We start from the raw sequence: 56,943 nt of genomic DNA, 5'->3' as shown, positions 1-56,943 counted from the left end.
GTGCGGGTCGTCGAGACGGGTGCGGAGTTCCTGCGTGTCGAGTGGGATGCCGCAAGCGACGCCATCGGCGTCGACGACTACCTCGTCAGCCTCGATGGCCGGTTCGTGACGACCGTGCCATCCGACACCCGGAGCGCACTCCTCGAGGGTCTCACCGCCGACACCGCATACCGCGTCTCGGTGGAGCCCCGCAACGTCGCGGGGCGGATCGGCGCACCGCTCGAGCTGGACGTGCGTACCGCCGTCGTCGTCGTGGGCGATGCCGCGCTCACCGCGTCCGCCGGTGCCGACGGACGCGTGACGCTTCGCTGGGACTCGGTCGGAGCCGACGCGACCTATCGGGTCGTTCGCACGTTCGGTGGCGTGAGCGAGATCGTCGGCGAGACGGCGGATCCCACGTTCGTCGACACGGCCGTCCCTGCCGGCGTGGAGGTCGAGTACCGCGTCGAGCTCGTCACCGGTGACACGGCCGCTCCGCTCACTCGGACCTTCGCCGTCACGACGCCGGCCCTGCCGGAACCCACGGTGTCCTGGAGTGCTCCCAAGCTTTCGACAGGCCACCTGGCGCTCGGTTCGGCGTTCTCGGTGCAGGTCACCGGCCAGCCCGACCGCTCCGTCACGGCGGACATCCGACTCGGCACGCTGTTCGGGGAGGAGGTCGCGAAGCTCGACCTCCTGGAGCAGGCCGATGGCACCTATACGGCGAGCCATCCGCTCGTGGCAGGGCCCGTGAACCGCGTGGTCGGCCTCGCGGTCGTCATCGACGACGGTGCGGGGCATGAGGCGACCGCCGTGGCCTCGGGCCTGCCTGCGTCGCTGAGCGGCGCGTTGCGCCTCGACTTCGCCGGCACCGCGATCGCGGGCGATGTGCTCACGGTGACGAGCGCCTCGACCGAGTTCAGCCACCAGCAGGTCCTCTCCGCCGAACCGACCGTGTCAGTGCCGGTGCCGCCGGCCGACGACCTTCGAGTGGAGGTGCGCCGTGCCAACGGCAGCCTCGCGGCGACGAGTGGGCTGCTCAGCGCGGCCCCGGCCGCCGAGACCCTCGTGGAACTCCGCTTGGCCGCCGAAGCCACGCTCGAGGTCGAGGTGCGGGTCGCGGGCGGTGATCCGCTGCGTGACGCGACGGTCGAGGTCTCGGGCCGAGAGGGGGCCACGATCGGCCGGACCGACTCGCTCGGCATCGTCCGATCCGGCGGCTGGCAGGAGGGCGACACGGTGAGCGTGCGGGTGACGTCGTCGGCGCTCCCCATCGAGCAGCACCCCGACGTCGACGTCGAACTGGTCGCCGGAGCGAACCGGGTCGTCGTCGAAGTGACCCCGGTCGAGGCGGCGATCGTCACCGGAACCGTCCGTGAGAACAGCACCCCGGTCGCCGGCGCCACCGTCACGCTCACCCAGACGATCGCGGGTCAGAACCTCGTGCGCGTCGCCACCACGGGTGACGACGGTCGGTTCACGGTCGAGGGCTACGTCGGCCCGTCGACGCTGCGCGTATCGACGCCGAGCGGCGGCACGGCGACGCGCCAGCATCTTCTCGAGGCGACGACGGACGTGCTCATCGACGTCGAGCCGCTCGCGTTCGAGACGGTCCGAGTCGATCTCCGCATGAAGGCGCCCGGCGAGCCCGACTGGGGTCCGTCGGTCGGCATCGACTGGTCGACCTCGGTGCACCTCCAGATCGAGGCGGACACCAGGGCCGTACAGCTCGGAACGTTCAACGAGAGCTCGGCGACGATCTCCGGTGCGGTCGGCACCGAGGTCCGCATCTGTGCGGACGCGGCACAGGTGTCCGGGCCGGCCGGGTGCAGCGAGCCGTTCACCTTGACCGGAGAGGCGAAGATCCACGACGTCGATCTCCGGCTCGGCTGGCCGGCGGGCGTCCAGGCCACGCTCCTCGACGCGCACCACGAGCCCCTGATCGGCTCATGGGTCGCCACCCTCATGAGCGACGGCTGGTCGAAGGCCATCTCGGGGAGCGGCTCCGCGCTGGCCGCCCAACTGCCGGACGCGGGACGCTACGTCATCGCCGTCAACCACTCCGGGAGTCGCGCCGCGGCGTGGGTGTCGGTGGATGTCGCGAACGACACGGTCACGCAGGTGGGCGAGATCGTGATCAGCGAGGTCGTGGGTGCCTTCGCCGGCGACGGGAACAGCGTCGTCGCCCTTGGCCAGCCCGCCCCGGGGGAGACCGTCGAGATCCGCACCGAGTTCGCGGCGACCGTCGCGGTGCGCGGTGCGCAACTCCGGCTCGCCGTGCCGGCGGGCTGGGAGCTGCTTCCCGCCGGGACGCTGCTCGACGGCTCCACGGTGACGGCTCGCAGCGGCCTCGGCGGCCTGACGGTGCCCCTGGGCGACCTGGCCGCCGGCGACACCGGCGTCCTGCGGGTGACGCTGCGGGTGCCGGTCGACGCGTCGGTCGGTGCCGCCGAACGGGTGACCGCGCTGGTCTCGGCGGGTACCGGTGGCGAGCATGTCGTCGGTTCCACGCTCATCGACGTCGCCGGAGTCACGATCCACGGTCCGGAACGCATCGCGGAGTTCACTGCGGTGCTCTCAGGCCTCGCCCCGGCAGGCGCGGAGGTGAGCGTCACGGAGCGTGGCGTGGTGCTGGGTGTCGCGACCGCGGGCCCCGGTGGACGCTGGGAGGCGAGGGTCGACCTGCCCGAGCGACGACTGTTCTGGGGGTACGAGCTCCAGGCGAGTGCCGTCGACGATGGACGATCGATGTTCTCGAAGAAGATCATGGTCGAGTACGACCCCACGGCGCCCGCGCTCACCGAGTTGGCCATCCATCAGGATGCTGTGGGCTCGAGCGGGCGCACGATCCGCTTCGATCCGCGCGACGGTGTGGCGGTCTTCCCGTTCGTCGTCGTCGATGGCGACGTCACGGTGGACCTGACCTTCGATCACCCCGATCGGGTGGACGGAGCCGTGGTGACGCTCGGTGCGTACGAGGTCGAGGCGATTCGCGGCCTCGACGGGCGGTTCACGGCCACGATTCCGCTGAAGCTCGGCAGTGAGGGCCCGATCTCGGTCGATGTGACGAGCCGCCCCGAGCAGCTCACGCTCGACGACCCGCGTCTGGTCGTGCCATCCGACGAGGCGGCCATCCGCGAACTGATGCCGGTCGGCATGCGCGATTTCGTGATCACCGACGTTGCGCCGGTGTCCAACGAGAAGGGAACGGGCGAACGGATCACGATCCTGTTCCCGAGCCTTCCGCCGGTGGACGGCGAGCCGGTCATCGGCGTCCTCACGCGTGTCGTCGAGGAGGTCGACGTCGAGCTCACCGACGACGACCTCCGCCTGATGGAACAGACGGGCCTGCCCATCGCCGGATTCGGGTTCGAGGCCGAGGCCGATGGCAACGGGGGGTCGATGGAGGTGATCCTCCCGGGCGATGGTTCGTCGTTCGAACCCGTTGGAAGCGTCGCGTCGACGGCCTCCCTGTCGATGATGCCGAGTGGCATGGCTGCAGCATCCACCGGGCTGTTCCGGCCCGGCTTCAAGACGGCGATCGATTGGGCGCTCAAGGCCGACGCTGCCGAGAGCGCGCGGACGGCCGGTGACAAGTACGAGGAACTCAGCAAGCTGAAGGATCGGATCAACACGGTGAAATCGTCCTGCCAGTACGACTACGACATGTCGTATTGGGAGGATGCGGTCGACGATGTCGGCATGCAGTCCATGGCCCTCGACGGTCTCAACGCGCTCGCCATGGCCGCCAGCGTGGAGGCCGGCCCGGCCGCCGAGTTCGTCTACAGTGCGTTGACCTATGTCGGCGACAAGACCATGGGAATGCTGATCTCGCATCAGATCGATCAGATCAAGGACCACGTCAACGGGACCGAGAGCAATTGCGATGAGAGCCCCGAGGAGCGGAACGAGCGTATGCGGGAGGGCATGACGCCCATCGCGCTTCCCAAGTACATCTACGACCCGTCCGGCTTCGTATACGAGGGCGCCGAGGCCAACCGGCTCGAGGGCGTGACGGCCACCGTGCTCTTCGCGCCGACGGCGGAGGGTCCGTGGGAGGTCTGGGACGCGGAGTGGTACGGCCAGTGGAACCCCATCCTCACCGACGCCGAAGGCAAGTACGCTTGGGACGTGCCGATCGGCTTCTGGCAGGTGCGATACGAGATGGCGGGCTACGCCCCGGCCGTGAGCGACGTGCTCGAGGTGCTCCCGCCGCATGTCGACGTGAACGTCGGCCTCGTGCCCCTCGCGGCTCCGGTCGCGACCGGACTCACCGCGACCGGTGGTGAGGTCGTGCTCGCCTTCAGCCAGCTCATGCAGGCCGGTTCCGTGGATGCCGAGGCGGTCACCGTGTCGGTCGGCGGTTCGCCTGTCGCCGGCACGGTCGCGCCGATCGAACCGCTCGAGACGCCCGNCTGTCGCCGGCACGGTCGCGCCGATCGAACCGCTCGAGACGCCCGGCGGCGTCCCGATCGCACGTGCCTTCACGTTCACGCCCGACGTCGCGTTCGCACCGGGCACCGAGCTCGAGATGCGCGTGCTCGCGTCCGTTCGCAACCACGCCGGGCGTGCGATGGACGCGGATGTCACGCTCAGCGCCGTGTTCGAGGCGGCACCGGTGGACCCCCCGGGCGAGCCCACCGACCCGGTGGTGCCCGGTGACGGCACCGACGGCGCGGGACCGAACCCGGCGGACGGCGGAGCCGACGGCGACGCGTCATCCGGAGCCCATCTACCGGGAGGCCTCTCCACCACCGGCGCGTCGCTCATCGCGCTGCCGGTCGGGCTCGGCCTGCTCGCAGCCGGTGTCGTGTTCCTCGTCGCGCGTCGCCGGCGACCTGCCCGAACCGAGTCCGAGGTCTAGGGAACGTGCGTCACACGGGGTGAGGTGCCGGCCGTCGGTGCGGTCGGCGCCCCACCTCGTCGTCGGTTCAGGCCCCGGCTCAGTTCCGGATCGTGATGTCGCCGATTCTCGATGCGAAGTCGTACCGGCGGGTCGCCGACGGATCATTCGGCACCTCGAGCTCGAGGTCGCCGAGCGAGGTTTCCGTGCTCACCGCGTAGCGACCCTCGGGCAGGCGCACGGTCAGCTCGCCGGCCTCGGTCTCGACGTCGATGCCGCTCGGCAACGACTCGAGCTCGAGTGTGACGTCCCCGATGACGGACTGCACCGTGAGATCGCCGCCGATGCTCATGTCGGTCGCGTCGACGTCACCGGCGTCGGTCCGCACGTCGAGCGACGCGACCGAGCCCCTGAGCTCGATGTCGCCGATGTCGCTCCGGGCTGTGACGTCGCCGAACGCGCCGGTGGCGTGGATGTCGCCGGCATCGGTGCTCAGCGCGAGCGTCACCTCGCGCTCGAGGGCTGCGGGCAGCACCAGCTCGAGCCGCGGGGTGCGATCGCCCAGCCACAGCCACGGCGCCTGGAACACGCCGAACTCGCGCACGTGCCGGAGCGAGACTCGCAGGGTTTCGCCGCGCACCTCGTGCTCGAGGTCGAGGCGCGCACCGGATCCGCCCTGACCGAGGGTGAGCTCGGCGCGGTCGACCTCTCGGTAGGTGATGTCCACGTCGGCGAGGTCGCCGTCGACGACGACCGAGTCGAAGCGATCCTCGATCTCCCAGGTGCCGGAGGCATCCGGCCGAGTGGCGGCATGCACCGCGGCCACGGAGAGCCAGACGATGATGGCGGCGACGACCGCCCCCACGATGATCAACACGACCGTTCGGCCGGCGCGGGAGGGATTCGGGGGTGCGGTTGTCGACATGATCGCTTCCTGGTGAGGGCCGCCGGGGCGGCATCCGATGGGATGTCTTCCACGCTATGAACCCCGGGCGGGACGCGTGAGCCGGGGAGCCGCCCACTCCGTCGGGGGTTAACCCCCGACGCGCTCCGTGCCTGCGTTCGGAGCGGCATCCGTGCGTTCTACACTGGCTTCGGAGTGACTTCCGATGGCGCCCTCCGGCTCGATCCGGTCGAGCGGGTGACGGTGCGGGAGCCCACCCGCCGAAACCGTCCTGTCCACCAGTCTCGAGCGCGCCGCAGACCGCGGTGGGGGAGCGCCGACCGTCCGAGGAAGAGCGTGCAACCACCGTGGTGACGTCGTCGCAGGAATCCGAGCGACGGGCACGCCACGCCACGGTGCGGCGCGGGCGGCACCGCACCGAGGAGCCGAACGAGGACTTCACCCGCGGGTTCAACGCCCTCGGCGAGCTCGCGCTCGCGGGCGTGCAGGTGTCGGCGCGGGCCACCGACCTCGCCACCGGCAAGGTGCTCTTCTCCGTCGACGACCACGTCGTGATGCCGACCGCTTCCATCGGCAAGGTGCTGCTGCTCGTCGAGGTGGCCTCACGACTGTCGGGCACGACGCCCGAGTCGTTCACGGTGCTCGACCGGGCGCCGCGCGACGCCGTCGGCGACTCCGGCATCTGGCAGCACCTGCAGTCGCCGTCGCTGCCGATCGCCGATCTCGCCGCCCTGATCGGCGCGACGAGCGACAACCTCGCCACCAACGTGCTGATCCGCTACATCGGACTCGAAGCCGTGCGCGCCCGCACCGAGGCGTTGGGCCTCACGCGCACGGCGCTCCTCGACCTCGTGCGCGACCACCGCGGCCCCGACGACGCCCCGCAGCTGTCGATCGGGTCGGCGAAGGAGCTCACCTGGTTGTTCGCGTCGATCGCGCGCGGCGAGATCGTGAGCCCCGAGGTCTCGCAGCGCGTGGTGGGGTGGCTCTCGCTCAACGCCGACCTGTCGCTCGTCGCGAGTGCCTTCGGCCTCGACCCGCTCGCGCACCGCATGCCCGACCACAACGTGCTGCTCATGAACAAGACGGGCACCGACGGCGGGGTGCGCAGCGAGGTGGGGGTCCTCCGGGGACCGCGCGCGGGCGTGGCCTACGCCGTGTCGATGTACTTCGCCGACACCATGCTGTCGTCGCGTCTCGCGGTGCTCGACGGCATGCACCAGGTCGGGCTCGACCTGCTGGAGTACGTGCACTGAGCGGATGCCGCGACGTGCGGCCGTGGCATCCGTCGGTCGTGGCATCCGGAGCGGCCCTCGTGTCACCCGGAATGGCACTTGAAGCCGCCCCTCGATCCGCGCCAAACTGAGCACATCTCAGGATGACGGCGACTGGACGCATGGGGGCGCTCGGCGTCGCGAGCGGGTGGGGTGAGTGCCGTGACGGAGATTTCCAGTCGTACGAGTGCGGGCCGGCCGATCAGCCGCCGGGCCTTCATCGCGGCCGCCGGAGCCGCCGGAGCCGGATTCGTGCTCTACGCCGTGCTCCCCGGCGGCGAGCGAGTCGCCGTCGCCCAGATTCCCGGCGGCACGCTGCCGCCGGGGCAGGTGCCGAAGTTCCAGACGCCGATGCTCATTCCGCCCGTCATGCCGAGGGCCGGCACGATCGTGGCTCGCGGCGGCAAGAACGTGGACTCCTACGAGATCTCGATGCGGCAGTTCTCGCAGCAGATCCTGCCGGCGGGCCTGCCGCCGACGACGGTGTGGGGCTACGGCGCCGTGGCCTCGGCGAAGAAGCGCGGGCTGCTGCTGCACAATGCGCCGTCGCTGACGATCGAGGCGAAGTGGAATCGCCCGGTGCGGATCACGTGGATCAACGATCTCGTCGACGACTCCGGGGACCACCTGCCGCATCTGCTTCCCGTCGACCCCACGCTGCACTGGGCGAATCCGCCCGGCGGCATCGACGGGCGCGACTCGCGGCCGACGTTCGCGACGACGCCGGATGCCTACGACGGCCCCGTGCCGATCGTCACGCACGTGCACGGCGCCATCGGCGTCGGTGACGAGAGCGACGGGTACGCCGAGGCCTGGTACCTGCCGGCGGCTGGTGACATCCCAGCCGGCTTCGCGACGGAGGGCACCTGGTACGAGTTCTTCGCGGGCAAGGCGGAGGCCGGGTTCGGCGCGGAATGGGGGCCGGGGTACGCGACCTTCCAGTACCCGAACGACCAGCGTGCGTCGACGCTCTGGTACCACGACCACGCGCTCGGCATGACACGTCTGAACGTCTATGCGGGCCCGGCTGGGTTCTTCATGATCCGCGGCGGCCCCGACGGCGACGACGCCGTGCTCGACGGTCGCACCGGTGCGACCGCCGTGCTCCCGGGGCCGGCGCCGAAGGAGAACGACACCTTCCCGCCGAACAAGACGTACTACGAGATCCCGATCGCCGTGCAGGACCGCTCCTTCAACGACGACGGGTCGCTGTTCTACCCCGACACGCGGGAGTTCTTCGACGGCATCGTGGGCGACTTCCTTCCCGAGGGCGAGTTCTCGCCGATCTGGAACCCCGAGTTCTTCGGCAACATGCTCATCGCCAACGGCAACACGTGGCCGTTCCAGGTCGTCGAGCAGCGGCGATACCGCTTCCGATTCCTGAACGGCTGCCAGTCCCGGTTCCTCATCCTCGATTTCAGCGGCATCCCGGGCGTCGAGGCCTGGCAGATCGGCAACGAGGGCGGATTCCTCGCGTCGCCGGTCGACCTCACGGCCGATCACGGCGGCCGGCTCCTGATGGGGCTCGCCGAGCGGGCCGACGTCATCGTCGATTTCACGAACGTGCCGGTGGGGAACCACGTGCTCGGCAACGTCGGGCCCGACGAGCCCTTCGGCGGCGGGGTGCCCGGGGTCGACTTCCCGGTCGCCGATCCAGATTCGACGGGTCAGGTGCTCGAGTTCCGCGTGGTCCCGGCGGCCGGGCCCGACCCCACGACCCCGCCGCAGTTCTTGGTGCTGCCGCCCATCATGCCGCTGCCGCCCGAGACCGTGCATCGCCCGCTCGCGCTCATCGAGAAGATGGGCATGGGGCACGGCGCGCAGGGCGAGCCGCTCGAGGGGCCGGTCGAGGCGCTGCTCGGCGAGGTCGTCGACGGGCTGCTCGTGGAGCGGCTGTGGATGGATCCCGTGTCCGAGAATCCGGCGGTCGGAGCGACCGAGGTGTGGGAGTTCGTGAACACCACGGGCGACGCGCACCCCATGCACGTGCACGAGGTCGCGTTCGAGGTGGTGAACCGGGAGGGCCTGTTGCTCGGCGCCGACGGCGAGGTGGCCGTGCCGATCGAGCTGGACGGCGTCGTGACGCCGCCCGAACCGTGGGAGACGGGGTTCAAGGACACGGTCACCGCGTATCCGGGCCAGGTCACGAGGGTACGGGCCATGTTCGAGTACCCGGGACAGTACGTCTGGCACTGCCACATCGTCGAGCACGAGGACAACGAGATGATGCGGCCGTACCGCATCGGTCCCGTGCAGCCGGGGCAGCCGATGTGAGCCGCCGGGGCGGGTTTCGAGACGGCCGCGAGCGGCCTCCTCAACCCGCGGCGGGCGGCGACGTCAGCATCGCGATGCCGTCGAGCACGGCGAGCGCCGTCTCGTGCGCCCCGAGGATGCGGAAGTGTCCGGCCACGGGCACGCGCACGTTGGTCGCTCCGTCGAGCACGCTGCCGTCGGGCACGTGGGGATCGTACGTGCCGAACACCGACACGACGCGTGAGTTCATGGATGCCGCGCTCCCGAGCAGCACGATCGTCTCGTCGCCCGGCAGCAGCGCCCTGATACTGGGGTCGCGGAACAGGCGCGCCCGCCGCGCTCCGGCGAAGGGCGTGCACACCGCGACCAGCCCCCGGATGCCGAGCGCCTCGGCCCGTCCGTCGAGCAGCAGGTGCTTGCCGATGAGTCCGCCCTTGCTGTGGCCCACGATCACGCGTCCGGCCTCGGGCACGCGCACCCGTCCGAGGGCTCGCTCCAGGCGCGCCGACGTGTCGACGATGGGCCGGCGGTTCGCGCCGAGTCCGTGTACGATGACGACCCGATGCCCGGCGGCGTTCAGCGCGTCGCCGAGCGGCCTGAGGAACGACCAGTGCTCGTACACGCCGGGCAGCAGCACGACCTCGGGCTTGCCGGCCTCGCCCGTGCGCCAGTGCGCGGGCTCGCGCCGGGCGCCGAGGAGGGCGAGCTGGCGCGCCGCGGCGTAGGCGTAGTCGAGCGCCCACCAGCCCAGGGCGCTCAGCGGGGTCATCCGCGCGATCTCCAGCGGCTCATCGGGCTGGGTCACCGCCCGGCCCACGGGGTCGCCGCGCGCGTGCCGGGCGACGAGCTCGCCGACCCGATGGCCCGTCACGACCATCGTGTCGTGACCGCGACCGGGCACCTCGGCGAATCGGCCCCTCGGCGCGAGCGCCGCCATCTCCTCGGCCCAGTACCGCGGCACGAGATGGTCGTGCTCTCCGCGGATCACGAGCGTCTCGGCCTCGATCGACGGCAGCACGAGCTCGATGCGATGGTCGAGCATGGGTCGCAGGTTGGCGATGAACCACCGCGGCCCGGCATCCAGGTAGGCCGCGAAACCGGTGGCGAGCACCTTGGGATTCACGATCGCGATGTCCTGCAGGAACCGCAGCACCTGCTTCGCGAGCGTCCGTTCGCGGGGGTTCACGGTGGCTCCGATGAGCACCACGCGGCCGACGAGCTCGGGGTGCCGGGCCGCCGCCTCCGCGACGACCTGCGCACCCGTGGAGTGTCCGACGAGCACGGGTCGCCGGATCCCTTCCGCTGCCAGCAGCTCGGCGAGGAGCTCGCCCGACTCCGCCATGCTGAGCGGCCGCGACGGCTCGGGGGCGCCGCCGAAGCCCGGGAGGTCGAGCGCGTACACGGTGCCCGTCGGCTCGATGACCTCCGCCATGGCGTCCCAGTACTCGTGGGCCATGCCCAGGCCGTGCACGAGCACGTAGGCAGGACCGTCGGGAATGCCGGACTCGCGGATGAGCACCACGCGTTCCCCGCTGCGGAACTCGCGGGTCATCGCCATCATGGCAGTCTAGGCGCGGCAGGATGGACGTGACTGGGAGGACGCATGTCGGAGGGGAACGCCTGGCGGCGCGTCCGCGCACTGCCGCGGCTCGTGGCGCGTGCGCCGTGGTGGGTTCGCGTGGTGGTCGGCGCCGCGGCGATCGTGCTCGGCGTGCTCCTGGTCACGCGTCCACTGTCGTCGCTCGCCGTGCTCGCGGTGTACCTCGGGCTCTCGCTCATCGTCTCGGGGATCTCCGATGCGCTCGACGCGCGCGGCTCGGCCACGCCGGTGGTCGGCGTGGCGCTCGGCCTCGCCTGGGTGCTGCTCGGCGTCGCGGTGCTCACGTGGCTGGGGCGCTCGATCGACCTGCTCGGCCCGGCGCTGGCGATCGCGCTCATCGTCGGCGGCGGCATCCGCATGGTCCGCGCCGTGCGCGGCACGATCGACGAACGCGTCGCGAGCGCGATCCTCGCCGCCGCCGACATCGTCTTCGGCATCGTCGCGCTGCAGTGGCCCGACGCGACCCTCATCGTCATCGCGGTGCTGTTCGGGGCGCGCACGGTGTTCTTCGGCGTGCGCGAGGTGTGGCGCGGCATCCTGCTCGCACGGGGACGGCGTGATCGAACGGATGCCACGCGCCCGCGCCCGCTCGCACGGTTCGCGCGCATCACGGCCGCGGTCGTCGCGCTCGCGTTCGCGGTCGTCGCCGCGGTCGTCGGCTCCGAGCTGCGCGCCGGGGCGCCGATCCTGGACGCATTCGCGACGGTCGCCGGCGTGCCCGGGGAGCCCGGACGGCTCATCCGCTCGGAGCCGTTCACGCGCGGCATCCCCGACGACGCCGTGGCCTGGCGCATCCTGTACACGACCACCGATCACACCGGTGAGCCGGTGCTCTCGAGCGGCATCGTCGCGCGGGCGGCCGACAGCGACGGCGGCCCACGGCCGGTCATCGCCTGGGCGCATGGCACCACGGGATTCGCCGAGCCGTGCGCGCCGTCGATCGTGCCCGACTCGCTCGCGGCCGGCGCGCTGCCCGCGCTCGACCGGATCATCTCGGAGGACTGGGTGCTCGTCGCCACCGACTACGCGGGCCTCGGCACGCCCGGCCCGCAGCCGTACCTCGTCGGCGAGGGCGAAGCGCGCTCGGTGCTCGACGCGGTACGTGCGGCCCGCGAGCTCGACACCGTGACGCTCGCCGCCGAGACGGTCGTGTGGGGCCACTCGCAGGGCGGGCACGCGGCGCTCTGGACCGGCGAGATCGCGACCGGCTATGCACCTGATGTCCCGCTCGCGGGCGTTGCCGCCATGGCGCCCGCGAGCGATCCGGTCGGACTCACCGAGAACCTGCCGAACGTCCCCGGCGGCAGCGTCTTCGCCTCCTACGTGGCCGCGGCGTACACGGCGGCCTACGACGACGTGCGCAGCAGCGACTACATCACGCCCGCGGCGCAACGGCTCGTGCGCGAGATGTCGACGCGGTGCCTCTCGGAGCCCGGCGTGCTCGTCTCAGTGCTGACGGCGCTCTCGATCGAACGCGACCGGCCCGTGTTCGATCGCGATCCCACCACGGGCGCGTTCGGGGCGCGGCTCGACCAGAACGTGCCGCGCGGTGCGATCGACGCGCCGCTCCTCGTCGCCCAGGGGCTCGCCGACCCGCTCGTCGAGCCCTCGGTGCAGGACGCCTACGTGCGGGACCGCTGCGACGAGGGCTTCCCGGTCGATCACCGCAGCTACGCCGGGCTCGGTCATCTCGAGCTCGTCGCCGACGATTCGCCCCTCATCGACGAGCTCATCGACTGGACGAACGCCCGGTTCGCGGGCGAGGAGCCGGCCTCGACGTGCTGAACCTCAGTCGATGACGCCGGACGCCGCGAGCCGCCGCAGCACCTCGGCGCCCGCCGGCGGGCAGCGGTGGGTGTCGGCCGTCGTCACCCAGTGCACCGCGCCCACCTCGGCGGAGGCGGCGGGCGCGGCATCCGTCTCGGCCCGGAACACCCGCATGCGAACGAGCCGGCCGTCGGGTTCGCCGTGCGCCTGCACCACGACCTCGAACAGTTCGTCGAGCTCCTCGGGATCGAGTTCGAGGGCGACCTCCTCGCGCGCCTCCCGGGCGGCGGCCTCGGCGGCGGACTCGCCGGCGTCGATCTTGCCGCCGGGCATGTAGTAGACCTCGCGATCGCGGGCGGTGACCATGAGCACGCGCCGGTCGCGCACGAGGGCGATGGCGGCGACGAGGAGGTCGGGCAGGTGCGGCATCCGTTCCACCCTACGGGCCGTGCCGGCGCTACGCTGACTCGCAGCCGAGCGCGACGGAGCGAGCGAAGGAGCGAGCATGAGCGACGAGAACCGCGGGTACGTGCGTGCCGTGCAGTCCGAGGTGTTCCGCGCCGGGGTGAGCGGCCGCAAGCCCGCCGTGCCCGTCGACGCCGCGGCGCTCGAACGGGCGGCAGGCAAGGCGATCCCGCCCGAGGCGTTCGCGTACCTCGCGGGAGGCGCCGGATCGGAGGCGACCATGGCCGCCAACCGCGCGGCGTTCGGGCACTGGCAGATCTGGCCGCGGGTGCTGCGCGACGTGGGCAGTCGCGACCTCTCGATCGAACTGCTGGGCCGGCGTCGGGCGACGCCGTTCCTGCTCTCGCCCATCGGCGTCGCCGAGCTCGCGCACGCCGATGCGGATGTCGCGGTCGGCCGAGCCGCCGCGGCGCTCGAGGTGCCCTACGTGCTCTCGAACCAGGCCTCGCGGCCCATGGAGGAGGTCGCCGCGGCGATGGGCGACGCCGCGCGGTGGTTCCAGCTGTACTGGAGTGCGTCCGACGAGCTCAACGCCTCGTTCCTGCGGCGCGCCGAGGCGGCGGGCTGCGAGGCCATCGTGGTGACCCTCGACACGCACCTGCTCGGCTGGCGCACGCGCGACCTCGACGCGGCGTTCCTGCCGTTCACGCGCGGGCAGGGGATCGCGCAGTACACGAGCGACCCGGTGTTCGCCGAGCTCGTGCGCGAGCGGGTCGCGCGTGGGGGAGGCGGCGGCGCGCGTCCTCGCGTGACGCCCACCCTCCTCGCCTCGGCGCTCTCGATCGCCCGGTCGGGTGCGGGCACCCTGCTCGTCGAGGGCGGGGTTCGCGACGCGCTGCGCTCGCCGTTGCCGCGCGCGGCCGTCGAGACGTTCCTCGACGTGTTCGCCGACCCGACCCTCACCTGGGAGTCGCTCGCGAAGCTCCGGGAGTGGACGACGCTGCCGGTGCTCCTGAAGGGCGTCGTGCATCCGGATGACGCGAGCCGGGCGCTCGACCACGGCGTCGACGGTCTCGTGGTGTCGAACCACGGCGGCCGGCAGATCGACGGGTCGGTCGCGACGCTCGACGCGCTGCCCGGGATAGTGGAGCGGGTCGCCGGACGTGTGCCGGTCGTGCTCGACAGCGGCGTGCGGGGCGGCGCCGACGCGTTCAAGGCCCTCGCCCTCGGCGCGACGGCCGTTGGCATCGGCCGGCCCTACGCCTACGGGCTCGCGGTGGCCGGCGCCGACGGGGTGCGCGAGGTCGTGCGCAACCACATCGCGGAGCTCGACGTCACCATGGCGCTCGCCGGGCATCGCGCCGTGGCCGAGATCGGCGGCGCCTCCCTGCATCCGCTCAGGGATGGTACTCGCTCGTGAACACGTCGTTCAGTGTCACGGTGGTGAGGCCGCGCTCGGCGATGATCGCTCGCAGGTCGTCGAACACGGTCGTCACGGGCATCCAGTTGAGGTGGCCGATGACGATGTGCTGCGGCAGGAACCACTCGCGTGCGAGGTCGACGATCGTCGCGGCGGGGATCTCGGCGGAGTCCGCGAGCGAGCCGTACCAGAGCGTCGGCACGGTGTAGCCGAGGTCCGCGGCGATCGCATCGACGCGGTCGTCGTGGAACCCGTACGGCGGCCGGAAGAAGGGGCGGGCGTCGACGCCGAACAGGTCGCCGATGAAGTCGTGCGTGCGCACGAGCTCGTCGCGCACGCCGGCGTCGGGGAGGCTCGTGAGGTCGGGGTGCGACCAGGTGTGATTGGCCAACTGGACCTGGCCCGACGCGATGAGTGGGGCGAGCGTGTCGACGTTCTCGTCCCACGCGAAGTAGGTGCCCGTGACGAACATCGTGAGCCGGATGCCGCTCGTCTGGGCGAACGCGGCGTACGCCGCGATGACCTCCGTGCTCGTGCCGTCGTCGACCGTCCAGGCGAGGAGCGACCCGTCGCCCGGCAGCGAGTCGATGGTGCCGCTCGGCGCCGGGACGCGCTCGAGCGCCGGAGCGGCCTGCGGCGGCGGTGGCGGGGGTCCTTCCTCGGCGACGGGCGCCACCGCGTCGGGCGCCACCGCGTCGGGCGCCACCGCGCCCGGCGCCGGCGTGCCCGCGGCCACCGGCGTCGCGCAGGCCGAGAGTGCGGCCAACGCGGCCGCGGAGCCGCCGAACGCGAGCAGCGTGCGCCTCGGGATCTCGGTCATCTTCCGCCTCCTACGTCGTGAGGGTCCGCATGAGGGCCACGGCCTCCTTGGGCGACACCTCGGGAAGGTACGCCCGCCCGATGGCGAGGCCGATGGCCGGCAGTGCGAGCGGGTCGGGGTAGGCCATCGAGAGGGTCTCGTACTCGGGGTTGAACTTCGCCTTGAACCGGAAGAGCGACGAGAACCCGTACGCGGGCTCCAGGGTCTTCGCCAGGAAGTCGAGCAGTCGCGTCATGGCGTTCGGCTCGGGCGGCTCTTCGCCGGCGGCGAGCGGCTTCGTGGCGAGCGGTGCGCCCGAGAGGCTGAGCACCTCGGCGCCATCCGCCTTCATGTGCAGGGCCGCCGACGCGATGAGGAACTCCATGATCCCGTTCATGCTGCCGTCGGCTCGGCGCATGAAGTCGATGGTCCAGCCGATCACCTCGTTCTCACGGAACACGGGGAGCCAGCTCGTGACCGCCTGGATCCGTCCGTCCGGGCCGAGCGCGAGCATGAGGCGCACCTCGTGGTCCTCGAGCTCCTCCATGCCGCCGAGCGTGAACCCCATCTCGGGCAGTTCCTTCTCGGCGACCCATTCCTCCGAGATCGAGGTGATCTCGGCCTCGGTGGCGAGCGGGAGCTCGTCCCAGCTCGTCCACACCGTGGTCATGCCCTCCTTGATGCCGCGGTTGAGGGCCTGACGCACCTTCTGCCATGGCTTCCCGGTGAGTTCGAGCCCGGTGGTGCGAACGAGGGTCTCCTCGCCGACCGCCATGTGCTGCCAGCCCAGTTCCTCGAACACCGGCAGGTACTGCGGGTGCACGCTGTAGAACACCGGAACCCAGCTGTTGGCGTCGCAGAACGCGGCGAATTCGCGGATGACCCGGCCGGCGTCTCCGGGCCCGCAGATGGGGTCCGACATGGTGATCGCGACGCCGTTGATGACGCGGTAGGCGACGGCGGCGTCCCCGTCGTCGGCGAACCAGGTCACGTTGCCGGGCCAGGTGGCCATGAAGCCGAGGGTGCCGCCGCCGTGACGGCGCAGGAGCAGGCGGAGCCGCGCGTCATCCGCTGCTCCGTCCTCCGACCGGGTGCGGCGCATCAGCGCGATCGCCGCGCCGATGAAGATGGTCCAGAACAGCGGCCCGACCGCTTGGTACAGGAAACTCGTGAGGTCGTGGCCGGGCAACACGATGGGGTCGACGACCGCGAAGTGCGGCGGCACGAATCGCTTGACGGTGTCGAGGAGGAGGTCCCACGGGGTCGCGGCCGGCCAGTACTCGTCGAGCGTGACGAGTCCGATGATGTAGTACGCCCCGGCCAGCACCACGAAGGAGGCCGCCACGGTCAGCGCGAACCGGCGGAACGCTCCCCAGGGCGCGCGCAGCCGGAAGTGCCGGCGTGTCACCGCGAGCATGACGATGATGCCGATCGGAAGCGCGAGGGCGGCGGCGATCCACACGACGAGCTCGCCGATGTCGAACGCCGACCACGTGCCGTCCTCGACGTCGGCCGTCGTGATCGTCACCTCGTACGCGGTGCGCGCGAACACCAGGATCGCGAGGTTCACCGCGATCGCCAGCCACAGCGCGAACCGGCGCCCGGACCGCAGGCCCCAGCCGGCGAGGAGGAGCAGGGCGACGGGCACGAACGAGAGCAGGAACATCCCGAAGCCCTGGGCGCTCAGGAGGGCGAGTTGCTGTACGCATTCGTCGCCGACCGCGTCGACCGCCGCGCCGCACTGCGACATGACGGTGTCGAGGTCGATGGGATCGTCGCTGAAGAGATAGGAGCCGAAGCTGAACGGCGTGAGCTCCGTGCGATTCACGAGCGCGACGATCGGGCCGATCGCCGTGACCGCCACCACCGCGGCGACGAGGGTTCGCGTCTCGCCGTGCGAGCTGCGCCGCGCTCGCAGGGTCGAGGGGTCCCCGGTGAGGATCGCGCCGAGGAACAGGCCGGCGATCGCGGCGAGGAGGCGGTAGACGTTCGACGAGTCGCCGTCGTACAGCACGAACACGAGGATGACGGCGAAGGTCACGATTCGGATGCGTCGGCGCCACAGCGCCCGCATGAACGCGGTCGCCGCGATGAGCGCGCCCACGATGCCCGTCAGCGGGTCGAGCGTCAGGTCGGCGGCCGTCCCGGTCGCCCACCACTCGCCGGCGAGCGAGCCGAGCCACTGCAGCAGGGTGCCGAGCGCGACCCCGGCGACGCCCGTGAGGAGGAGCGCCGCGATCGTGCGCGGTGTGCCCATGCGCCGCTCGGCGATGCCGAGCAGCAGGATCGCCGCGAGAAGGCCGAACACGAGCTGGAACGGATCCCAGGGGATGACGAGCGCCGTCGCGACCGTCCACCACTTCGCCGACTCGATGGTCGTGGCGACGCCGGCGGCCCACATTCCGGTCGTCGTCTCGGATGCGGCGCCGACGATGGTGCCGGTGACGATCGAGGTGACGAGGAGCGCCACAGCGAAGCCGATGCTGAAGGGGATCCGGGCGACGAACCCGCGAAGCGCCTCGACGGTCGAGCGGAGCCGGCCCGTCGGCTCGGCGTCGACCTCGTCGTTCGCCACGTGTTCGATGCTGTCGGCTCCGGTCATGGTGCGGCGAGTCCCAATCGGGGGTACAGCAACGCGAACCCGGCCTCGAGGCCTCCCATGAGTCCGGAGATGCCGTGGTCGGCGTCGGGGATCACGGAGAACGTCGTCAGCATGCCGACGCCGCGTGCGGCATCCGCCAGTCGTTCGGCGCCCGGGGCGAACCCGGCGTCGTTCTCACCCGCCGTGAAGATCGCGGACGTGTCGGCGTACGGCGCGTTCGCGGTCATGATGTTCGCGGGCATCACGGCGTCGTAGGCCGCCTGGTCCCCGTCGAAGACCGTGTCGAGCACCTGCTCGCTCCGGTCGGCGCCCGCGTACTCCACGGGCGAGATCGCGAGGATGTTGCCGAACACCTCGGGGTACTTCGTACCGAGATAGGCAGCGCACCCGCCGCCATTGGAATACCCGGCCACGGTCGTGGATCGGCGATCCTGCAGGACCTCGAGGTTCGCCCGCGCCCACGGCACGACGTCCTGCATGAGGTAGGTCTCCACGTCGCCCATCGCCGTGTCGAGGCACAGCGGATCCTCCATGGGATCGCCGAGCTGGTCGACGACGAGGGCGATGGGCGCGAGGCCGTCATGGTCCGCCGCGAACGCGTCGAGCACGTCGCCGATGAAGCTCGCATCGGGCTCGCCGGGCTGGCCCATCATCATGATCACGAGCGGGAGGCGCGGGGCATCCGCCACCAGGGCGGCCGGCGGCAGGTAGACCTGCGCGGGCCGGGCGTCGAAGCCGGAGACGGTGTTCGGCACGCCCGGCTCGGGGATGCCGATGGTGCCGGTCGCGGGCAGGTCCGCCGGCGGCGTCCAGGTCACGTAGAGCGGCTCGGTCGGGTCGGGAGCGGCGGGATCGTCGGGCTCGTCGAGGTCGATGGCGTCGACCGTCGAGAGGCCGAGCAGTGCCCCGATCGTCCGGTCGAGGCCGTAGGACGCGTTGATGCCGAGCATGGCTGTGAATGCGAAGATCGGCATGGCGACCACGGCGATGAGCTTGCGCCACCACCTCGAGTGCCAGAGGTTCCAGATGGCGAGCAGGATGGCCGCGGATGCCGCGGGCACCCACAACCAGGTCGCGTCGATGACCGGGCCGCCGAACAGGTTCAGCAGGTTGACCGCGATCCACAGCGCGGCCCCGCCGATGATGGCGCCCACGATGAGCAGCACGATCACCGTGAGCACCCAGGACCAGCCGTCGCCGCGTCCCAGGAGGTAGACGAAGAACGCGGAGGCGATCACGTACATCGCGATGAGGAACGGGCCATCGACGATGTCGATGTCAAGCAGGAGATCCCACACCTCGCCCCCCTCGGCCCCGGCGTCGTCTTGGGGCACAGCGTAGCGCCCGTAGGATGGGGACACCGTGTCGTTTCCGGGCAATCCCCCGATCTCTTGGACCATTGGAGCCACCGTGGCCGCACCCAGCCGTCTCGAATCCGTCATCGCGCTCGCCCAGCACCGGGGCTTCGTCTTCCAGGCGGGCGAGATCTACGGCGGTTCCCGGTCCGCGTGGGACTACGGTCCCCTCGGCGTGGAACTGAAGGAGAACATCAAGCGGCAGTGGTGGCGGTACATGATCACCAGTCGTGCCGATGTCGTGGGTCTCGACTCCAGCGTCATCCTGCCGAAGCAGGTGTGGGTGGCATCCGGTCACGTCGGGGTCTTCACCGACCCGCTCGTCGAATGCCTGCACTGCCACAAGCGGTTCCGCGAGGACCACCTGCTCGAGGCGTACGAGGAGAAGAAGGGTCGCGCACCCGAGAACGGCATGGCCGACATCGTGTGCCCCAACTGCGGTACTCGCGGCCAGTGGACACCGCCGCGCGACTTCAACATGATGCTGCAGACCTTCCTCGGCCCGGTGCAGGACGACTCCGGCCTGCACTACCTGCGTCCCGAGACCGCGCAGGGCATCTTCACGAACTTCGCCAACGTGCTCCAGGCCTCGCGCATGAAGCCGCCGTTCGGCATCGGCCAGATCGGCAAGTCGTTCCGCAACGAGATCACGCCCGGCAACTTCATCTTCCGCACCCGCGAGTTCGAGCAGATGGAGCTCGAGTTCTTCGTCGAGCCGGGCACCGACGACGAGTGGTTCGACTACTGGGTCGACTATCGGTGGAAGTGGTACACCGACCTCGGCATCGACCCCGAGAACCTGCGCCTCTTCGAGCACCCGCAGGACAAGCTCTCGCACTACTCGAAGCGCACGATCGACATCGAGTACCGCTTCGGCTTCACCGGCGGCGAGTGGGGCGAGCTCGAGGGCGTCGCCAACCGTACCGACTTCGACCTCTCGACGCATGCCGAGCACTCCGGCAAGGACCTCTCGTACTTCGACCAGTCGAAGAACGAGCGCTGGATCCCGTACGTCATCGAGCCGGCCGCCGGTCTCACCCGGTCGCTCATGGCCTTCCTCATCGACGCCTACGACGTCGAGGAGGTGCCGAATGCGAAGGGCGGCGTCGACACCCGCACGGTGCTCCGCCTCGACCCGCGCCTCGCGCCCGTGAAGACCGCCGTGCTGCCGCTCAGTCGCAACGAGCGCCTCTCGCCGCTCGCGCGGGACATCGCGGCGACGCTGCGACGGAACTGGAACGTCGACTTCGACGACGCCGGTGCCATCGGTCGCCGCTACCGCCGCCAGGACGAGATCGGCACGCCGTTCTGCGTCACGGTCGATTTCGACTCGCTCGACGACAATGCCGTGACCGTGCGCGAGCGCGACAGCATGCAGCAGGAGCGCGTGCCGATCGCGGAGCTCGAGGGGTACCTGGCGGCGCGCCTCGTCGGCGCGTAGGCTCACCGGGCGCGACTCCGCCCTCGCGCTGCGCGGGCGTACCGCGTTCCGCCCTGGCGTGGGCAGACTCCTACCCCGCGAGCAGGGCGGGTTCGCGCTCGTTCGCGTCGGACGCGAGCCGTGATCGGTCGGTCGGCGCCACCAGCTCGGGCAATCGGGCAGGATCGACCGGATTCAGGATGTCGGACGGGGTCTTCGATCTCATCAATCGTGGAGTGCGCTCAGGATCGACCCCCGGCGGCGGGATGAGCCGGTACTCGGTGCCCTCGCGGCGGACCTCCCACCCCTCGTTGTGATATCGGAGGTGATCTCCGCGGCAGAGCAGGATGCCGTCGGCGAGATCGCTGCGACCGCCGTCGCGATGCCAGTGGTCGATGTGATGCGCCTCGGTCCAGGATGGCGGCCGCGTGCAGTCGGGATCCATGCATCCGCCGTCGCGCACGGCGAGGGCGACCTTCTGCCGCTCGGTGAAGAGCCGCTCGTCGCGCCCGAGGTCGAGACAGGCGCCATCGTCGCTGAACTTCAGCGGGAGATGACCCTCGCAGAGCCCGGTGTGGATGTCGGCGAGCGGAATGCGGTCGGGGTGGCCCTCGATCATGCCCGTGCCCTCGCCGGTCGCCAGCGAGTCGGCGTTCACGATGATGCGCACCGACGGCTTGCGTTCGTCGAGCAGCCGACTCGGGTCGACACTCGCACCCGCGCGGAGGAGCTGCACCAGTCCGTCGGCCGCGTCGCGCTCGCGAGTGGCGCGCGCGATCGCCTGACAGCGCTCGACCTCGTGCCGCAGCGCGGTGAGCTCCTCGACGGCGGCGAGGAGCGCCGCGTCATCGAGCGGGACGAACGTGCCCGTCGAAACCTCGCGCCCGATGAGCCGACGGGCGATGTCGGCCAGGTCAGACGGGAGATCGGGCATGTCTCATTCTCGCCAGAACAACCGACACCCGAATGCATGTTCGAGCATCTGTGGAGAAGATGCGGAACCCGCAGGCGGGGGAGGAGGCGTCCGGTGGGGCCGTCCCGCGAAGCATCGCCCCGACCCGGCCCCGACCCGCAGCCGCGCCCGACAACGCTCAGCCGCGCGCGGCCGCCCACTCCCGTCGCAGCACGCCGTAGATCGCGGTGTCCTGCCATTCGTCGTCGTTGTACTGCTCCTCGAGGATCGTCGCCTCGCGACGCATCCCGAGCCGCACGCAGAGTGCGGCGGACGCCCCGTTCCGCGCGTCGAGGAACGCCTGCACGCGGTGCGGGTTCAGGGCCTCGAACGTGAAGTCGAGCAGCGACTGCGCCGCCTCCCGCGCGAATCCCTGCCCTTGGAAGTCGGGATGCAGCACCCAGCCGAGCTCGAGCTGGGCGTGCTGCACGCTCGAGACGCGGATCATGAAGTCGCCGATGACGCGGTCGCGCGCGGGGTCGTCGGTCGCCGGCGTACCGGGCAGCACCGCCGCGAAGAACACGAAATCTCCGTCGGCGGCGAGCACGCGCCCGGCGGCGCGCTTCGCGGTGTGCTCGTAGCCCTCGGTGCGATCCCGCTCGGGCCAGGGCAGGTAGCGGATCACCTCGGGCAGGCGCTGGTACTCGTAGACGTCGGCCGCGTCGGATGCCTCGAGCGGACGCAGCACGAGGCGTTCGGTGCGCAGCGGCTCGGCGACGAGCACCGACGCGTCGAACGGGAACCGGAGGGCTGGGGGTCCGTCGGCGGCGGCCGCGGCGATCCGCTCGGGCTCGACGACGTACGCGCTCGTGCGCTCGGCGGCGCTCACGAGGCGTCGGCCCGACGCGGCTCGGCGCCCGGCTCGACCCGACGCACGTCGCGAGCGTCACGCACCTCTCGAGCCTCCTCGTCGGGCTTCACGCCGAACAGCGCCTCGAGTCCGTCGATCCACGCCAGCTGCTCGCCGGCGCGGGCGAGCTCGCGCGAGCGCACCATGGGCGTGTGCAGGAGCACGCCTGCCATGTGCCGTAGCGCCGACTCGGTGCGTCCGTCGTCGTCACCGCGAGCCTTGGCGCGGGCGATCTCGCCGTCGAGGATGTCGTACACGTGCTTGCGCAGGGCGACGACCGCGGGGGCGAGGTCGCGTTCCTCGCCGAGGTCGCCGAAGGCGCGCGCGTCGCGGCTCACGATCTCGCGTGCGGCATCCGTCGCCCCGAGCTCCTCGAGCGGCGCGTGGATCTTGATGGTCTCGAGGTCGAGCAGGTCGACCCCGGGCAGGTCGACCACGTCGGGCGCGACGTTGCGGGGGAGGCCGAGGTCGATCACCAGTTGCCGCACGTCGCGCTCGGGTGCGGTCGCCCCGGGCAGCAGGGCGACGGATGCCTCGAGCCGCTCGCGTCCCGCGGCGATGAGCGCCTTGTCGACCACGTGGTGCTCGGCCGTGGTGCACGTGACGATGATGTCGACGTCGGCGGCGGTGGCCGCGTACTCGCCGCGCGGCACCGCCTCGATGCCGTGGCTCGCCGCGAACTTCGCGCCCCGCCCCGACGGCGAGTGCACGCGCACGTCGGTGACGCCGCGGTCGCGGAGGGCCGCGAGGGATGCGCCGGCGAAGCGGCCGGTGCCGACGAGCAGCACGCGCGTGGCGGCCCAGTCGGTGACGCGGCTCTCGGCGAGGTCGAGGGCGAGGCGCACGATCGAGCGGCCCTCGCCGCCGATGCCGGTCTCGTTCTTCACACGGCGCGAGGTCTGCGAGGCGCGCTGGAAGAGCCGTTCCAGTTCGGGCGTCGTGGTGCCCTCCCTGCGTGCGCGCTCGAGCGCCCGGCGCACCTGGCCCGCGATCTCGCCCTCGCCGACCACGACCGACTCGAGGCCGGATGCCACGGCGAACAGGTGGCCCGCGACGGCGTTGCCGTGGACGAACCCGAAGGTGGCGCGGAGTTCGTCGGGCTCGAGGCCCGCGACCGTGCCGACCGCGCGGATCGCCTCGTGCACCGCCGGCACCGGTGACGCGCCGTCGGGCGCGTCGAGGTCGAGGTACGCCTCGAAGCGATTGCAGGTGGCGACCACGACCGCGCCCTGCACGGCGTCGTGCCCATCGAGGATGCGTGGCGCTGCGTGTTCCGCGTTCGCCGAAAGGCGCTCGAGCAGATCGAACGCGGCGTTCTTGTGACTCGCGGTGAGGCAGATGAGCACGATGGGATTCTACCCGCGGTCGAACGCGCCTCCGAACCCGGGCGCCGGGGCGATCACCCGGTCGTCAGGCGACCTCGGCGAGGAATCGGTTCATCTCGAAGAGGAATCGGGGCCAGGCCGGCTCGGTCGCGAGCATCAGGTGGTTGTGCCCCTCCAGCGACACGAATCGGCTGCCGGGGATCAACGACAGCAGGCATCCCTCGGCGAGCGGCGGCGCGAGCTGCGTCGGCGAGGGCCAGGTCGGGCCACAGCATCTCGATCACCTGCTCGCGGTGCAACCGCCGATCGGGCGCGAGGGCCAGGGCCTTCACCAGGTTCGCTGCCGAGCGCCTGCGCCAGTGCGCCCTGATCGACCTCGCGTCCGTCGAGCACGGCCGAGAACGTGCCGAGCATCACGATCCGATCCGCCGCCGGCCGCACGTCGGGCGACTCGTCGAATCCGTCGTCGGGGCTCGCGGCTGGGAGGGGCCTCACGCGGGAAGCCTACTCGCGAGCGCAGATCGGACGGCAGCTTCTCGGCTGCGCCTCGGCGGCTCAGCGGCGAGCGGCGGCGGCGACCTCGGGACGGATGACCGGGATGGGCGCGGTGAGCGGCGGAAGCTCGAGTCCCTCGGCGGCGAGGGCCGCACGGTGCTTGGCCTTCCAGCTGCGCACCACCGCGAAGAACGGCGCGTCGCTCATGGCGTAGCGGCCGAATCGTCCCGCCGAGAGGATGATCGGCAACTCGATGCTCGAGCCGTTGTGGCGCACCCGCAGCACGAGGACGTGCTCGACCGACCCGCCGACGACCATCGAGTCGGCGCGGATGTTGCGCACCTCGCGCCATGGGAAGTGGGCGGCGCGCTGCGGCCGGCCACCGCCGTTCCAGAACGCGACGCCGAGCTCGTCGACGACGATGGAGAACCGCGCCCCGAGGCGCACGCCGCCCGCATCGTCGAGGAGTTCGTTCAGCCGCCGCACGAGCAGTCGGTTCCGGATGCCGCAGCTGAGCTCGCCGCGAACGGTCGATGCCAGGGCGTTCCGACGGGCACGCGTGCGCGCCGCACGGGCGAGGCGGACGACGCCCCAGATCGCGACGGCGACCACGCCGACGGCGGCGATGCCGACGGCGAGGTTCGTCGTGGGCACGGCGGGAAGGCGCGGCATGAGCCGCTCGAGCATGGGCGACCCGGCGACGAGGCCGGCGACCACGGCGATGGCGGCGAGGGCGACGAGCACGGTGAGGCTCGCGCGGTGCGGCGTGGCCGGGTTCATCGAGCGGCTCCGCGGATGAGGGGCATTCGGGCACGCCGAGCGGAAACGGGTGAGTGGTTCGACACGATCGGGGACACGTCGTCTTCTTCTCCGTGGGTGCGGAGGCGCGCCGCGGGCCGGCGCGTCGTCGTGGGGGACACGACGGGACCCACCGTACCGTGCAGGCGATCACTCGCGACAGAGGGAATCGCGCGTCGTCGCGACATCCGACGAGTGATTCCGTACTCTGCGAGGACTTCTCAGATCGCCTTCGAGAAGGCCACGCGGTGCTCGCCGGGGCCGTCGTAGTCGTGCCACGCGCGCACGCCGTCGATGTCGGTGTCGCCGGATGCCTCGAATCCGAGTGCCGCGTGGAAGGCCTGCGAACGGCGATTCGGTACGCCGGTGATCGCGTCGACGCGGCGGCATCCGGCTGCTCGTGCCTCGGCGAAGAACGCCTCGTAGAGGGTGCGGGCCAGGCCGAGCCCGCGCAGGTCGGGTCGAACGCCGACGAAGTGGATGTAGGCGACCTCGGGCTGGGCGTGCGAGTGGAAGCCGATGAGGAAGGCGCCGAGGCCGGCGTCGTCCTCGGCGATGAAGCTCGTGTCGCTGAAGTGCTGGAAGAACAGCGGCGGCAGGAGCAGGTGGATGGAGGTGCCGGCCATGCCCCACCACTCGGGGATCGCAGCGACGACCGCCGGGTGATCGGCGACTCGCGGTCGTCGGAGCACGAGGCCACGAGGCAGATCGGCGCCTGCCGGGAGTTCGATCGGCGGCTGCAGCATCCGTGGTTCGAGGGCCATGCTCGATTGTCGCAGGCGCGCGTGCGACGGCGACAGGCCCGCTACCGAGTCGCCACGCTCTCGGCCGCCGGAACCTCGCGATCGACGGGTGCGGGATCCCGCCGGCGTGACAGCGCGACCCCGACGAGCGCGATCACACCGCCGACGATCGCCAGCATGGCCGGCACCTCGGCGAACAGGACGAGGCTCAGCACGATCGTCACCGGCGGCACGATGTAGGTGGAGACGCCGAGCTGGCCGGCCGGCATGCGCGACAGCGCGTACGACCACGTGGTGAAGCCGAGCGCCGTGGGAATCGCGCCGAGCCACACGGCGCCGAGCCAGCCCTCGACCGGGGCCGACCGGAGGCCCGCGACGAGCTCACCCGTGAACGGCGTGCAGACGAGCAGGCCGATGACGGCGCCGATCCAGACGACCTGCGCGTTCGGCAGCCGAACGAGCACCGGCTTCTGGAACAGCACGCCGGCCGTGTAGGTGACGGCGGCCAGCAGCGCCCAGAGCACGCCCACGCCGGCACCCACCACCGACCCGCCCGAGCCGAGGCCGATGAGCACGACGCCGACGAACGCGACGCCCGTGCCGATGAGGAGCCACTTCGGCAGCCCCTCGCCGAGGAGGGCACCCGCCCCGAGGGCGATCATGATCGGCGCGATGTTGACGATCATCGACGTCGTACCGGCGTCGAGGGTCTGCTCGGCGATGTTGAGCACGATGCTGTAGCCGCCGAACCAGAGGGCGCCGAAGCCGACGAGGAGCAGCCACTCTCGGCGTGTCGGCGCGACCCACCTGTGGCGCAGGAGCAGCGGCGTCAGGAGGTGAGGAGCGCGCCGACGATCAGCCGGGCGAGCGCGAGCGCCCCGGGGGTGAAGTGCGGCGCGGTGCCGCGGACGACGATGAACGCGCTCGCCCACGCGAGGATGGTCACGCCGATCGCGACGTAGACGAGGGGGGAAACGGTGGTCGTGCGTGACGTGGTGCCGGTGCTCACAGGCCGACGGTAGTCGGACTCGGGGATGCCGCGGCCGATCTGGCAGGCGATCGCCGGTACACGACCGAAACACGACGGTCGGCGCCCGCGACCCGGCCGGCGCGCGGCACGCGCCCAGCCCGATGGGCGACAATGTCACGCGTGATCCTCTCCCCGCAGCATCCCCTGTCCGCCGGCCTCACGGGCGACTCGCGACTCGTTCGCGCGTATCGAGGTGAGCGGAGCGACACCACGCCCGTATGGTTCATGCGGCAGGCCGGCCGGTCGCTGCCCGAGTACCGCGACCTGCGCGTCGGCACGCGCATGCTCGACGCCTGCCTCGACCCCGCGATGGCGAGCGAGATCACGCTGCAGCCCGTGCGCCGCCACAAGGTCGACGCCGGCATCTTCTTCAGCGACATCGTCGTGCCGCTCAAGCTCGTCGGCGTCGACGTCGAGATCCAGCCCGGTCGCGGCCCGGTCTTCGGCAGGGGATATTCGGATGCCGCGGCCGTCGCCGAGCTGACGAGCATCGACCCGGCACGGCTCGACGAGGCATCCGGCCCCATCACCGAAGCGGTCGAGCGCACGATCGCGGAGCTCGACGAGACCGACAACGGTTCGGGCACCGCGACGCCGCTCATCGGATTCGCGGGCGCTCCGTTCACCCTCGCCGCCTACCTCGCCGAGGGCGGCCCCTCGAAGGACCACCTCGCCGCCCGCACGCTCATGCACGCCGACCCCGGCGCCTGGCGCGCCCTCATGGACTGGACGGCCGAGCTCACCGGGCGGTTCCTGCGCACGCAGGTGCTGGCCGGGGCATCCGCCGCCCAGCTCTTCGACTCGTGGGCGGGCGCGCTCTCGCTGGCCGACTACCAGGCGCACGTGGCGCCGGCCTCGGCGAAGGCGCTGTCGTTCGTGCACGACCTCGAGTACGAGACGGCGGATGCCTCGGGCGCGGCCGTGACCCGTTCGGTGCCCGTCGTGCACTTCGGCGTCGGCACGGGCGAGCTCCTCGGCGCCATGCACCGCATCGGCGTGGACGTCGTCGGCGTGGACTACCGCATCCCGCTCGACGTCGCCGCGCTGCGCGTCGGCGCGGGCGTGCCGCTGCAGGGCAACCTCGATCCGGCGCTCCTCGCCGCGCCGTGGCCCGTGCTCGAGGCCGCGGTGCTCGACGTGCTGTCGCGCGGCCGGTCGGCCCCGGCGCACGTCTTCAACCTCGGTCACGGCGTGCCCCCCGAGACCGACCCGACCGCGCTCACGCGCGTCGTCGGACTCGTGCACGAGGCGGGCGCATGAGCGACGTCCCTTCGACGGACTCAGTGACCGACGTCGAGCGGCGCGCCGCCGATGTCGTCGTCGTCGGCGGCGGCGTGGCGGGTCTCGTGGCGGCGCTCGAGTGCGCGAAGGTCGGCCTGCAGGTCGCCGTGATCGAACGGCGCGACGGCATCGGCGGATGCGTCGGCCGCATCGAACTCGACGGGCTCTCGCTCGACAGCGGTGCGGAGTCGTTCGCGACACGCGGCGGGGCGGTCGCGGAGCTGCTCGAGTCGCTGGGGCTCTCCGACGACATCGAGAAGCCGAACCCCGCCGGCGCCTGGCTCGTCATGGCGGGACAGAACGGCTCCGCGGAGGCCGCGCCCATGCCGCGCACGGGCATCCTCGGGATTCCCGCGAACCCGCTCGGCGACGACGTGCGGCGCATCATCGGCTGGCGCGGCGCCGTTCGCGCGTACGCCGACCGCGTCATGCCGATCCTGCGCATCGGCCGGTACCGGAGCCTGGGCCACCTCGTGCGGTCGCGCATGGGCGAGGCCGTGCTCGACCGGCTCGTCACGCCGATCTCGGCCGGCGTGTACTCGAGCGACCCGAACGTGCTCGACCTCGACGTGGTCGCGGCCGGCCTCAACGAGGCCATGACGCGTGCGGGCTCGCTCTCGGGCGGCGTCGCCCAGCTCGTCGAGTCGCGAAGGTCGGGCAGCGCAGTGCTGGGCCTGCGCGGCGGGATGCACCGTCTCGTCGACGCGCTCGCCGCCGAGCTCGACCGGTTCGGCGTCGAGGTGGTCACGGGTGCGGAGGTCACCGCGCTCGCCCGGCTCGACCCGTCGGCTTCCGGGGGGGAGGAGGGCGCGGATGTCGCCGCGCCCGGCTGGGTCGTCGACGCCGCCCGCTCCGACGACCCGCCGCTCCGCTTCGACGCCACCTACGTCGTGCTCGCCGCACCGTCCGACGCGTCTCGCCGGCTCCTCGACGAGGCGTCGCTCGGCTGGTCGACCGCCGCGGACTGGCCGCACGCGGCATCCGTCGAGCTCGTGACCCTCGTGCTCGACGCACCCGCCCTCGACGCCGCGCCGCGCGGCACGGGCGTGCTCGTCGTGCAGGGGACGCCCGGCGTCACGGCCAAGGCGCTCACGCACTCGAGCGCGAAGTGGCGGTGGCTCTCGGATGTCGCGGGCGGGCGCCACGTCGTGCGGCTCTCGTACGGGCGGGCGGGCGAGTCGAACCCGCTCGACGGCCGGACCGACGACGAGGTCGCCGCGCTCGCGCTCGCCGATGCGAGCGTGCTGCTCGGCACCCCGCTCGACGCGTCCATGCTGCGCGCCGCCGGTCGTACCCCCTGGAGCGACGCGCTCCCGCACGCGACGATCGGCCAGCGCGACCGCGTGCGCGCGCTCGAGGACGTGCTCGCCGCCGAGCCCGGCATCGAGGCGACCGGCTCGTGGGTCGCCGGCACGGGGCTCGCCTCGGTCGTGCCGCACGCGCTCGAGGCGGCACGACGCATCCGTCACCTCGCCGTGCGGCCGGGCGGCGGCGCGTAACCGGGCGCGGATCCCACTACAGGTCGAGCACGTTCCAGACGATGTCGCCGCGGTCGTCGGTGGTGGTGTGATCGCGGCGGACGCCGAGCTTCTCAAGGACCCGGAACGACGGGGCGTTCCAGGACCTCACCGTGGCCCAGAGCCGCCGGCGTCCGGTGGCGCGGGCCGCGTCGACCACGGCGGTGGCGGCCTCGGTGGCATATCCGTGACCGTGTGCGCTGCGCAGGAGTTCGTAGGCGATCTCGGGTTCGTCGATGCTCGCCCGGCCGACGACGAGACCGCAGTAGCCGAGGAACTCGTCTTCGCCGCGACGGCGCAGCGTCAGCAGGTGGATGCCGCGCCCGGGTGCGCTCTCGCGGGCGTCCCGGATCTCGTCGATCGCCTCGGGGATCGTGGGCACGTCGCCGCCGCGCTCGCCGACCAGCTCCCGATACCCCGCGGCATCCGACTCCTCCCACAACCGCAGGAGCAGGCGGTCGGTCTCCACGGCGAACGACATCGGGTCGTAGGGCACGGCTTCACGCTATCCGCACGGGCGGACATTCCCGGCCACCGGCGGCCGCATCCAGACCCCCTTCGCATAGCCAGAACGGCATATTCGGCGCGCAACCCCCTTGCGCGACCTTGCACGGGGTCTACGCTGGAAACGTCGCTGTGGTCATCCACCGGCCGACCACAGGGGGAGATGGGGTGCACACATGAAGGGCAAGATCCTCTTCGTCGTCGGGCTCGGCGTCGGATACGTGCTCGGCGCTCGCGCCGGCCGCGAACGCTACGAGCAGATCCGCACGGCGGCGCAGAACGTCTGGAACCAGCCCGCGGTGCAACAGGGCGTCGACACCGTGAAGGACTTCGCCAAGACGCGCGTCGGTGATCTCAGCGACACCGTGCTCGACGGCGTGAAGGGCCTCATCGGCAACGCCACGAAGAGCTCGGGCGCCGCGAAGTCCGCGGGTGCGAAGTCGACCACGTCGTCGAGCGCCGCGAAGTCGAGCACGGCGAAATCGAGTGCGGCGAAATCGAGCTCCGCGAAGTCGAGTGCCGCGAAGTCGAGCACGGCGAAGTCGAGTTCCACGAAGTCGGGCTCGTCCAAGTCGGGATCGTCGGGCAGCTCGTCGAGCTCGGGCAGCGGGTCATCCGCAGCATCCGGCTCCTGACCTGCGGAGGGGAACATGACCGCACCGTCGAATGACGAACGTTCGCTGTTCACGCTCATCGGAGAACTGCCCGACCGGGTGTCCGACCTCGTCCGTGCCGAGATCGACCAGGTCAAGGCGGAACTCAGCTACAAGGCCAAGCACTTCGGCATCGGCGCCGGGCTCATCGCCGCCGCGGCGTTCGTCGGGATCTTCCTGCTCGGCACGCTGATCGCGACCGGCATCCTTGCTCTGGCCCTCGTGCTCCCGGCCTGGGCCGCGGCGCTCATCGTGTCGGGCGCGCTGCTGCTCGTCATCCTCATCCTCGTGGGCATCGCGGTGCTCAACTTCAAGCGCGGCAGCGAGCCGCTGGAATCGATCGAGAGCCTGCGCCGGGATCTCGACATGGTGAAGGGAACGGGCGACTATGACCGTGACCGCGACTGACGCCGCCCGTGGGGTGAACGGGCGCGACGCCAAGACGCGCGCGCGCAACCTCACCCGCCTCGAGGCGCGCGCGAACTCGGAGCGCGCGCGTGCCGAGTTCGCGAGCACGCTGAACGCCCTCGAAGACAAGCTGAACGTGCCGAAGCAGGTGCGCATCAAGACCGCGCGTGCGAAGGCGCGGTTCCGCAGGTTCGCCGACGAGCAGCCCGGCGCCGCCGTCGCGGTGGCGGTCGGGGTCGCCGCGGTCGTCGGCGTCACGGTGTGGCTCGTCGTGCGGGCCGCCGTCGACGGCAAGTAGCACGATCGAGCGGATGCCGCGATGCCGCCCTTCGACGCGGGAGTCCGAGCCTCGGCGGGCCGCGAACCCGCCGGCCCGTCGCCGACCGCGGTCGACCGCGTCACGGATGCGCTGCGCGCCGAGATCCTGAGCGGCGCGCTCGCCGCCGACGAGCCGCTCCGCGAGGAGGCGGCATCCGAACGGTACGGCGTGTCCCGGCACACCGTGCGCGCCGCGTTCCAGCGGCTCGTCGCCGAACGGCTCGCCGTCGCCGCGCCGTATCGAGGTGTTCGGGTGGCGAGCTTCGACCGCGCGACCATCACCGCGCTGCAGCAGCTGCGCGCCGCGCTCGAGGTCGAGGCCGTGCGGATCGCGCGGGAGCGCTACGGGTCGGCCTGGCCCGACGCGGTGACCGCGCCGGCCCGTGCCGCGCTCGAGCGGATGGCGGCGCTCGGGGAAGAACCGGCGGAGGTCGACTGGCTCGAGGCGGAGCGCATCCACGCCGACTTCCACGGCGCGTTGGTCGCGGCATCCGGGAGTCCTCGCATCATCGAGGCCCACGCCGCCCTCGGCAGCGAGCTGCTCCTCTTCCTGTTGCACGTGCGCCCGCACTACACGCTCGACACCCTCGTCGCGGAGCATCGCGCGCTGCTCGACGACGTGCAGACGCGCGGACCCGACGCGATCCGCGAGCACCTCGAGCACTCGACGCGCCTCCTGTTCGGGGGGTGACCGTCGCGCCGGAATCGAGGAAAGATCGAGTTCGCAACACGACGGGGGCCACCATGACCACGACCGAACCCGAGACGGCCGACACCACGGCGTTCGCGGAGCGCGTCTTCGCATCCGCGCTCTGCGCCCTCGAGACCATGAGCATCCACGTGGGCGACCGGCTGGGCTGGTATCGGGCGCTCGCCGAACACGGTCCGCTCGATCCGCCCGGCCTGGCGGACGCGACCGGCACCCACGAGCGATACGCGCGCGAGTGGCTCGAGCACCAGGCCGTCTGCGGCATCCTCGAGGTCGAGGATCCGGATGTCGCGGCATCCGCCCGTCGCTACCGGCTGCCCGCGGCGCAGGCCGAGGTGCTCACCGATCGCACGTCGCTCGACTACCTCGCACCGCTCGCCCGCATGATCACCGGCGCGGCCGGGAAGATCGACGCCCTCCTCGACGTGTACCGCACGGGCGGCGGAGTGCCCTGGGAGAGGTTCGGCGCCGACGCGCGCGACGCGCAGGGCGACATCAACCGGCCCTGGTTCGACCACCGCCTCGCCGACGCGCTCGCGAGCGTGCCCGAGGTGCACGACGTGCTCTCCCGGCCGGATGCGCGCATCGCCGACGTCGGCTGCGGCCACGGCTGGTCGGCCCTCGCGCTCGCCCGCGCCTATCCCGACGCGACGGTCGACGGGTACGACGTCGACGCGCCCGCCATCGACGCGGCCCGCGAGCACGCGGCGGAGGCGGGCCTGGGCGATCGCGTCACCTTCCACGTGGTCGCGGGCGAAGGGCTGCCCGACCGGCCCGTCTACGACGCCGCGTTCGTGTTCGAGGCCGTCCACGACATGCCGCGGCCCGTCGAGGTGCTGCACGCGATCCGCCGGGCCGTGCGCGACGACGGCGTCGTCGTGGTCATGGACGAGGCCGTTGCCGAGCGGTTCGCGCCCGACGGCGACGAGGTCGAACGCATCATGTACGGCTACAGCCTGTTCCTGTGCCTGCCCGACAGCCTCTCGACGACGGACTCCGTGGGCACGGGCACGGTCATGCGCCCCGCGGTGCTCGACGGGTACGCCCGCGAGGCGGGATTCTCGGGCGCCGAGGTGCTGCCATCGAGGGATTCGCGTTCTTCCGGTTCACGCGCCTGCCGCGCTGACCGTGCGTCGGCCCGGCGCCCGCGGAGCCCGCCGGACGCGCCGGCGGTCGGATGCCGCGAGCGGAGCCGACGCGCGCGGCCCGAGGCATCCGACCCCTGCTTTTGGCCGTTCAGGGAGGAAGGGGGAGACTAGAGGTATGTCTTCCCCCGCTGCCGAAGCGGCAGCCGACGCGCTCCAGACCGAATCCGACGCCGAGCAGTCTCCCGAGGGCTACACGGTGTTCGCCGTGCTCCGCCGCGACCCGGCGCGCCCCGACGACCTCGACGGCCACGACGTGCCGCGCTTCGTGCGCGAGCTCGACGACATCATCAGGCTCGTCGAGAACGAGGGCCCGACCCTCCGCGGCATCTACGACGTCTCCGGCCTCCGCGCCGACGCCGACGTGATGCTGTGGCTGCACGGACCCACCGCCGAGGGATTGCAGTGGGCGCTCCGCGAGCTCCGCCGCGCCCGCCTGCTCCGCGCGCTCCTGCCGACGTGGAACGCCATGGGCGTGCACCGCGCCGCCGAGTTCAACAAGGCGCACGTGCCCGGGTTCCTCCGCGGGCTCGAGCCGAAGCAGTGGCTGACGATCTACCCGTTCGTGCGCAGCTACGAGTGGTACCTGCTGCCGCCCGAGGAGCGTGGTCGCATGCTCGCCGAGCACGGCCGCAAGGGCGCCGCGTTCCGCGGGGTCATCGCCAACACCGTCGCCTCGTTCTCGCTCGGAGACTACGAGTGGCTGCTGCCGCTCGAGTCCGACGAGCTGACCGACCTCGTCGATCTCATGCGCGACCTCCGCGACACCGACGCGCGCCGCCACGTGCGCGTGGAGGTGCCCTTCTTCACCGGCCGTCGCATCACCACCGCGGAACTCGTGGAGGTGCTGCAGTAGTGGCGGCCGTGAACCTCGGCTCGACCGGCGCGCACGGCGGCCGCGGCACGGATGCCACGGGCGCCCCGGGCACCCCGCATCGCGGGCGCAAGCCCGAGCCCGCGACATCCGCACCCCTCGCCCCCGGCGCCATCGTGCCGGGCGCGACGCCCGCCGCGCAGGCCGGACCCGAGCACGTCACGGAGCCGACCGCGTACGACGCGATCCTCCTGGCCGGCTTCGGCGGTCCCGAGGGCCAGGACGACGTCATCCCGTTCCTCCGCAACGTGACGCGCGGCCGCGGCATCCCCGACGAGCGCCTCGAGGAGGTCGCCCACCACTACCGGCACTTCGGCGGCGTGAGCCCGATCAACGAGCAGAATCGCCGGCTCAAGGCGGCGCTCGAGGCCGAGCTCGCCAGGCGCGGCGTCGACCTGCCGGTGATCTGGGGCAACCGCAACTGGGATCCCTACCTGAACGACGCCGTCGCCGAGGCCGAGGCCCGCGGCTTCACGAAGCTCATCGCGATCGCCACGAGTGCGTACAGCTCGTTCTCGAGCTGTCGCCAGTACCGCGAGGACTTCGCCGACGCGCTCGCCGACACCGGCCTCGGCGAAGGGCCCGATGCGATCCAGATCGACAAGGTGCGCCAGTTCTTCGACCACCCCGGGTTCGTCACCCCGTTCATCGAGGGCGTGCGCGACGGGATCGCGCAGCTCGTCGGCGAGCACCCCGGCCTCGACGGGGCGACCGAGATCGAGGTGCTCTTCGCAACGCACTCGATCCCGACGGCGGATGCCGCGAAGTCGGGTCCGGCCGAGCGGGGATTCGGCGAGGGCGGCGCGTACGCCGCGCAGCACCGCGCGGTCGCCGAGGTCGTCATGCGCGAGGCCGGCGCCGCCGAGGTGCCGTGGCAGCTCGTCTACCAGTCCCGCTCGGGCCCGCCGACCCAGCCGTGGCTCGAGCCCGACGTGAACGATGCCATCGCCGAGCTGCCGGCGGCTGGTCGGAAGGCCGTCGTCATCGTGCCGCTCGGTTTCGTGAGCGACCACATGGAGGTCATGTGGGACCTCGACGAGGAGGCCATGGAGACGGCGCAGGAGCACGGCCTCGCCGCCGTGCGCGTGCCGACGCCCGGCACGCACCCCGCCTACGTCGCGGGGCTCGTCGACCTCGTGCTCGAGCGCGTGCACGGCACGCCCGTCGCCGAGCGTCCCGCCATGACGGCGCTCGGCCCCTGGTACGACGTGTGCCGTCCCGGATGCTGCGAGAACGCACGACTCGGCTTCAAGCCGGCCCTGGCGGGGATCGCGCCGTGAGCCGCGCGGCGGGCACGGCGGGCACGGCGGGCACGATCCGAGTGGGCACCCGTGCGAGCGCCCTCGCGATGGCGCAGACCACGCAGGTGGCCGAGCGCATCGCGAAGGCCGCGAAGGCGCAGGTCGAGCTCGTGCCGGTGACGACGGAGGGCGACACGTCGCGCGCGTCGCTCGCCTCGCTCGGCGGCACCGGCGTGTTCGCCGCCGCACTGCGCGAGGCGCTCCTGCGCGGCGAGTGCGACGTCGTGGTGCACTCGCTGAAGGACCTGCCGACCGCCGAGCACCCGGGCCTGCGCCTCGGGGCGGTGCCGAAGCGCGCCGACGCCCGGGACGCGCTCTGCGCCCGCGACGGCCTCACGCTCGCGACCCTGCCCGAGGGTGCGCGCATCGGCACCGGGTCTCCCCGCCGCATCGCGCAGCTGCGTGCGGCGCGGCCCGATGTCACCCCCGTCGACATCCGCGGCAACGTCGACACGCGCCTCGCCAAGGTCGAGTCGGGCGAACTCGACGCCGTGCTGCTCGCCGCCGCGGGCCTCGGCCGCCTCGGTCGAGCGGATGCCGCGACCGAACTGCTCTCGCTCGACGAGTGGCCCACCGCCGCCGGACAGGGCGCGCTCGCCATCGAGGTGCGGCGCGAGCGCGGTGACCGCGCACTGGAACGCGCCCTCGAATCCATCGACCACGGTACGAGCCGGGCCACGGCCCTCGCCGAACGTCTCGTGCTCGCGGGACTCGAGGCCGGCTGCGCGGCACCGGTCGGCGTGACCGCGTTCGTCGACGACGAACTTCTGTTCCTCAGCGCGAACGTGTACAGTGCCGACGGGACGCGGAGGCTGACGAGCTCGCACGCCGCGACCCCCGACAGCCGCTCGGCCGCCGATCTGGCGGATGCGGCACGCGACGTCGCCGATCGGGTCGTCGCGGAACTCCTCGGCAATGGCGCCGCCGAACTTGCACCACCTGAGGAGTCGCGATGAGCGAATTCGAAGCGGAAGCGCTGACGGGTGCCATCAACCTGCCCTTCCACGACGGCAAGCCGTTGGCCGGCTGGCGCGTGCTCGTGCCCCGGGGCGGCCCGTGGGGCGACGGCGTGGCCGCAGCCCTGCGCGCGAGGGGCGCGTCGCCGATCGTGGCGCCGCTCATCAACTTCGCCCCGACCGACGACCAGCCCGCTCTCGAGGCGGCGCTCGCCAAGCTCGCCGCGGGGGAGTTCGACTGGGTGACGGTCACGAGCGCGACCACGGTCGACGTGCTGTCGTCGTACGGCGCCGTGATCCCCGACAACACGCTCGTGGCGGCCGTCGGCGAGACCACGGCCGCGGCGCTGATCGCCGCCGGGTACCGCGCCGACATCGTGCCCTCCGAGGAGAACTCGGCACGTGGCCTCCTCGAGGAGTGGGAGGCCGCCACCGGTGGGCAGCGCGGGCTCCGCGTGCTCGCCCTGCGCTCGGCGATCGCGAAGCAGATCCTCTCGGTGGGCCTCGCCAGGGCCGGTCACCACGTCGAGGCGGTCGTCGCCTACCGCACCGTGGGCGTGCCCGTCGCGCCGAAGGTCGTCGAAGACGTGCGCGCCGGCCGCGTGAACGCGGTGCTCGTGACATCCGGCAGCGTCGCCGAGCAGGTGCAGCAGCAGCTCGGCCCCATCCCCGAGACGACGCTCGTCGCCGCGATCGGTCCGCAGACGAAGAAGGATGCCGCGGCGGTGGGCCTGCGCGTCGACGTCATCGCACGCGAGCGCACCGCGGAGTCGCTCATCGACGCGGTCGTCGAGGCCGCGACCGCCAACGCCTGACGGCCCTCGCTCGTTCCCCAGACCCGACCTCTCACCCATCCGCGCCTGAATCAATCCCGTCGAGAGTGCAGTTGTGGCCCCGGCGAGGGCGTCGACTGCACGCTCGGCGGAGCCAGGCCACGCATTGGGACGCGAGAACGCGACCGCCGGCGCGAACGGAGCGCGCCTGAGCGTCGGGCGGTCTCGCGAGCGCGTGCAGATCCGACCAGCGCGCACGCGGATGCAATTGCGTTCGTCGCATCTGCACGCGCTCGGCGAGATCACTCAGCGGCGTGCGCCCAGCCGGCCGCGCGTAGGCTGTTCGGGTGAGTTCCGCGCCCCTGCCCCGCGTCCGCCCGCGCCGCCTCCGGGAGTCTCCCGCGATGCGTCGCCTCGTCTCCGAGACCCGCCTGCATCCGGCCGAGCTCGTGCTGCCGATCTTCGTGCGCGAGGGCGTGAGCGCCCCGGTGCCCATCGCGTCGATGCCGGGGGTCGTCCAGCACTCGCTCGAGAGCCTTCCCGAGGCGGTGGCGGATGCCGCGGCCGCGGGTGTCGGCGGTGTGATGCTGTTCGGCGTTCCCGAGCAGCGTGACGCGCGCGGCTCGGGCGCGACCGACCCCGACGGCATCCTGAACGTGGCCACCAGGGTCGCGGTCGAGGCATCCGCCGGTCGGCTGCTCGTTCAGACCGACCTCTGCCTCGACGAGTTCACCGACCACGGGCACTGCGGGGTGCTCGACGACCGCGGCCACGTCGACAACGACTCGACGCTCGTGCGCTATTCCGCGATGGCCCTCGAGCAGGCGCGCTCGGGCTCCGAGCTCCTGGGCCTCTCCGGCATGATGGACGGCCAGGTCGCCGCCGTGCGCGAGGCCCTCGACGACCAGGACTTCACGGATGTCGCGATCCTCGCCTACTCGGCCAAGTACGCGTCGGCCTTCTACGGCCCGTTCCGCGACGCGGTCGAGTCGACCCTCGAGGGCGACCGCCGCTCGTACCAGCTCGATCCCGGTAACCGCCGTGAGGGGTTGCGCGAGGCGATGATCGACATCGAGGAGGGCGCCGACATCGTCATGGTGAAGCCCGCCGGAAGCTACCTCGACGTGCTCGCCGACGTGGCCGCGGCATCCGAGGTGCCGGTGTGGGCATACCAGGTCTCGGGGGAGTACGCCATGATCGAGGCCGCCGCGGCGCACGGCTGGATCGACCGCAAACGCGCCGTCATCGAGTCGGTGCGCGGCATCCGTCGCGCCGGAGCCGACGTCGTGCTCACGTACTGGGCGACCGAGCTCGCCGGCTGGATCCGCAACGGGGACCTCGCGTGAGCGCCGCCACGAACGCCGAGCTCTTCGCCCGCGCGCAGGCCGCGATTCCGGGCGGCGTGAACTCGCCCGTGCGCGCGTTCCGCTCGGTGGGCGGCACGCCTCGATTCCTCGTCTCCGCGCGCGGGCCGTACGTCACCGATGCCGAGGGTCGCGAGTACGTCGACCTCGTGGCCGGCTGGGGTCCGGCGATCCTCGGCCACGCCGATCCCCGGGTCATCGAGGCGGTGACGGATGCCGCGAGCCGCGGTCTTTCGTTCGGCGCCTCGACGCCCGCCGAGACCGAGCTCGCCGAGCTCGTCGAACAACGCGTGGCGCCGGTGGAGCAGCTCCGCCTCGTGTCGACGGGCACCGAGGCGACCATGAGCGCCATTCGCCTCGCCCGCGGCTTCACCGGGCGCGACGTGCTCGTGAAGTTCGCCGGCCACTACCACGGTCACTCAGACGGGCTTCTCGCCGAGGCCGGGTCGGGCCTCGCGACGTTCGCGCTGCCCGGCTCGGCCGGCGTCCCCGCCGCCATCGCCGCGCTCACGCTCGTCGTGCCCTACAACGACCTCGACGCGCTGCGCCTGGTCTTCGCCGAGCACGGCGACCGCATCGCCGCGGTCATCGTCGAGGCCGCCGCGGCGAACATGGGGGTCGTGCCGCCCGAGCCGGGCTTCAACCGCGCCCTCGTCGACCTCGCGCACGAGCACGGCGCGCTCGTGATCTCCGACGAGGTGCTCACGGGCTTCCGCGTGTCGGGCGCCGGCTGGTGGGGCCTGGAGGCCGAGCACGAGGCCGCCGCGTACACGCCCGACCTCATGACGTTCGGCAAGGTCATCGGCGGCGGAATGCCCGTGGCCGCGCTCGGTGGTCGCGCCGAGATCATGCAGCAGCTCGCGCCGCTCGGTCCCGTGTACCAGGCGGGCACCCTGTCGGGGAACCCGGTCGCCGTCGCCGCGGGCGTCGCCACCCTCAGGGCAGCGGATGCCGCGGTGTACGAGCGGCTCGACGCCGCGGCCTCGACCATCTCCACCGCCGTCTCCGAGGCGCTCGCGGCCGAAGGCGTCGCCCACCGCGTGCAGCATGCGGGCAACCTCTTCAGCTTCGTGTTCGGCGAGGAGGCGGCGTCGGCCGGGGTGCGCGACTACGCCGGCGTCCAGCGCCAGGAGGCGTGGCGGTACCCGCCGTTCTTCCACGCGATGCTCGACGCGGGCGTCTCGCTGCCGCCGTCGGTCTTCGAGGCGTGGTTCGTGACCGCGGCGCACGACGACGCCGCGATCGACCGCGTGATCGGCGCGCTCCAGGGGGCCGCGCGGGCTGCGGCATCCGCTCGACCGTCGAGCTGAATCTCGACGCGAGTCGCCCGGGAGCGGCGCGCTCGGCGCCGGGTCAGCCCATCGTCAGGATGTACGCGAGCGTGTTCCCCGAGGAGCTCTCCCGATAGTTGAGCGTCGGGGCGTAGGGCCCCGAGAGCACGGTGATGAAGTCGGTTGCGCCGAGTTCGGTGAAGCTCTCGCGCGTCCAGCCGCGCTGTTCGAGGTCGTCGAGCGCGGCCATCGCGGCATCGCGGTCGGTCACGGCGACGTACGTCGCGAGGGTGGTGCCGTCCACGGTCGCGGAGACCACCCGGCCCTCGACGAGCGGGAGGTCCTCGGGCCATCCGGCGGGCAACGCCACCGAGTCGCCGTCCTCCGTGGTGTGGTCGTGCGAGGTGGTGGATGCCTCGGTCGTCGCGTCGACCGAAGACGGTTCGGCCGCGACATCCGATCGCTCGTCGCCGCCAGCAGCGCCGCAGGCGGAGAGCAGCAGGGTGCTCGCGAGTGCGAGTGCGGCCAGTGGCACGCTGAGTGGTGCGGGTCGGGTCATGCGTGGTGCTCCTTCCGGCAGGGATCGGGACCATGCGATCGTCGCCGAACCGGGGTGCCGTGCGCCTGAGCAGGCGTTACCCAGGTTGGGGCACGGGCTACTCAGGGGGTGAAACCGTTACGCCATTGTGGGGTGGCGACTCTGCGCGTCGCACGCGGCTCGGGCAGGATGGAACCATGGCCCAGCTTCGCGTGCACACGGATCGGATCGAGGTTCACCTCACTCCGGCCGAGAAGACGCTCGCGCTGCGCTCCGACGACATCGTGGTGCGGCGCGATGACATCCGGTCGGCGACCATCGCCGACGACCCCTGGGTCTGGGTCCGCGGCATCCGTCGGCGAGGCACCGAGATCCCGCTCGTCGTCGCCGTCGGCGTGTGGAAGTACCACGGCGGCTCCGACTTCGTCATCATCAAGGGCAAGCGCCAGGCGGTCGTGCTCGAGTTGAACGCCGGCGAGTTCACGCGCATCATCCTGAGCACCAACCACGCCGCCGCGCTCATCGATCGGCTCAAGCTCGGCGACGACACCGAGTCGCCCGCCGAGTGATCATCGTCGGGCGACGCCCGACTCAGGCGAACAGGAACAGCACGAAGCCGATGAGCGGCAGTGTTCCCTGGATGAGCGCGGGCCTCAGGTAACCGCGGCCCGTGGTCGTGAGCACGGCCGCGGCGAGCACCATGAACGCGGTGGTGAACAGCACGAGCGTCGTGCCCGCGGCCACGGCGCCGGCCCAGTACAGGACCAGTCCGAGGGCCGCGCCGATGCCGAGGAACAGGTTGTAGAACCCCTGGTTGTAGGCCATGGGCCTGGTCGCGTCGGCGTGCGCCTGGTCGGCGACGCCGAACCGCTTCCACGTCGCGGGCCGAGTCCACCACACGCTCTCCATGAGGAAGATGTAGCCGTGCAGGAGCGCGGCGAGGGCGACGAAGATGCTCGCGATGACAGCCATGGATTCACCGTAGCGGGCGGGGAATGGCGGGCGGGTTCCGAGTCGGCGCCGGCGCGCCTGATCGACCGGCGGGGCGCGCGACTGCTAGTCCTCGGCCGGCTCCACCGAGGCGGGGACGCCGAGGAAGCGCTCGAGGTCGGCGACGGATGCCGCGAGCGCATGTTCCTCCGCAGGCGACCGCTTCCGCCACGAGACGATGCGTATGGTGGCGCGTCTGGTCTGCACGACGGGCGCCCACCTTCCGGCCATGACGCCGTCGATGAGCAGCGCATGCCCCGGGGACTCCGCGTGCAGCGTGTCGAGCTCGTCGGGCAGGAGGAACGACCGCGGTGGCGCGTACCCCATGATGTATTCGTCGTATGCCTGCAGGAGGTCGACCGCCGGCCTCGAGGCATCCGACACCGGCGGTTCGGATGCCGCGTCGACGTGATGCGGCGTGCCGTCGACCTCGACCGTCTCGAGCCGCCCGTCGGCGACGTGCGCCGCGTCGGCGAACGCGCGCCGGGCGTCGGTGAGCGTGAACCCCGACCAGGCGGCGAAGTCGCGTTCGGTGACCGGGCCGCGGGAGGCGATGAAGCGCGCCGCGAGCTCGGCGAGGGCCTCGCCGCGCGGACGCGGCGGCGACGGCGGCACGCGCTCGTCGAACGCCGCGTGGGTGCGCTGCTTGCCGACGCCTGTGCCGCTGATCGCCACGCGCTCGAGCTCGGCGAGCATGAGCAGGTAGGTGAACGCGATGCCGGTGAACGGCGTGCCGGCGGCCTCGAGCGCTGCCGCCAGTTCGGCGCGAGTCCGATGGCCGCCGGCGAGCGTCTCGGCGAGCACGTCGAGACCGCGAGTCGCGACCTCGCCCTCGACGCCCGTGCGGCGGTAGTACAGGGCGTTCTGCTTGTGGACGCGCTCGGTCGAGAGCTCCAGGAGCCATCGGGCGTCGGCGGAGTGCACGTAGTGCCACGTCGGGCGCAGCACGTGCGTGCGGAGGATGTCGCCCGCATCGATCGCCGCGGCGACGGCGGCGGCATCCGGTCGCCGATCGTCGGCAACGCGCTGGGCCAGCCCCCACTGCGACGGCAGGTACTCCTGCGCCTGCACCGCGACGAACCGCCGCACCACCTCGGGCGCGGAGGCGTCGAACGGAGCCCGCAGACCCTGCACCCGCAACCTGAGGGCTCGGAGCGCGTCGAGGTCCACCGCTAGGTCACGTCCCGCCGCCACGTCGTGGCGCCGCCGATCACGGTCGCGACGACCGCGATGCCGAGCAGCACGAGCCCGCCCTGCCACCACTCGAGCGTCGCCGACGCCGACCCCGCCGACATCATGCTGTAGATCGAGGCGCCGACCAGGGCGTCGCTCGCGGCGCCGGGGAGGAACCTGCCGATGCTCGCGGTGACGTCGCTGAAGGATGCCGCGAGCCGGAGGATCGGCTCGACGAACTGCGTGAACGCGATGACGATGACGATCGCGGCCACCTGGTTCGGCACGAGCGCTCCGAGGCCCACCCCGATCGCGCCCCACAGCGCCATCGCGAGCACGCCGCGACCGATGAGCGCCCACGTGTCGCTCTGGTCTAGGCCCGTGTCGAGATCGAACGCCGCGAGCGCCGCGGCCCCGGCGCCGACCGAGGTGGCGAAGGCGGCGACGCCCAAGCCGGCGCCGACGACGAGCTGCGACACGAACTTGCCGCCGAGCACGACCGAGCGGTGCGGCTCGGCGAGGAACGTGGGCGAGAGCGTGCGGTGCCGGAACTCGCCGGTGACCGCGAGCGCCCCGAGCAGCACCGGGAACACGTAGCCGATCGACGACGCGAAGGTGTAGATGAGCGACGGGAGGTCGACCCCGGGAGGAACGGCCGTGTTGCCGCCGGTGGCCGCCGCGGCCTCGGGATTGCGCACGACCCATCCGAGGAACGCGCCGAAGCCGCCGGCGAGCGTGAGGACGTAGGCGACGAGCAGCAGCGCGAGCAGCCACCACATGCGGGTCGTGAACACCTTCTGGAACTCGGACGCGATCGAGCGGAGGAACGACATCACTCCTCACCCCCGCCCACCAGCGAGAGGAACGACTCCTCGAGCCCCGACTTCAATCGATGCAGGGCGCTCAGCTCGACGCCGCCGAGGAACGCGGCATGGCCGACCCGGCCGGGGTCGGGCTCGTCGACGATGAAGCCGCCGCGGCCCTCGGTATACTCGAGCCCGGCCTCGTCGAGGGCCTCGGAGAGCTTCTCGCGATCGGGGGAGTCGACGATCGTGCGCGGTGCCGCCTCGAGTTCGAGGCTCGTGAGCGTGCCGCTCTTGACGAGCCGCCCCTTCGAGATGATCACCACGTCGTCGACGCTCTGCTGCACCTCGCTCAGCAGGTGCGAGCTCACGAGTACCGTGCGCCCCTCGCGGGCGAGCGACTGCAGGAAGCCGCGGATCCACTTGATGCCCTCGGGGTCGAGCCCGTTGATGGGCTCGTCGAGCACGAACACCCCCGGATCGCCGATGAGCGTGTACGCGAGCGACAGGCGCTGCCGCATGCCGAGCGAGTACCCGCCGACCCGCCGGTCGGCGAATTCGGCGATGCCGACCATCTCGAGCACCTGCTGCACGCGTTCGACCGGCAGCCCCGCCGCCGTGGCGTACACCTTCAGGTGGTTCCGCGCCGTGCGACCGGGGTGGAAGGTCGCCTCGAGCGCGGCCCCCACCGTCTCGAGGGGCCGCGGCAGGTCGTGGTAGGCGGTGCCCCCGAACGTCGCCGTGCCGGCCGTCGCCCGCACGAGCCCGAGCAGCACGCGCAACGTCGTCGTCTTGCCGGCGCCGTTCGGGCCGAGGAAGCCCGTCACCCGGCCCGGCTCCACCGTGAAGCTGAGGTCGTCGACGGCGGTGACCGGGCCGAACTGCTTGCTGAGCCCCTCGATCACGATCGGGATGCCGCCGGCCATACGTGCTCCTCACGTCGTGGGGCGAGCGTGGAGCCGCGGTGGGCCGCGCCCCGCCCGGCCCCGGCGGTCGTGCCGCCTCATGGCCACCCTAGCGAGCGGCACCGTCACGAGGCATCAGTCGCATGGGTGATTCCCCAGTGCGGCCGGGTGGATGTTCCTACCATGGGTCCATGGCCCGGTTGCGGTTGCGACTCCTGGGCGTGGGCGCGATGGCGTCACCGCGGTACTTCCCGGCCGGCCTCATCGCCCTGGCGCCGTCGGGCGCGGTGATGTTCGACGGTGGGCTCGCGGCAGTGCCCGACGAGACGGCCGGCCGGCCGAGCGCGTGGCTCGTCACCGATCTGCGGGCGGAGCTCATCGCCGACATCCGCCGGCGCGCCTCGACGTTCGGGCTGCGCCCGGAGGTGACCGCGTACGCCGCCGACGACCTCGTGGTCGAGCCGCGCCCCGTCGAGCACACGAGCCACCAGACGTGGGGGTACGAGCTCCGGTGGCAGGGGCGGACGGCGGTCTGGGCGCCGGAGTTCTGGCGCTTCCCCGAGTGGGCCGCGGGCGCCGATCTCATGTTCGCCGATGCCGCCGGCTGGTCGCGGCCGATCCGCTTCCGGGGCGGCGTCGGCGGGCACGCGGCGGTCTCGGACACCGCCGCGGCCGCCCGTGCGGCGGGAGTCGAGCGCCTCGTGTTCGCCCACGTCGGGCGGCCGACGATCCGGGCGCTCGACGCGGGCGCGGTTCCGGAATTCGGCGAGATCGGGCGCGAGGGCGGCGAGTACCTGCTCTAGGGTCGGCGCTCGCCGCGCGCTCGGCGCCTCAGTTCAGCTGTCGGATGTCGCGGGGCAGCACGCCCCCGTCGTAGAGGTCGCTGGCGAGGTCCTGCAGGGCGCCGAGCACGACGCGTTGCGTGTTCGGGCCGTACGAGAGGCGCGCGACGCCGAGTGCCTGCAGCCGGGCGGGTGCGGGGATGTCGGGGAGGCCGATGAGGCTCACGCGGCGTTCGCCGATGCCCGCGACGAGTTCGGCGATGACGTCGTCGCCGAAGTTTCCGGGCACGAAGACGCACGTCGCACCGGCGTCGAGGTAGGCGCGTCCGCGCTCGATCGCGTCGGCGAGGTTCACCTCGCGCGCGCGGTCCCTGCCGCGCAGGAACGCGTCGGTGCGGGCGTTGAGCGCGAACGGCACGCCCTCCGCCTCGGCGGCGGCCACGGCGGCCTCGACCATGGCGACCGACTCGGCGAGCGGCCTGAGCTCGTCTTCGAGGTTGGCGCCGGCGACGCCGACTCCGATGGCGCGGCGGATCGTCTCGCCGGGGTCGCCGTAGCCCGCCTCGAGGTCGGCGCTCACCGGCACGTCGACGGCGTTCGCGATGCGGCCGACCATGTCGAGCATGAGGTCGACGGGGATCTGCTCGCCGTCGGGGTACCCGAACGTCGCGGCGATCGAGTGGCTCGCCGTCGCGATCGCGCGGGTCTGGGGCAGGGCGGCGATGGCGCGAGCGCTCACGACGTCCCAGACGTTCACGACCTGGAGGAGTTCGGGGGCGGCGTGCAGGCGACGCAGTTCGGCCGCGGTGTCAGCGAGGGTCATGGGCTTCAGCCTATGGCTCTCCTCAGCTCGCGAGGGCGCCGGCGAGTCCGCCGAGGAGGCGCTCGACGTCGGCGGCATCCGTGTAGGGCGCGAGTCCCACACGCAGTCCGCCCGCGTCGCCGAGACCGAGGCGCCGCGAGGCCTCGATCGCGTAGAAGCTGCTCGACGGGGCGAGCACCCGGCCCGCGGCGAGCGACCTCGACACGTCGGATGCCGCGTGCCCCGCGAATGTCGCGAGCAGCGTGGGGGTGCGCCGCGCCGCGCGCGACCAGACGGTCACGCCCCCAAACGCGGCGATCCCCTCCTCGAGCCGCGCGCGCAGGCCGGCCTCGTGCTCGTGCAGCGCGGCGTACGACGCCACGAGTCGATCACGACGCGACGAACCCGCGCCCGCGGCATCCGAATCGAGTCCCGCGAGCACGTCGACCGCGGCGGTCACGCCCGCGAGCAGTTCGTAGGGGAGCGTGCCGAACTCGAAGCGCTCGGGCACCACGTTCGTCGCGGGCAGCAGCTTGTCGGGCATGATCGTCTCGAGCAGGTCGGGCCGAGCGGCGAGCACGCCGCAGTGCGGTCCGAGGAACTTGTACGGCGAGCACACGAAGAAGTCGCTGCCGAGTTCGGCGACATCAGGCAGCTCGTGGGCGGTGTAGTGCACGCCGTCGACGAACACGAGCGCGCCGACCTGGTGCGCGGCGGCCGCGATCGCCGGCACGTCGGGGATGGTGCCGATGAGGTTCGACGCGGCGGTCACGGCGACGAGTCGGGTGCGTTCCGAGAGCAGGGCGGTCACGGCATCCGTCGACAGCTCGCCCGTCTCGGGATCGAAATCGGCCCACCGCACCGTGGCGCCCACATGCGCGGCCGCCTGCACCCACGGACGCACGTTCGCGTCGTGGTCGAGCCGTGTCACGACCACCTCGTCGCCCGCGCCCCAGTCGCCGGACAGGTGCCGCGAGAAGTCGTACACGAGCTGCGTGGCGCTGCGCCCGTGCACGATGCCACCCGGGTGCGCGCCGAGCAGGTCGGCCGCCGCCAGCCGGAAGCCGTGAACGGCGGCCTCGGCCCGCACCTCGGACTCGCCGACGGCGCCCCGGTTCGACAGCGGACCGGTGAGCACGGATGCCACGGCGTCGCCCACCGCCCGCGGCGTCTGCGTTCCGCCGGGGCCGTCGAAATGCGCCCATCCGCTCTCCAGCGAGGGGAACAGCGAGCGGATGCGGGCGATGTCGTAGGCCATGGGACGAGAGCCTACTTCGGCCCGCACACGGGGGCGGTGACCGCCCGGGGGCGGACGCATACGATGGGTCGATGCGCCGCTTCCCCTCGACCAACCGCCTGCTCGGCGCCATGCTGCTCACCGGGAGCCTCGCGTTGACGGGGTGCGTCTCGACGACGGGGCCCGCACCGGGCGTGCCGCAGACGAGCGAGGCCGTCGGCAGCTCCGGTGACGAGGATTTGCTGCGGCTCATCCGCCCGTCGTTCATCGATGAGCACGACCGGGTCGCGGTGGCCGTGATCGAGGGCGACGAGGTGCGCACGGCGTTCATGGGCGCCGACGAGTCCACGACGTTCGAGATCGGCTCCATCACGAAGGTGTTCACGGGCGAGCGGCTCGCGCAGGCGATCGAGCGAGGCGAGGTGAACGCCGACGACCCCGTGGGGCAGTACCTCGATCTCGGCGATGCGCCCGTGGCATCCGCGACCCTTCGAGACCTCGCGGCGCACCGGTCGGGCCTGGCAACCTTCCCCTCCGACCCCGAATTCGTCGAGCGGGTCACGGCCGACTACGAGGCGGGGCGCGACCCGTTCGACGAGAGTCTCGAGGAGGTGCTCGCCGCAGCCGGCGGAATGGAACTCGCCGCTCCGAGCACGTTCTCGTACAGCAACATGGGCGCCACTCTGGTCGGCCATGCGGTGGCCGCGGCGGCCGGAACCGACTATCCCGCCCTCGTGTCCGAGCGCCTGCTCGACCCGCTCGGACTCGACGGCGCCTCGCTGCCGCTCGACGATTCTGCGGTTCCCGGCGGACATGCGGGGGGCACCGATTCCGAGGGAGATCCGGTCGAACCGTCGACGCTCGCCGCGTACGCGCCGGCGGGCGGCATCCACGCGACCGTCGGCGACCTGGTGACCTTCGCGCAGGCCGTGCTCGACGGGCCGCTCACGGACAGCGCCGCGCAGACCGGAACCATCGAGGTGGGCGACGGCTCGACGATCGGGTACTTCTGGAACGTCCGCGAACAGGGCGGCAGCCGCATCGTGTGGCACAACGGCATGACCCTCGGGTTCGCGAGCGTGATGCTCATCGACACGACGAACGGCACCGCCGCGATCGTGCTCGCGAACCAGAGCGAGCCGGTCGACGACGTCGGCGCGACGCTCCTCGCACGCCTCGACTGAGCGGCGCCGCGCCGCCCCGGCTCGCCACGACTAGCATGCAGTCATGGGCGAGGTGGGCGCCGAGGCATCCGGAGCATCCGAGGCATCCGGGGCGGAGGCGACGCCGGCCGAGCGGCGCCGTCTCTCGTTCACGACGATGCTCGACGGGTTCTTCTTCGTGTTCGCGGGCGTCGCGTCGGTGTGGCTCGCGTGGCTCGTGCTCAGCCAGTCGTTCGAGTTCGGCTGGTTCGGCATCGCGTTCTTCGTGGCGTTCTGGCTCGTGCTCGCCTACCTCGTGCTGCCCCGGTTGCACCGCATCCTCACCGCGATCTACGTCCCCGAGTACTTCATCGGGCGGGCGCGCACGAGCGACGGCCTGCTCGGCGATCCCGTGAACCTGGCGCTCGACGGGAGCGAGGCATCCGTGCACGCCGCCATGCGCGCCGCCGGCTGGACGCGCGCCGACGACGTCACGCTCGCCTCGAGCTGGCGCATCGTCACCTCGACCGTCACTCGCCGCAGCTACGACGAGGCGCCGGTCAGCCCGCTGTTCCTGTTCCACCGCCAGCAGGACTTCGCCTACCAGCAGGAGGTCGAGGGCTATCCCGCGCGCCGCCACCACGTGCGGTTCTGGCAGACGCCCGAGGGGTGGCTGCTGCCCGGCGGGCGCCGCGTCGACTGGCTCGCGGCGGGCACGTTCGACCGCAGCGTGGGCTTCTCGCTCTTCACCCTGCAGGTGACGCACAAGATCGACGCCGACATCGACGTCGAACGCGACCACATCGTCGCGACCGTGCTCGGGTCGAACCCTGCGGCGCGCGTGGAGGTGCTGCGCGACTTCTCCACCGGATACCACTCGCGCAACGGCGGCGGCGACACGATCCGGACCGACGGGGACCTGCCGGTCATCGACGTGAGCGACGTGCCGGTGGGTGCGCTCGAGGCCGCGATCGAGGCCGACGCGAGCGAGGCCGCGAGATGAGCGGCGCCGACGGCCGGCGCGCGCCCGTCGAGAAGCGACCCGCCTTCGAGTCGCCCGCGGTGCTCGCGACCCCCGTGACGCCGCCGCCCTCGATGCGTCGCCCGGCCGCGACCGCCTTCGGAGCCGGACTCGTGGTGGCGCGCGTCGTCGCCGGCGTGGTGTGGCTCGTCGCGCTGGGGGTGCGGTGGGACGAGGTCGTGCGCGAACAGGTCGACCTCGTGCTCGAGCCGGGCACCGACGTCGCGGCGGCGTCGGCCGTCGTGCTCGCCGTCCTGCTCGCCGCCGGCGGGATCGTGCTCGCCGCCGAACTCCTGCTCGCCGTGCTCATCTGGTTCGGCAGCAACTGGGCGCGTATCGCCGTGATGTGCTTCGCGACGATCAGCATCGTGGTCGCGTGGGTCGACTCGGTGACCGGCACGACCGAGATCACGCTGCGTACGACCTTCATCACCCTGGCGCTCGACATCCTCGTGCTACTCGCGCTGTCGAGCCGCAACGCCCGGGCCTACGCGCGACGGCCGCGGCAGCGGGTCGTCCTGCACCGGCGCTGGGCCGGCGACCGGGTCGTTCGGCGGCGTCGCGGCTGAACGCCTGAACGCCTGAAGTCCGGAACGGGACCTGGGTCCATGGCGGCGGGCCCGGCGCGTCTGCGAGAGTGCCGGAGTGACCCGCATGCCCCGCTCGACGGCCGTCCCGCCCGCACTCCTCGTCGGTCTCCTGCTCGCGGGCTGCACCGCTGGGCCCACGGATGCCTCGGCGCCGGCCGACACGCCGACGGCCGCGCCGTCCGCGCCCGCGAGCAGCGTCGGCGACGACACCCGCCCCGGCGCCGTGCGCGACGTGATCGCGGAGGCGATGGACCGGTGGAGCCTGCGGGCCGTGATCGTGCGCGTGCAGGACGGCGACGACGTGGTGATCGAGGAGGCGTTCGGCGAGTCCATGACGGGCGTGCCCGCGACCACCGGGATGCACTTCCGAAGCGGCGCGATGTCCATCCCCCAGATGTCGACCGTCCTCCTGCAGCTCGCCGAGGAGGGTGAGGTCGAGCTCGACGACCCGATCGCCGAGTGGCTCCCCGACGTGCCGAACGCCGACCGGGTGACGCTCGGCCAGCTCGCGCAGATGACCTCCGGGTACGCCGACTACCTCTGGAGCGACGAGCTCATCGCCGAGATGCTCGCGGATCCGTTCCGCGAGTGGTCGCCCGAGGAGTTGTATCCGTTCGGGACATCCCGGCCGCTGCTCTACGAGCCCGGCACGAACTGGAACTACGCGCACACCGACTACCTCCTGCTGGGGCTCGCGCTCGAGGAGATCACGGGGACCCCGGTCGACGAACTGCTCGCCGAGCGGGTCCTCGAGCCGCTCGGGCTGGAGGAGACCGCGGCACCCGGCACCCCGGAGATCGCGGAGCCGGTGCTGCACGCCTACACCTCCGAGCGACGCACGCCCTTGGGCGTCCCGCCCGGGACGCGGTTCATCGAGGATTCGACCTTCTGGAACCCGTCGTGGACCCTCGCCCGCGGATCGATGCAGTACACCGATGTCGCCGACGCGGCCGCCCTGATCCGTGCAGTCGGGCGCGGCGACCTGCTCGACGACGAGTCCCACGACCTGCAAGTCGCACCGACCCTGCGCGGCGCCACGAGCGAGGTCGAGGGCTGCGTTCGCGGGTGCCTCGTCCAGGACGAGGCGTACACGTACGGCTACGGCATCGTGCTCACGGGCGACTGGATCATGCAGAACCCGGCGTTCTTCGGATACGCCGCCGCCGCCGGACACCAGGCCGACGACGACCTGACCGTCTCCGTCGCCGTCACGTACCTCGAGGACGCCTTCGCCGAGGACGGCAGCGTTCCGAACCGGGCGACCTCGCTGTTCCGCGAACTCGCGATCGCGATCGCTCCCGACCGGATGCCGCCGGGTCGCGGCTGACCGAGGTCCCTCGGCGCGTCAGGCGGCGCGCAGCCAATGGTCGGCGACGAGCTCGCCGGCGAGCACCTCGGTGAGCGCCGCGACCGAGTCGTCGCCGTCGCCGGCGAACCGCAGCGTGAGCTCGGCACCGGGCAGGTCGCGTCCGACCGCGGCGAACCGCGAGCCGCGGGCGGCCATCCACTCGAGCGCCTGCGCGTCCCACGCCGAGCCGGCGTACACGAGCGCGCGATAGTCCTGCGTCTTGGTGAGGTACACGTCGACGTGCGACCAGTCGCCGGTCTCCGAGGCGTAGGCCGCCCGGCGCGGCACCTCGCGCAGCATGAGGGCCGCCTGCTGCGCGCTCGACGCGCGCTCGGCGGGCGCGAGGGTCCAGGTGCCCATGGGCGCGGCGAGCAGGTCGGCCAGCGGGGCGAGCCAGTCGGCGGATGTCGCGAGCAGCTCGTCGTTCGCCGCGGCGGCCGACCGCGTGGCATCCGCATCGAATCGCGCGGCCGGCTCGGTGCCGAGGAGCTCGGCGAGCACCGCGTCGAGCACGGGGAACGTGGCCCGGAACGTGCGGCAGGCGACCCCGGATGCCTCGACGCCGGCGCCGAGCGGCACCAACACGTCGGCCAGCCGCGCGAGTTCGGACGCCGGCCGGTTCGTCACGGCGACGAGCCGGCCGGTGCCGCGGTACCGTTCGACGGCGCGGAGCACCTCGGCGCTGCCGCCGGTCGCCGAGACGGCGACGACCGCGAGGTCGGGCGTGGCGGGCGGCAGCAGCTCGGTGCTCGCGAGCTCGACCACGACGTTCGCGCCGACCGCACGGTAGCGCCGGGCGACCACGTCGGCGGCGTAGCGGCTCGATCCCATGCCGAGCACGAGCACGCGCGACGCGCCGAGGGTGGGGAGCCGCTCGAGTCCGGGCAGGCCGGCCCTGAGCGCGTCGGCGAGCGCCGCGAGCGTCTCGGGGATCAGTTCGAGGTCGGCGCGAAAGGCGGCGGTGTCCACGGTTCCTCCGGGTGGTCGTTCGACGAGGGATGACGGTACGTGATCGCCGCGTCGGGCGCATAGCGCCACACCGGCAGGAAGCGGTCGGCGTAGTGCAGCTCGGCGACGAGCTGCTCGGCCTCGAACCCGGGCAGGAGGCCCGGGTCGAAGAGCTCCGCCCGGCCGAGCGCCGCGCGGTACGCGTCGAGCAGCTCGGTGCGGGCGCGATCGGCCCAGTCGAACGCGCGGGTGTCGACCCGGCCGGCTCGCTTCTGCGCGACGGCGGCGACGAGGTCGAGCGACACGAGCAGGTGCGCGATGTCGCGGGCCGCGGCATCCGGTCGCTCCCGCTCGTCGGGCGAGAGCTGGGGGTCGCCGTCGAAGTCGATGATCGTGTAGCGACGGCTGCCCGCGGGTGCGGGCGAGGCGAGCACCTGGCCGACGTGCAGGTCGCCGTGGATGGGGAACTCGAATCCGGGCCGGGTCTCGCCGAGCGAGCGGATGTCGCGCTCGAGCGACGTGCGGCGATTCCGGAGCCGTGCGCCCGACGGCCCCTCGGCCGCGGTCACTGCACTGCGCAGGGCACCGGCCGCTCGCGTGAGGCGGCGGCCCGCGGCATCCGTGCCCGCCTGTCGCGCGTCGGTGCCGAGCGCGTCGTGGACGTGGGCGACCCGCGTGCCGAGGATCGCCGGCCAGTCGGGGTCCGCCTCGCCGCCGAGCACGGCGACCACGTCGTCGACCGCCCAGGTCCAGCCGTCCTCGGCGCCCGGCAGGTATTCGGTGACGATCGCGAGCGTCGAGGTGCCGAGTCGCGGATGCCGCCATTCGACGCGGCCCTTCAGGCGGGCGACGTCGTCGGAACCGGCCTCGGCGAGCCGCTGCAGCAGCCTGGCTGCGCGGTCGGCCGCCGCCCAGCGCCCGACGAGCTTCACGACGAAGCGCCCGTCGACGACGACCGAGGTGTTGGTCTGGTCGACGGCGATGGCCTGTTCTCCGGCACCGGCGGCCAGGTCGTCGACGACCCGCCGCGCGAGCGCCAGCGCGACGCCGTCGCCGGCAGCCGGAGCGCCACCGTCCACGAGGATCCGACCGTCGGGGTCGACGGCCAGCACCCGGTCGGCGATGCTCGGCCGTTCGCCCTCGATTTCGGAGTTCATTGAATTCGGATTGTAACTATTGGGAAAACTCGCCGCCAGTATGTCCGGTCATCCATTGCGGTTCCTTCATTCGTGGTGCAACAATCGCTCAACCCGTTCCGAGTGCCCCAGGAGGACCACATGCCCACCACGCGACGGATCGCCGCGGCCGCGGCCGGCACGATCGCCCTCGCCCTCGCCGCTACTTCGTGCTCCACCGGTGGCGGTGGCGATGTCGACCCGAACGCCGACATCAGCGAGCAGACCCTCACCGTCTCGATCTGGGCGGACTACTACCCCGAGGATCTCGCCGAACAGTTCGAGGAGGCGACCGGCGTCAAGACGACGATCGTCAACCACACCACCAACGAGGACATCGTCGCCAAGCTCACCGCGAGCGCCGACCCCGGCATCGACGTGGCCTTCGTCTCGGGCCAGTACGCCCAGGCCCTGGGCGAGCAGGGGATCCTCGCCGAGCTCGACAAGTCGCTCATCCCCAACGAGGAGAACCTCTACCCCGAGGCGCTCGAGCTCGACTACGACCCGGGCAACGTCTACTCAGAGCCCTACGCGTGGGGCACGACGGGTCTCTGCTACCGGCCCGACCTCACGGGCTTCGAGCCGACGTCGTGGAACGACCTGCTGAACCCGAAGCCCGAGCTCGTGGGCAAGACCACGATGCTCTCGACCGACCGCTGGCTCGCGATGCCCGCCCTGAAGACGATGGGCTACTCGCTGAACACCACCGACGACGCCGAGCTCGAGGAGGCCAAGACGCAGCTCATCGAGACGAAGTCGACGCTCCTCGCCTACGACGACACGACCTTCTACTCCAAGCTCGTCTCGGGCGAGGCCGCGATGGTCGAGGCGTGGGACGGCTGGTGCAACTACGGCATCGCCGAGGACCCGTCGATCGGCTTCGTCATCCCCGAGGAGGGCTCCGACCTGTGGGTCGACACCATGACGGTGCTCGAGTCGTCGGAGAACAAGGAGGCCGCGATGGCCTTCATCGACTTCATCCTCGACCCCGAGATCCAGACCTGGGTGGCCGAGAACATCCTCTACAAGGTGCCGAACCAGGCCGCCATGGAGGCGCTCGACCCGGCGCTCATCGAGTCGTACCCGACCCTCGGCATCACGGTCGACGAACTCTTCGAGCAGGAGGTGATCGTCGACCTCGGCGACGACACCGTGAAGTACGTCGACCTCAACGCCGAAGTGCTGGCCACCAACTGACGCCGTGACCTCGACGCTCGACCGGGACGCCCCCGCCGCACCGCCGACGCGCGTGCGGCGGGGGCTCGCCCCGCTGCCCTTCCTCGCGCCGGGCATGCTCTTCCTCATCGTCTTCATGGCGATCCCGGTGGGGCTGCTCGCGTTCTACACGTTCTTCCGGCGGGGTCGCTTCGGCGGCATCGTGTTCGAGTTCACGCTCGACAACTGGGTGAAGCTGTTCGAGCCGCTCTACGTCGGCGTCATCCTGCAGTCCATCGGGCTGGCGCTCGTCGTCACGCTGCTCGCGCTCGCCATCGGCTACCCGATGGCCTATGCCATCGCCGGACTCTCGCCGAAGTGGCGGACCGTCGCGCTCGTGGCGATCGTGCTGCCGTTCTGGACCAACTTCCTCATTCGCACCTACGCCTGGATCCTCCTGCTCAACAACGCCGGCTGGGTCAACCAGTGGCTGCAGGGCCTCGGCATCACCGACGAGCCGATCAGCATGCTCTACACGCCGCAGGCGATCGTGGTGGGCCTGCTCTACATGTACCTGCCGCTCATGGTGCTGCCGCTCTACGCGTCGCTGCAGCAGCTCGATCCCGCACTCCGCGAGGCGGCCACGAACCTCGGCGCGACGCCGTGGCGGGCGTTCCGCACGGTGACGCTGCCCCTGTCGCTGCCGGGTGCCCTCACCGGATGCATCTTCGTGTTCGTTCCGGCGATGTCGAACTTCGTGATCCCCGAGCTCATCGGCGGCGGCAAGACGATCATGGTCGGCAACCTGGTGCGCGACCAGTTCTTCGAGGCCCGCGACTGGCCGTTCGGCGCGACCCTCGCCCTGCTCCTGACGATCCTGCTCGTGCTGGTGATCCTCGCCCAGTCCGCGGTGTCGCGCCGCCTCACGGAGGGACCGCGCCGTGGCTGACCCGACCGCCCCGGCCGCAACGGCGGCCCCGACGACCACCGCGATGCGCGAGCTCGACCCCGACGCGCGCCCGCGCGCGGTGCGGAGGCCCCGGGGCATCCTGGTGCCGCTGTGGCTCGGCTACGTGTTCCTGTACCTGCCGATCCTCATCGTCGTGGTGATGAGCTTCAACGACTCGTCGAACCTGTTCGTGTGGCGCGGCTTCTCGCTGCGCTGGTACCCCGAGCTCTTCGAGAACCGCGAGATCATGCAGGGGCTCGTGAACACGCTCATCGTCGCGACGGGCGCCACCGCCATCGCGACCGTGCTCGGCACACTCCTCGCCTACGGCATCCAGCACTACACGCGCGGCGGGCTCGTGCGGGCGTTCGCGATCGCCCCGGCGATCCTGCCCGACCTGCTGCTCGGCATCGGCCTGCTGACGTTCTTCTCGCTGCTGACGGTGACGCTCGGCCTGCACTCGGTGATCCTGGCGCACGCGGTGTTCGCCACGGCGTTCGTCACGGCCATCGTGCTCGCCCGCATGGCGAACCTCGACCCGAGCCTCGAGGAGGCCTCGCGCGATCTCGGCGCGGGGCCCGTGCGCACGTTCGTGCGCGTGACGCTGCCCCAGCTCGCCCCCGGCATCGTCGCGGGGGCGCTCCTCGCGTTCACGCTGTCGCTCGACGAGTTCGTGATCGCCTTCTTCACCACGGCGCCCACGCAGCCCACCCTCCCGATCGTCATCTACTCGATGGTGCGCTTCGGCGTCACGCCCGAGGTGAACGCCCTCGCCAGCCTCCTCCTGCTCGTGAGCATCGTCACGGTGATCGCGGCGCAACGACTGACCCGACTGACAGGAACCCCGAAGTGAGCACCGCACCCCTCCTCCGCGTCGACGGCGTCCGCGCCGTCTACGGCGACACGGTCGCCCTGCACGGCGTCTCGCTCGACATCGCCGACAACGAGTTCTTCGCCCTGCTCGGCCCCTCGGGCTGCGGCAAGACGACGCTCCTGCGTTCGATCGCGGGCTTCGAGACGCCCGAGTCGGGCCGCATCGAGGTCGACGGGCGCGACCTGCTCGGGATGCCGCCGCACAAGCGGCCCGTGAACATGATGTTCCAGAGCTATGCCCTCTTCCCGCACCTCAGCGTCGAGCGCAACATCGCCTACGGCCTCGAGGCCGAGGGGCTGCCGAGAGCCGAGGTGCGGCGCCGGGTCGGCGAGGTCATGGAGGTCGTCGGCCTCGGGCACCTCGGCCGCCGTCGCCCCGCCCAGCTCTCGGGGGGACAGCGGCAGCGCGTCGCGCTCGCGCGCGCGATCGTGAAGCGACCGCGGCTCCTGCTGCTCGACGAGCCGCTCTCGGCACTCGACCGGCAGGTGCGCGCCTCGATGCAGCTCGAGTTGAAGCGCCTGCAGCACGAGGTCGGGCTCACGTTCGTGGTCGTCACGCACGACCAGGAGGAGGCCATGTCGATGGCCGACCGCATCGCGGTGCTCCGAGAGGGCCACCTCGAG

52 protein-coding genes (1 of these 52 cut by a window edge) are annotated in these 56,943 nt (G+C 71.9%); 29 read left to right on the top strand and 23 right to left on the bottom strand.

Annotated elements, in window-relative coordinates; genetic code table 11:
* Positions 1-4,597 precede the first annotated feature (4,597 nt).
* Entirely contained in the window at positions 4,598-4,843 is a 246-nt protein-coding gene (locus EZM51_RS11495; protein WP_136708377.1) for a hypothetical protein, read from the top strand.
* 79 nt (positions 4,844-4,922) lie between these two features.
* Here the strand turns inward: EZM51_RS11495 and EZM51_RS11490 are convergent, their stop codons facing one another.
* Complete coding sequence (locus EZM51_RS11490; RefSeq protein WP_136708376.1) at positions 4,923-5,747, bottom strand: DUF4097 family beta strand repeat-containing protein; 825 nt, start codon at positions 5,745-5,747, stop codon at positions 4,923-4,925.
* Positions 5,748-6,073: 326 nt separating this feature from the next.
* Here EZM51_RS11490 and EZM51_RS11485 point away from each other — a divergent pair, with 326 nt between their 5' ends.
* Together EZM51_RS11485 and EZM51_RS11480 are read left to right on the top strand one after the other, a co-directional pair.
* Positions 6,074-6,982 carry a serine hydrolase gene (locus EZM51_RS11485; protein WP_136708375.1) on the top strand — a complete coding sequence of 303 codons (909 nt, stop codon included), beginning with the start codon at positions 6,074-6,076 and terminating at the stop codon, positions 6,980-6,982.
* A gap of 180 nt (positions 6,983-7,162) precedes the next feature.
* Positions 7,163-9,274, top strand: a complete 2,112-nt coding sequence (locus EZM51_RS11480; RefSeq protein WP_248305610.1) for a multicopper oxidase — start codon at positions 7,163-7,165, stop codon at positions 9,272-9,274.
* A gap of 40 nt (positions 9,275-9,314) precedes the next feature.
* On the opposite strand, the gene EZM51_RS11475 is transcribed toward EZM51_RS11480, so the two are convergent.
* Entirely contained in the window at positions 9,315-10,811 is a 1,497-nt protein-coding gene (locus tag EZM51_RS11475; protein WP_169053884.1) for an alpha/beta fold hydrolase, read from the bottom strand.
* Positions 10,812-10,856: 45 nt separating this feature from the next.
* On the opposite strand from EZM51_RS11475, the gene EZM51_RS11470 reads away from it, so the two are divergent.
* Complete coding sequence (locus EZM51_RS11470) at positions 10,857-12,638, top strand: lipase family protein (RefSeq protein ID WP_136708373.1); 1,782 nt, start codon at positions 10,857-10,859, stop codon at positions 12,636-12,638.
* A 3-nt stretch (positions 12,639-12,641) separates the two neighbouring features.
* Here EZM51_RS11470 and EZM51_RS11465 read toward each other — a convergent pair whose 3' ends face one another.
* On the bottom strand, positions 12,642-13,049 hold the full coding sequence (locus tag EZM51_RS11465) for an NUDIX domain-containing protein (protein ID WP_136708372.1): 408 nt from the start codon (positions 13,047-13,049) through the stop codon (positions 12,642-12,644).
* Positions 13,050-13,125: 76 nt separating this feature from the next.
* Between EZM51_RS11465 and EZM51_RS11460 the strand changes: the two genes are divergently transcribed.
* Positions 13,126-14,445 carry an alpha-hydroxy-acid oxidizing protein gene (locus EZM51_RS11460; protein WP_136708371.1) on the top strand — a complete coding sequence of 440 codons (1,320 nt, stop codon included), beginning with the start codon at positions 13,126-13,128 and terminating at the stop codon, positions 14,443-14,445.
* On the opposite strand, the gene EZM51_RS11455 is transcribed toward EZM51_RS11460, so the two are convergent.
* From EZM51_RS11455 to EZM51_RS11445, 3 genes are read right to left on the bottom strand one after another with little or no spacing between them, the layout of a single operon-like run.
* The gene (locus tag EZM51_RS11455) at positions 14,423-15,265 is read right to left on the bottom strand and encodes a polysaccharide deacetylase family protein (protein ID WP_136708370.1); all 843 of its coding nucleotides are present in this window, start codon (positions 15,263-15,265) and stop codon (positions 14,423-14,425) included. The two genes, EZM51_RS11460 and EZM51_RS11455, sit on opposite strands and share 23 nt — an antisense overlap.
* A 10-nt stretch (positions 15,266-15,275) precedes the next feature.
* Positions 15,276-17,819 (bottom strand): rhomboid family intramembrane serine protease, encoded by a 2,544-nt coding sequence (locus tag EZM51_RS11450; RefSeq protein ID WP_248305609.1) that lies wholly within the window; start codon positions 17,817-17,819, stop codon positions 15,276-15,278.
* Positions 17,820-17,842: 23 nt separating this feature from the next.
* Positions 17,843-19,144: an alpha/beta hydrolase-fold protein gene (locus EZM51_RS11445; RefSeq protein WP_169053883.1), complete on the bottom strand. Its 1,302-nt coding sequence runs from the start codon at positions 19,142-19,144 to the stop codon at positions 17,843-17,845.
* A gap of 112 nt (positions 19,145-19,256) precedes the next feature.
* On the opposite strand from EZM51_RS11445, the gene EZM51_RS11440 reads away from it, so the two are divergent.
* The gene (locus tag EZM51_RS11440; protein WP_136708368.1) at positions 19,257-20,642 is read left to right on the top strand and encodes a glycine--tRNA ligase; all 1,386 of its coding nucleotides are present in this window, start codon (positions 19,257-19,259) and stop codon (positions 20,640-20,642) included.
* A gap of 70 nt (positions 20,643-20,712) precedes the next feature.
* Here EZM51_RS11440 and EZM51_RS11435 read toward each other — a convergent pair whose 3' ends face one another.
* The 7 genes from EZM51_RS11435 to EZM51_RS21085 form a co-directional block, all read right to left on the bottom strand.
* The gene (locus EZM51_RS11435; RefSeq protein WP_136708367.1) at positions 20,713-21,555 is read right to left on the bottom strand and encodes an HNH endonuclease signature motif containing protein; all 843 of its coding nucleotides are present in this window, start codon (positions 21,553-21,555) and stop codon (positions 20,713-20,715) included.
* A 157-nt stretch (positions 21,556-21,712) separates the two neighbouring features.
* Positions 21,713-22,402, bottom strand: coding sequence for a GNAT family protein (locus EZM51_RS11430; RefSeq protein WP_136708366.1), 690 nt, complete (start codon positions 22,400-22,402; stop codon positions 21,713-21,715).
* Positions 22,399-23,769 carry a glutamyl-tRNA reductase gene (locus EZM51_RS11425; protein ID WP_136708365.1) on the bottom strand — a complete coding sequence of 457 codons (1,371 nt, stop codon included), beginning with the start codon at positions 23,767-23,769 and terminating at the stop codon, positions 22,399-22,401. Before EZM51_RS11425 ends, EZM51_RS11430 begins: the two co-directional genes overlap by 4 nt.
* A 534-nt stretch (positions 23,770-24,303) precedes the next feature.
* Positions 24,304-25,023, bottom strand: coding sequence for a hypothetical protein (locus EZM51_RS11420; protein WP_136708364.1), 720 nt, complete (start codon positions 25,021-25,023; stop codon positions 24,304-24,306).
* A 239-nt stretch (positions 25,024-25,262) separates the two neighbouring features.
* Entirely contained in the window at positions 25,263-25,805 is a 543-nt protein-coding gene (locus EZM51_RS11415; protein WP_248305608.1) for a GNAT family N-acetyltransferase, read from the bottom strand.
* Between the two features lie 41 nt (positions 25,806-25,846).
* Complete coding sequence (locus EZM51_RS11410) at positions 25,847-26,563, bottom strand: DMT family transporter (protein ID WP_248305618.1); 717 nt, start codon at positions 26,561-26,563, stop codon at positions 25,847-25,849.
* 50 nt (positions 26,564-26,613) lie between these two features.
* Entirely contained in the window at positions 26,614-26,793 is a 180-nt protein-coding gene (locus EZM51_RS21085) for a hypothetical protein (RefSeq protein WP_248305607.1), read from the bottom strand.
* Between the two features lie 132 nt (positions 26,794-26,925).
* Here EZM51_RS21085 and hemE point away from each other — a divergent pair, with 132 nt between their 5' ends.
* Together hemE and hemG are read left to right on the top strand one after the other, a co-directional pair.
* On the top strand, positions 26,926-28,074 hold the full coding sequence (gene hemE, locus EZM51_RS11405; RefSeq protein ID WP_136708363.1) for a uroporphyrinogen decarboxylase: 1,149 nt from the start codon (positions 26,926-26,928) through the stop codon (positions 28,072-28,074).
* Positions 28,071-29,594 (top strand): protoporphyrinogen oxidase, encoded by a 1,524-nt coding sequence (gene hemG, locus EZM51_RS11400; RefSeq protein ID WP_136708362.1) that lies wholly within the window; start codon positions 28,071-28,073, stop codon positions 29,592-29,594. The genes hemE and hemG overlap by 4 nt, the downstream gene beginning before the upstream one ends.
* Positions 29,595-29,610: 16 nt before the next feature.
* Here the strand turns inward: hemG and EZM51_RS11395 are convergent, their stop codons facing one another.
* Entirely contained in the window at positions 29,611-30,108 is a 498-nt protein-coding gene (locus EZM51_RS11395) for a GNAT family N-acetyltransferase (protein WP_248305606.1), read from the bottom strand.
* A gap of 184 nt (positions 30,109-30,292) precedes the next feature.
* Between EZM51_RS11395 and EZM51_RS21080 the strand changes: the two genes are divergently transcribed.
* The 11 genes from EZM51_RS21080 (at position 30,293) to hemL (ending at position 39,927) form a co-directional block, all read left to right on the top strand.
* Positions 30,293-30,751 carry a YtxH domain-containing protein gene (locus EZM51_RS21080; protein WP_248305605.1) on the top strand — a complete coding sequence of 153 codons (459 nt, stop codon included), beginning with the start codon at positions 30,293-30,295 and terminating at the stop codon, positions 30,749-30,751.
* A 15-nt stretch (positions 30,752-30,766) separates the two neighbouring features.
* Complete coding sequence (locus EZM51_RS11385) at positions 30,767-31,177, top strand: phage holin family protein (RefSeq protein WP_136708361.1); 411 nt, start codon at positions 30,767-30,769, stop codon at positions 31,175-31,177.
* On the top strand, positions 31,164-31,475 hold the full coding sequence (locus EZM51_RS11380) for a DUF3618 domain-containing protein (protein ID WP_248305604.1): 312 nt from the start codon (positions 31,164-31,166) through the stop codon (positions 31,473-31,475). Before EZM51_RS11385 ends, EZM51_RS11380 begins: the two co-directional genes overlap by 14 nt.
* A gap of 21 nt (positions 31,476-31,496) precedes the next feature.
* On the top strand, positions 31,497-32,186 hold the full coding sequence (locus EZM51_RS11375; RefSeq protein WP_136708359.1) for a GntR family transcriptional regulator: 690 nt from the start codon (positions 31,497-31,499) through the stop codon (positions 32,184-32,186).
* 53 nt (positions 32,187-32,239) lie between these two features.
* Positions 32,240-33,463, top strand: coding sequence for a class I SAM-dependent methyltransferase (locus tag EZM51_RS11370; RefSeq protein ID WP_211195890.1), 1,224 nt, complete (start codon positions 32,240-32,242; stop codon positions 33,461-33,463).
* A gap of 4 nt (positions 33,464-33,467) precedes the next feature.
* Positions 33,468-34,205, top strand: a complete 738-nt coding sequence (hemQ, locus tag EZM51_RS11365) for a hydrogen peroxide-dependent heme synthase (protein ID WP_136708358.1) — start codon at positions 33,468-33,470, stop codon at positions 34,203-34,205.
* Between the two features lie 131 nt (positions 34,206-34,336).
* On the top strand, positions 34,337-35,503 hold the full coding sequence (locus tag EZM51_RS11360) for a ferrochelatase (protein WP_248305617.1): 1,167 nt from the start codon (positions 34,337-34,339) through the stop codon (positions 35,501-35,503).
* Positions 35,500-36,480, top strand: coding sequence for a hydroxymethylbilane synthase (gene hemC, locus EZM51_RS11355; protein ID WP_282568141.1), 981 nt, complete (start codon positions 35,500-35,502; stop codon positions 36,478-36,480). Before EZM51_RS11360 ends, hemC begins: the two co-directional genes overlap by 4 nt.
* The gene (locus EZM51_RS11350) at positions 36,477-37,295 is read left to right on the top strand and encodes a uroporphyrinogen-III synthase (protein WP_136708356.1); all 819 of its coding nucleotides are present in this window, start codon (positions 36,477-36,479) and stop codon (positions 37,293-37,295) included. The genes hemC and EZM51_RS11350 overlap by 4 nt, the downstream gene beginning before the upstream one ends.
* A 320-nt stretch (positions 37,296-37,615) precedes the next feature.
* Positions 37,616-38,599 carry a porphobilinogen synthase gene (gene hemB / locus EZM51_RS11345; RefSeq protein WP_136708422.1) on the top strand — a complete coding sequence of 328 codons (984 nt, stop codon included), beginning with the start codon at positions 37,616-37,618 and terminating at the stop codon, positions 38,597-38,599.
* Complete coding sequence (hemL, locus tag EZM51_RS11340) at positions 38,596-39,927, top strand: glutamate-1-semialdehyde 2,1-aminomutase (RefSeq protein WP_136708355.1); 1,332 nt, start codon at positions 38,596-38,598, stop codon at positions 39,925-39,927. Before hemB ends, hemL begins: the two co-directional genes overlap by 4 nt.
* 43 nt (positions 39,928-39,970) lie before the next feature.
* Here hemL and EZM51_RS11335 read toward each other — a convergent pair whose 3' ends face one another.
* A complete protein-coding gene (locus EZM51_RS11335; protein WP_136708354.1) occupies positions 39,971-40,447 on the bottom strand; it encodes a hypothetical protein in 477 nt (158 codons plus the stop codon).
* 176 nt (positions 40,448-40,623) lie between these two features.
* Between EZM51_RS11335 and EZM51_RS11330 the strand changes: the two genes are divergently transcribed.
* Entirely contained in the window at positions 40,624-40,995 is a 372-nt protein-coding gene (locus EZM51_RS11330; protein ID WP_136708353.1) for a hypothetical protein, read from the top strand.
* 22 nt (positions 40,996-41,017) lie between these two features.
* Here the strand turns inward: EZM51_RS11330 and EZM51_RS11325 are convergent, their stop codons facing one another.
* From EZM51_RS11325 to EZM51_RS11310, 4 genes are all read right to left on the bottom strand, one after another.
* A complete protein-coding gene (locus tag EZM51_RS11325; RefSeq protein WP_136708352.1) occupies positions 41,018-41,398 on the bottom strand; it encodes a DUF1304 domain-containing protein in 381 nt (126 codons plus the stop codon).
* Positions 41,399-41,482: 84 nt separating this feature from the next.
* Complete coding sequence (locus tag EZM51_RS11320; protein WP_169053882.1) at positions 41,483-42,586, bottom strand: winged helix DNA-binding domain-containing protein; 1,104 nt, start codon at positions 42,584-42,586, stop codon at positions 41,483-41,485.
* Between the two features lie 2 nt (positions 42,587-42,588).
* A complete protein-coding gene (locus EZM51_RS11315) occupies positions 42,589-43,422 on the bottom strand; it encodes an ABC transporter permease (protein ID WP_136708350.1) in 834 nt (277 codons plus the stop codon).
* Positions 43,422-44,318 carry an ATP-binding cassette domain-containing protein gene (locus tag EZM51_RS11310; protein WP_136708349.1) on the bottom strand — a complete coding sequence of 299 codons (897 nt, stop codon included), beginning with the start codon at positions 44,316-44,318 and terminating at the stop codon, positions 43,422-43,424. Before EZM51_RS11310 ends, EZM51_RS11315 begins: the two co-directional genes overlap by 1 nt.
* A 170-nt stretch (positions 44,319-44,488) precedes the next feature.
* Here EZM51_RS11310 and EZM51_RS11305 point away from each other — a divergent pair, with 170 nt between their 5' ends.
* A complete protein-coding gene (locus tag EZM51_RS11305; protein ID WP_211195889.1) occupies positions 44,489-45,100 on the top strand; it encodes an MBL fold metallo-hydrolase in 612 nt (203 codons plus the stop codon).
* Positions 45,101-45,128: 28 nt separating this feature from the next.
* On the opposite strand, the gene EZM51_RS11300 is transcribed toward EZM51_RS11305, so the two are convergent.
* Both EZM51_RS11300 and EZM51_RS11295 read right to left on the bottom strand, forming a co-directional pair.
* Positions 45,129-45,902 (bottom strand): isocitrate lyase/phosphoenolpyruvate mutase family protein, encoded by a 774-nt coding sequence (locus tag EZM51_RS11300; RefSeq protein WP_136708348.1) that lies wholly within the window; start codon positions 45,900-45,902, stop codon positions 45,129-45,131.
* Between the two features lie 22 nt (positions 45,903-45,924).
* Positions 45,925-47,139: a cysteine desulfurase-like protein gene (locus EZM51_RS11295; RefSeq protein ID WP_136708347.1), complete on the bottom strand. Its 1,215-nt coding sequence runs from the start codon at positions 47,137-47,139 to the stop codon at positions 45,925-45,927.
* A gap of 71 nt (positions 47,140-47,210) precedes the next feature.
* Here EZM51_RS11295 and EZM51_RS11290 point away from each other — a divergent pair, with 71 nt between their 5' ends.
* From EZM51_RS11290 to EZM51_RS11275, 4 genes are all read left to right on the top strand, one after another.
* A complete protein-coding gene (locus EZM51_RS11290; protein WP_169053881.1) occupies positions 47,211-48,302 on the top strand; it encodes a serine hydrolase domain-containing protein in 1,092 nt (363 codons plus the stop codon).
* Positions 48,303-48,345: 43 nt separating this feature from the next.
* Complete coding sequence (locus EZM51_RS11285; RefSeq protein WP_248305602.1) at positions 48,346-49,263, top strand: LssY C-terminal domain-containing protein; 918 nt, start codon at positions 48,346-48,348, stop codon at positions 49,261-49,263.
* Entirely contained in the window at positions 49,260-49,850 is a 591-nt protein-coding gene (locus EZM51_RS11280) for a hypothetical protein (protein WP_136708345.1), read from the top strand. The genes EZM51_RS11285 and EZM51_RS11280 overlap by 4 nt, the downstream gene beginning before the upstream one ends.
* Positions 49,851-49,935: 85 nt before the next feature.
* On the top strand, positions 49,936-51,198 hold the full coding sequence (locus EZM51_RS11275) for a serine hydrolase domain-containing protein (protein ID WP_136708419.1): 1,263 nt from the start codon (positions 49,936-49,938) through the stop codon (positions 51,196-51,198).
* 18 nt (positions 51,199-51,216) lie between these two features.
* Here EZM51_RS11275 and EZM51_RS11270 read toward each other — a convergent pair whose 3' ends face one another.
* Together EZM51_RS11270 and EZM51_RS11265 are read right to left on the bottom strand one after the other, a co-directional pair.
* Positions 51,217-52,188, bottom strand: a complete 972-nt coding sequence (locus tag EZM51_RS11270) for an SIS domain-containing protein (RefSeq protein ID WP_136708344.1) — start codon at positions 52,186-52,188, stop codon at positions 51,217-51,219.
* Positions 52,152-53,324 (bottom strand): hypothetical protein, encoded by a 1,173-nt coding sequence (locus EZM51_RS11265; RefSeq protein ID WP_136708343.1) that lies wholly within the window; start codon positions 53,322-53,324, stop codon positions 52,152-52,154. Before EZM51_RS11265 ends, EZM51_RS11270 begins: the two co-directional genes overlap by 37 nt.
* A gap of 120 nt (positions 53,325-53,444) precedes the next feature.
* Between EZM51_RS11265 and EZM51_RS11260 the strand changes: the two genes are divergently transcribed.
* The 4 genes in view from EZM51_RS11260 to EZM51_RS11245 are tightly spaced (at most 4 nt apart) and all read left to right on the top strand, a layout consistent with a single transcriptional unit that may run on beyond the window.
* Positions 53,445-54,539 carry a spermidine/putrescine ABC transporter substrate-binding protein gene (locus EZM51_RS11260; protein WP_136708342.1) on the top strand — a complete coding sequence of 365 codons (1,095 nt, stop codon included), beginning with the start codon at positions 53,445-53,447 and terminating at the stop codon, positions 54,537-54,539.
* A gap of 4 nt (positions 54,540-54,543) precedes the next feature.
* Positions 54,544-55,446 carry an ABC transporter permease gene (locus EZM51_RS11255; protein ID WP_211195887.1) on the top strand — a complete coding sequence of 301 codons (903 nt, stop codon included), beginning with the start codon at positions 54,544-54,546 and terminating at the stop codon, positions 55,444-55,446.
* Entirely contained in the window at positions 55,439-56,299 is an 861-nt protein-coding gene (locus tag EZM51_RS11250) for an ABC transporter permease (protein ID WP_211195886.1), read from the top strand. Before EZM51_RS11255 ends, EZM51_RS11250 begins: the two co-directional genes overlap by 8 nt.
* Positions 56,296-56,943: the 5' portion of an ABC transporter ATP-binding protein gene (locus EZM51_RS11245; RefSeq protein ID WP_136708341.1), read on the top strand. Its footprint extends 492 nt past the window's final position; only the first 648 of its 1,140 coding nucleotides appear in the window; the start codon lies at positions 56,296-56,298; its stop codon lies beyond the right edge, outside the window. The genes EZM51_RS11250 and EZM51_RS11245 overlap by 4 nt, the downstream gene beginning before the upstream one ends.

The organism is Agromyces sp. H66 (assembly GCF_004959775.1).
In the GTDB taxonomy this organism is placed as follows: Bacteria; Actinomycetota; Actinomycetes; order Actinomycetales; family Microbacteriaceae; genus Agromyces.
This window is presented reverse-complemented; position numbering and strand designations above follow the sequence as displayed.

Excerpts from the sequence above, each read along its gene's own strand:
- EZM51_RS11285 (WP_248305602.1), top strand. The coding sequence starts at position 48,346 with ATGGGCGAGGTGGGCGCCGAGGCATCCGGAGCATCCGAGGCATCCGGG.
- EZM51_RS11260 (WP_136708342.1), top strand. The coding sequence starts at position 53,445 with ATGCCCACCACGCGACGGATCGCCGCGGCCGCGGCCGGCACGATCGCC.
- EZM51_RS21080 (WP_248305605.1), top strand. The coding sequence starts at position 30,293 with ATGAAGGGCAAGATCCTCTTCGTCGTCGGGCTCGGCGTCGGATACGTG.
- EZM51_RS11465 (WP_136708372.1), bottom strand. The coding sequence starts at position 13,049 with ATGCCGCACCTGCCCGACCTCCTCGTCGCCGCCATCGCCCTCGTGCGC.
- EZM51_RS11415 (WP_248305608.1), bottom strand. The coding sequence starts at position 25,805 with ATGGCCCTCGAACCACGGATGCTGCAGCCGCCGATCGAACTCCCGGCA.
- EZM51_RS11295 (WP_136708347.1), bottom strand. The coding sequence starts at position 47,139 with ATGGCCTACGACATCGCCCGCATCCGCTCGCTGTTCCCCTCGCTGGAG.
- EZM51_RS11325 (WP_136708352.1), bottom strand. The coding sequence starts at position 41,398 with ATGGCTGTCATCGCGAGCATCTTCGTCGCCCTCGCCGCGCTCCTGCAC.
- EZM51_RS11375 (WP_136708359.1), top strand. The coding sequence starts at position 31,497 with ATGCCGCCCTTCGACGCGGGAGTCCGAGCCTCGGCGGGCCGCGAACCC.
- EZM51_RS11315 (WP_136708350.1), bottom strand. The coding sequence starts at position 43,422 with ATGTCGTTCCTCCGCTCGATCGCGTCCGAGTTCCAGAAGGTGTTCACG.
- EZM51_RS11305 (WP_211195889.1), top strand. The coding sequence starts at position 44,489 with ATGGCCCGGTTGCGGTTGCGACTCCTGGGCGTGGGCGCGATGGCGTCA.
- EZM51_RS11470 (WP_136708373.1), top strand. The coding sequence starts at position 10,857 with ATGTCGGAGGGGAACGCCTGGCGGCGCGTCCGCGCACTGCCGCGGCTC.
- hemG (WP_136708362.1), top strand. The coding sequence starts at position 28,071 with ATGAGCGACGTCCCTTCGACGGACTCAGTGACCGACGTCGAGCGGCGC.
- EZM51_RS11435 (WP_136708367.1), bottom strand. The coding sequence starts at position 21,555 with ATGCCCGATCTCCCGTCTGACCTGGCCGACATCGCCCGTCGGCTCATC.
- EZM51_RS11420 (WP_136708364.1), bottom strand. The coding sequence starts at position 25,023 with ATGAACCCGGCCACGCCGCACCGCGCGAGCCTCACCGTGCTCGTCGCC.
- EZM51_RS11370 (WP_211195890.1), top strand. The coding sequence starts at position 32,240 with ATGACCACGACCGAACCCGAGACGGCCGACACCACGGCGTTCGCGGAG.
- EZM51_RS11330 (WP_136708353.1), top strand. The coding sequence starts at position 40,624 with ATGGCCCAGCTTCGCGTGCACACGGATCGGATCGAGGTTCACCTCACT.
- hemE (WP_136708363.1), top strand. The coding sequence starts at position 26,926 with ATGTCACGCGTGATCCTCTCCCCGCAGCATCCCCTGTCCGCCGGCCTC.
- EZM51_RS11385 (WP_136708361.1), top strand. The coding sequence starts at position 30,767 with ATGACCGCACCGTCGAATGACGAACGTTCGCTGTTCACGCTCATCGGA.
- EZM51_RS11490 (WP_136708376.1), bottom strand. The coding sequence starts at position 5,747 with ATGTCGACAACCGCACCCCCGAATCCCTCCCGCGCCGGCCGAACGGTC.
- hemQ (WP_136708358.1), top strand. The coding sequence starts at position 33,468 with ATGTCTTCCCCCGCTGCCGAAGCGGCAGCCGACGCGCTCCAGACCGAA.
- EZM51_RS11460 (WP_136708371.1), top strand. The coding sequence starts at position 13,126 with ATGAGCGACGAGAACCGCGGGTACGTGCGTGCCGTGCAGTCCGAGGTG.
- EZM51_RS11265 (WP_136708343.1), bottom strand. The coding sequence starts at position 53,324 with ATGAACTCCGAAATCGAGGGCGAACGGCCGAGCATCGCCGACCGGGTG.
- EZM51_RS11335 (WP_136708354.1), bottom strand. The coding sequence starts at position 40,447 with ATGACCCGACCCGCACCACTCAGCGTGCCACTGGCCGCACTCGCACTC.
- EZM51_RS11290 (WP_169053881.1), top strand. The coding sequence starts at position 47,211 with ATGCGCCGCTTCCCCTCGACCAACCGCCTGCTCGGCGCCATGCTGCTC.
- EZM51_RS11350 (WP_136708356.1), top strand. The coding sequence starts at position 36,477 with ATGAGCGAATTCGAAGCGGAAGCGCTGACGGGTGCCATCAACCTGCCC.
- EZM51_RS11475 (WP_169053884.1), bottom strand. The coding sequence starts at position 10,811 with ATGGCGATGACCCGCGAGTTCCGCAGCGGGGAACGCGTGGTGCTCATC.
- EZM51_RS11280 (WP_136708345.1), top strand. The coding sequence starts at position 49,260 with ATGAGCGGCGCCGACGGCCGGCGCGCGCCCGTCGAGAAGCGACCCGCC.
- EZM51_RS11310 (WP_136708349.1), bottom strand. The coding sequence starts at position 44,318 with ATGGCCGGCGGCATCCCGATCGTGATCGAGGGGCTCAGCAAGCAGTTC.
- EZM51_RS11275 (WP_136708419.1), top strand. The coding sequence starts at position 49,936 with ATGCCCCGCTCGACGGCCGTCCCGCCCGCACTCCTCGTCGGTCTCCTG.
- EZM51_RS11455 (WP_136708370.1), bottom strand. The coding sequence starts at position 15,265 with ATGACCGAGATCCCGAGGCGCACGCTGCTCGCGTTCGGCGGCTCCGCG.
- EZM51_RS11300 (WP_136708348.1), bottom strand. The coding sequence starts at position 45,902 with ATGACCCTCGCTGACACCGCGGCCGAACTGCGTCGCCTGCACGCCGCC.